The sequence below is a fragment of the Sporosarcina highlanderae genome, assembly GCF_030433715.1.
In the GTDB taxonomy this organism is placed as follows: domain Bacteria; phylum Bacillota; class Bacilli; order Bacillales_A; family Planococcaceae; genus Sporosarcina; species Sporosarcina highlanderae.
Genome location: NZ_JAROCC010000014.1, coordinates 1 through 57,671 on the forward strand (window position 1 = coordinate 1; position 57,671 = coordinate 57,671).

The window sequence follows — 57,671 nt, forward strand, 5'->3', positions numbered from 1 at the left end:
TTGGGTAGCTTGATGTAGGTGCCATCTATTATTCGAATAGGGCCTACATTCTCTATCAAACCTTTGGCATTCCTTTGCAAAGACCAATAGTGGCTAGCCAATCTACCCAAAAGGTCCGCTAAATCCGCTGTATTCAATTCAATTAGCCGACGGCTAATTTGCGAATAACTAATGGATTCAACTCCAATTTCCCTTTGGAAATCTTCTTTTGAACGGATACCGATCTCTATATCCCTTAGACTCTCCCATTTGCACAGAAGAGCCATGATAAAAATCTTTACTAAGGAGAAATCTGTGATCTTTTTTGCGTCATAATTCATCAATGGGCAATCTAAAACATTCCTAGGCAAATTCGATAGGAGTTGACGAAAGACTAAATTCTGGTTTACACTTTTCATGGGTTTGCTCCTTTTGTAGTGTAGGGATCTGATTTAGTCGTCGTTCACTATCTACATTAGGAGCTTTTTTGTTTTTATTCAAGCAGTTCATTTGAATAAAATGTATTATTTTCCTATTATTTCTTGTTATGCAACGGTAGTGTTTGGTACCTGTGCAGGACACTATTCTGTTTATTCGGTTCAATTGTATAAAAATTCAACAAGGAGATTGATGTAAAGACGATTCTAAGTTTCTATTGAATATTTATACAAATTAGTTGAATTATCATGAATGTTTGCTGCACAGGTACCTCAAAAATGACAGCTTAATAATGAATAGCGTACAATGGAACAAACGGACAAGAAGAGGAAACAATTCATGAATAAGACACAACAAAAAACAACAATTGTCAGGGTCCTTTTTAGAGGTGCAATGGTTATGCTTGGTGCAATCATTGCCGCTTACGGATTAGAATCTGTGCTGATTCCCAATAAAGTCTCAGACGGGGGCGTAACAGGTCTTAGCATCGTGGGTTCGCAATTATTCGGTTTTCCATTGGGACTACTTATCGCGATTCTGAATATCCCTTTTGTCTTTTTAGGCTATAAACAGATCGGAAAAAGCTTTGCACTCTATTCCGTATTGGGAATTGCTACGCTCGCAGTCAGCACAAGCATGATGCACCATGTGCCTACAATTATTCATGGGGATACACTATTAGTCACAGTTGTCGGTGGGATCATCCTTGGTTTCGGAATGGGGTTAGCGCTGCGTAATGGGGGCGCGCTTGACGGAATCGATATGTTAGCTGTCTTGCTTTCGCGTAGAATGCCATTTGGTACAAGCGACTTAATCCTATTTTTGAATGTTTTTGTCTTTGCCATCGTCTCGACTGTTTTCGGCCTTCAAGGTGCTTTCCTATCCGCAATTGCATACTATATCGCCACTAAGGTAATCAGCATCGTCGAAGAAGGTCTGAGCGGCTCCAAAATGTATAAAATCATAACAAGCGAGCCGGAAGAGATGGTGGAAACAATACGTGACCGCCTTGGTCGCAGTTCGACATTTAGCAACGTTCAAGGTGCATATTCCAATGAACAGTTCAAGGAAATTACGTGTATTATCAACCGCCTCGAAGACAGTAAGATGAAAGAAATCATTCTCGAAATTGATCCGAAAGCGTTCGTAACTGTTTATGAAGTTGCCGAAGTACGAGGAGGAAACTTCAGTAAGCGGAATATCCATTGATAGCTTCCTTTGGGTACCTGTGCAAAAGACTATTCGGTTAATTCACTACAATTGTATAAATACTCAATAAGAAGCTTGTTAGAAAGGCGTTTGTAATTTTTTGTTGTATATTCATACGAATTGCTTGAATAATCATGAATGTTTGCTGCACAGGTACCGACAATTTCAAAGGTGGGTTAGCTTATGGAGACATTTAAATTGGTCTTTTTGGGGATTTTAGTAATAATCATGTATACTTATATATTTTATATGATAAGCAAACTGCCAAAACCGGTAGCGATAACCTTGTATGTGATTCTTGGAGTATTAATTATCACGTTTATTGTTATGGTCATTTGGTTTCCAGACAGCTTAAGACCCATAGTGGACTATCTAAATATTGGGTAGATCTAACAGAATTACCATTAGGATCTTTACTACCCCAAAGAAACTTCACTGACTAAATGATTGTGGTAGAGGGCTTCAAAATAAAAAAATAGGGGTAGGGGTGTTGGGTTCTTAGCGAAGGTTGATTCGCGGAACCTAACACCTCTTTTTTTCGTAAATTCAGCTGATGTATTCTGAAGTTCTCATAGAACCGCGCAGACTTCCCATAGAGTCCTATGTTACTTACGATACATTACATAAAGATGGTTAATACCTCCCGTAACTTATAAAGATTACCATCGTCTAATCTGTGAATCTATGAAATGAACAACAAGGAGGAAACTATTTGGTCAGTAAACATAAAAATTTTAAGCTGTTGACGTCAGCTGCTGTGGTGACAAGTGCGATTGTTGCACCTGCTGTTGCTTCTGCCGCTCCGTCGTATTTCAAGGATGTTTCATCAAGTCATGTCGCTTACGATTCGATTATGTATTTATCGGGCAAAGGCATTATTAACGGTTTTGCAGATGGGACGTTCAAACCTTCAGAAAAGGTGACACGCGGCCAGGCTGCGAAGATTTTGGCCACTTCGTTGAATTTGGATTTGAACAATGTGAAGAATCCGCGTTTCCATGATGTCCCGACAACGCACGGGTTTTACAAATACGTTGCGGCGCTTTACAATGCCGGCATCATTGATGGGTATTCGAACGGTAATTTCGGGGTGAATGATCCACTAAGCCGTGGGCAGATGGCGAAGATTTTAGCGCTTGCTTATGAGCTTGAAAAGCAGCCATTGCGTTCAGTGAAATTCTCTGATGTTCCAACAAATGCATTTTACGCAGTATATTTGCAGTCCTTAATTGACAATAAAATCACTTTTGGAGTAACGCCTACCCGATTTGCACCAAACCAAACTGTAGACCGCGGGCAAATGGCGATGTTTGTACACCGGAGCATGCTGGCAACGAAGCGGACTGACACGGTGAATGCGACGATTTCAACCTTCGATGGATACACGTTGCAAACGGATAAGGGCTTCTATGAGATTCCAACTTCTTTGCGTTATTTCTTTTCATCCCAAAACTTCAATGCATTGAGAAACGCTACCATTTCGTTCGAACACGACAAGGGCGCTATAACGTCCATCACAACACTTGAACTCAAGAACTCTGGAACTTCATCCAACATCATCACATTGTACGGAAACAACACGACCTTGAATGGCAACCTTACCATTAATGCCGATTACCTAAATGTCAGGGATCTTACAGTTAATAAAAATGTAAGCTTCAGTTCAGGAACACAAAATTATTTCACTGGAGATACACTTAACATCAAAGGTTCTACTACACTTAATGATTACACTACTCCTACGAATCGCACGCTAAACTTCACATTCAATAACTCCACTTTAAACACAGTACATCTATCCAAATCCAACACGAATTTCACACTTACGAACAAATCATTCGCACAATCGATCACAATGAAGGCAAATGGTACGTTCAGAACGAATGATACTTCCCGGGTCAATGAGGTTTCAGTAGAGGGCTCGGTATCGGAAGTAGCTATCTACTCAAATAATGTCCCTAAACTTTCAGTTGCAACGAATAGGGATGTTACATTAAATGGATCGGGTGCGTTTATAAACGTCACCATCCTGACAAACCGCCTTGTGACGCTGAATACATCTGGAACAATATCTGTATTAGACATTCCACGAGACGGCTATGTGAATGTAGGAACGCAAACTTGGGTGACAAATGTACTCATTCCTTGGAATACTACCATTAGAAATGTCATCCGGAACTACGATTCTGCAATGTACCGAATCGACCGCATTAACGGGGCCCTAAACCCGGATCGCACGCCTCCTTATGCGCCGCCAGCCGTCTATGACATTACGATTCGAACTGCAAGTATGGACGCAAATGGAGCTATTTCCATGACGTTTGACCAAAATCCTACGAAATACAAGATGACAACGAAAACACCGATGTACTTCGGCGATGTGAAGTCGAACCAAACACTGGAATTGACCAATCTTTCAATTGCCAATGGAACGTACACGAACGGCCAGGCGGGGACGTTCGTTTGGAATGAAGGAAAGAACCAATACTCCACCTCCTACTCGACAGTTGCTACAAGTGGCAACTATAAGACGATTACATTCTACGAGGATATCCGTTTAAGGAATAAAGTGTTTGAAATCACTTATCGGGTCAGCAGTTTGGGATTGGAAATTGCAACTGATTTTACGGACAATACAGTAACGTTCCTGAATAACACAACATTCTCTGTTGTAGGCACAAGCGGTTCATATACATCCATTGCCGGAACAAAAATTTCTGTCCCTACAGGAACTGTTACGAATGAAACCGAATTACAAAGAGCAATCTCATTGAAGGTTCCGGAAATAGTGATTTCGAGAGACATTACAATCACAAAACACGTTACCATCAACTATCCAAATGTAAAGATTCAAGCCATCAATGGGGCTGAAATTAAAGTTTCTGACGGATTTAGGTACAGAGCTGAGGAAGCTGCCATTACATTTGATGAAAATGCAAAGAATGCAAAGCTGCAAAATGTGAAGTTGGTCGGACATTCAAGTACCCGAGGCCATGGGATTCTTGTCAATGCTGACAGTGTTACGTTTGATAATACCGAAGTTGCCAACTTCCAAGGCTTCAATATCGTAACAGACAACACGTCCCTCATTACTATGAATAAAGTAAAGCTCTCCAATTCCAATAAAGGCGGTTTGCAAGTATATACATCTAAAACTTCTACCGCTACAAACGTCACAATGACCAACGTTGAAACAACGAATAATCAACTTGGCGGCATTCATTTAGTCGCTGATCGTGGAAACAGTAAAGTCATCATAAATGGAAAAGACAACAAGCACAATGACCAATATAAAGGCGTACCAGCCCCAGCATTTTGGACGGAGGGGAATGGAGCGTTTGAGTTTAAGTTGGCTGATTTCAATCTCTACACCAAAATTCAAAACGAGTATTACCACATAGATAACGAAGTAGAGCTTTCACATGCCTTTACGGAAGCAATCAAAACGAAAACAGATAAGCAGACTCCTAAGATGAACATAGCCAATAATTTCACATTGAATAAATCATTCAATTTTAATGAGGCAGTTTCCATTAACGGGAATGGAAAAACGATTACGCTTAATTCAAAAGGAGATCCGAAAAAGGGAGCTGAAGGACTTTTGATCAGCTCAACTGTAGTAATTGACAACCTGAACTTCACTTCTGGAAAAGACATGAAAGATCATCTGATTGAGGTAATCGGAAATGGGGCCTCATTGGCACTATCGAACTCAGCGCTTCAAGATTCCACATTAGGCGCAATCTATGTGGGGAATTCCGATAAGAAAGCAACAAAGGAAAAACTGACTCTTAAGGGGAATATCGTATTCACCAACAATGTAGTAGGCGGAGTTGGGGCAACTGACGGCGTAACGATCAATGCAATAGATGCCAAAATCACATACGCCCCTTCCAAACTAACAAACAATGTCGTCTATAAAAGACTAAACCAAAAAGATAGCATTAAAGTAGACCCAATCTTCTGGGCAGACACCCTCGATGTCAAATTTGAACTACCAAAAGGGTTCAATAAGAATGAAGTGTTCAGAGATAAGAACGACAACAAGATTCTATCCAATGAAAGAAACCCTGCCACCGAGGTTATTTATAGTAGATAGTTAAGATACCGCACAGTCAATATTCATTGTGGGATCTCATGCTCTTTTGTAGAATGGGGAATAGAAGGGAGAGATTTGGTATGATGAATGAAGAAGTGAAAAACCTAGCGGATGTACTATTGCAAAGTCTTTATGACTATCACTTTGCCACTAACGGAGGTAGCTATAACTTACCGAAAGCGATGCTGAATGCCGATTTAAATAGCAAATTAGCCATTGACCACCTTATCGAAGCGGGATACGCAACGGATAGCGGGCAAGGGGCGGATCATCTTGTTTTGGCAATCACACCGGAAGGCATGGAGTATCTCAAAAATAAATAATAATGATTTTGTTTTTACAGATCGACCAATGTTTTCCATATTGGTCGGTCTTTTTTATTGTTTCGCGGAGCTTTTAATAAATGAATTAAATTTGTCCTATTAATCTAAATAGTTTAAAATAATGATAGAGTGCATTTTTAAAAAGGGAAAAGGGGTCGAGAAATGATTAGTGTAAAGAAAAAGTATTCTATTGAACAATTTATCAATTGTGAGAGTTTAGGTGGGGTATCGATTTCTCCGGACGATGAAAAGATATTAGTTGGTAGCGATCGCTCGGGTGTCTATAATACGTATTCGTTTTCCCGTACAGGAGACGAAGTAGAGCAATTGACGCACTCCGAGGACAATTTTATGGTACCCGTTGGCTACTTCCCGGATGGTCGCAAATTTTTGTATAGAAGCGATCAGGGCGGGAATGAGATTACACATCTTTATTTGCAGACTGAAGATGGGAAGAGTGTCGATCTGACGCCAGGGAAAGAAGAAAAAGCAGAGTTCCATCGTTGGAGCCGGGATGAAAAGAGTTTTTTCTATGAATCCAATAATCGGGATCCGCGTTTCATGGATTTGTATGAAATGAATGTTGATACATTGGAGCCAACTATTTTATTTAAAAATGAAGACGGCTATTTTGTCTCAGCAATTTCACATGATAAAAAATACATTGCCCTTCACAAGCCACGGACTTCTAATGATTCTGATATGTATATTTACACGTCAGAAGATGGCGTAAAACATATGTCCCAGCATGAAGGCGATGTACAATTTCAACCAGTCGCATTTGATAAGGATTCTACACATCTGTATTATTTAACAGATGAAGATAATGAGTTCATGTACGTTAAGCGACTTTGTTTAACGACAGGGGACAGTGAAGTAGTAGTAAAAGAAGACTGGAATATTTTGACCGCTCGCTTTTCTCCTAATCATAAATACCTTTACTATTATGTTAATAATGATGGGAAAATTGAAGTGAAAGTAGTGGAGTCGGAAACAGGAAAGAATGTTGAGATAGCTAATTTTCCTGAAGGGCAGATTAGTGGGTTGGCGATCTCTAATAGTGAGCGGTATATGGCGTTTTTAGTAAACCGTTCAACAGCGCCTGCGAATTTGTATGTATATGACTTTGAAGCGAAGGAATTAAGTTGCTTAACAAACACACTTAACCCAGAGATTGATGAGAGAGACTTGGTGGATGCGCAGGTTGTTCGTTATCCTTCATTTGATGGGCTTGAAATTCCGGCAATTTATTATGAGCCTCACTTAGAGGAAGGCGAGAAAGCACCTGCACTCATTTGGGTTCACGGTGGTCCGGGAGGCCAATCAACTGTCGATTTCAATCCGCTATTCCAGTATTTAGTGAATCACGGGTATGCTGTCCTTGCTGTAAATAACCGGGGGAGTTCAGGATACGGGAAAACATTTTTCAAGGCAGCTGATTTGAAGCATGGTGATGTTGACCTGGCCGATTGCATCGAAGGGAAGAAGTTTTTAATTGGGACAGGCCGGATTGATGAAAATCGTATCGGTATTATCGGTGGAAGTTACGGCGGTTTTATGACGCTTGCTGCTCTCGCATTCCAACCTGAATCATTCAAAGTCGGAGTCAATATATTCGGAGTGTCCAACTGGGAGCGGACGCTAAAAAGCATTCCGGCATGGTGGGAGGCTATGCGCGAACTGTTGTACAAGAAAATTGGTGACCCGTATACACAGACCGATTATATCCGTAGCATTTCACCTCTTTTCCATGCGGAAAAAATCAACAAGCCGCTCATGGTTTTACAAGGTGCCAATGATCCTCGTGTTTTACAAGTGGAGTCCGATGACATTGTTGAAAAAGTGAGAGAGAATGGTGTTCCAGTCGAGTACATCATATTTGAAGACGAAGGGCACGGCTTCACGAAACGTGAAAACCAAATAAAAGGCTACCAAGCTATCCGAGAATTTTTGGATACTTATTTATAATTGTAGAATGCTCCAGTGCGATGATGCACTGGAGTTTTTGTGTTTCTTGCAAGGACTTTACAAAATTTAACAGCCCATTAGCGTAGGGGTTTCTATTATAATAGGTATTCCGGAAATGATAGATAGATATTATATTTACTTTCCGAGAATAATAGTAAGGGAGTAGAATCGTGGTATTAATAAAAAGAATTGCAATAGTTCTCGTTGGCATTCTCTTAGTATTATCACTAAACGCGGCGATGGTAAGCGCGAGTTCGCAAAATCTCTTACCATTTGAAAATTCCGAAGCTGGTAGAAACAGCAATGCTTATATGCCGACATACAACCCTTCGATGAATGACAGACGGAATTTTATCGATGAAATTTCGAATTATGCAACAGAGGCAAGTACAAAATGGGGCATTCCTGCGAGTGCAATCATCGGAATGGCAGTCATTGAAAGCGGATACGGAACAACAAGAATTGCTGTCAATGCCAATAATATTTTTGGTATAAAGGTATGGACAACAAGTCCGAGCCAAGGATGGCAACTGAAAGGGCAACCTGATGAAAACAATGGGACAGTTCCTGTATTATCGGACTTTGGTGTAGATAGGCTGATTTTTGACGAATCCAAAAGAGTAGATAATTGGTATCGCATGTTCAAAAGCCGTAAGGAAGCGGTTGAATACTTAGCGGGGACATTACTTCAAAATCAAAGATATGGGTTCGCGAAAACAAACTACGCAAACAATCTGAGTAACGGTTGGAGCTACGAACGCGCGTCAAAACAATACATATATGAAATTGCGAATGCCGGCTACAACCACTTAGGTGGGGACTATTATCGAAACGTAGTTGGTAAATTGATGGCAGAATGGAATTTGTACGAGTATGATGAGAAGGCTAACAATGGAGTATTCAAGGATATTCATGGACATTGGGCTAAAGAAGAAATCGAGTTTTTAGCGGAAAAAGGTTGGATTGACGGATACAATGATGGAACTTTCAAACCGGACGTTAGTCTGACCAGGGCACAAGCAGCTAAAATTATAAGCAGTTTCTTGATTCTGACGAATACAACTGAACCAATCCATTTTAAAGATGTACAAAGTGGTTTTTGGGGACACGATTATATAGTCTTGGTTGCACAGCACAATCTAATGAATGGTACAGGGGCCAATCAATTCTCGCCCAATATGATTTTAACAAGAGCACAGATGGCACAAGTATTTTACAATGCCGGTTTTTATACGCAGTCGGCGGGAAGTGATATGAATTCATTCACAGATGTCCGCAATGACTACTGGGCTCATATAGCCATTGAAACAATGAGGCAAGAAGGTATAATGGCGGGATATGGGAATGGAAGATTTGGAATCAATGATTCAATTACAAGAGCGCAATTGGCGGCGATTATCTACCGGTTGGATCAAAAAGGTTGGAACAAAAAATAGTATCAAGTAGCAGTTATGAGCCCACAAGGAAATCGTCCTTCGTGGGCTTTTTTGTTAAGGTACCTACGCCTTTCTCTTAGAGTACACGAATAAACCAAGTAATATCACGGTTTGTCCAAGAAAAGCAATGGCGTCCCAAAAAGCGGCTGGTGTCGAAGACCAGAGTAGATTTGAAAAAACTTTTGAATACGCATAATAAGCCTGTGGCAGAAAGTAAAATAGTATAAGACTAAGGGTTAACAATATCCCGACGATATAAAATACGCTGTACAGTCGAACAATTTTTTGCTCACCGTCGAACGACTCTGCATCACCGGCATCGCTTTTTAAAAACGGCAGCCATCTGCTTAAAAACTGCTTCCCATTTTCCATCAAATTGTAGCATCCTGTACTATTTTCAATGAAATAATAAATATCTGTTTTCATATAGAAACAGCATTGGTATATGGTTTTTATGAAAATATCAAACACGACTATGCCTAAAATCCCAAGTAAAATGGCATTCGCTTCCGGAAAAAGAAGTTGTACCGCAAGTGCAAGTAACACACATAGTTGTTCAAAAGACATTCCGGCAAAATAGAGGATATTTCTTTGCCTTGGCTCTAACTTCCATGCTGCAGTTAAATCTGTTTCAAAAACGACAAATATCAGCCTGTTCCCAATACCTAACGTAGCCGGTAAATCGTAGGATCGAATTGCCAAAATATGTCCGAACTCATGAATGATGATAAGTACAAGTGAAATCAGCATGTAGGTGATGATATTCAGCATCATTGAATCGAATATAAATATATCTTGATAATGAGGGAATAATCCCGGGTTCCACACGATAAGCGAAATATTGACCAGCAATAAAATCAGATAAACCTTATTTGCTATCCCATTAAAAAAGAACCGCCCGACAGAAGGGGGGAGCCATGTAAATCCACTAACACTCCGGATTTCTTTTTTCGTGGTCATTTTTTTTCCATCTATTTCTTGAACAAGGCCCAATTCTAACAGTTGCTCGCCGAATTCAATCATATCCACGTCTTCATGCGGATATTTTTCCCGAAGCTCATGTTCAATTTCACCTAATGGTTGGCCTTTTTTTATCCTTTCAATCGCATCGATACAAATCTCCGGCATTTCAAAGAAATCACCAGAGACGGGTTCTTCCACGATATAATTCTTCTTATCTTTTCGAATGGATAAAGGATAAAGAGTGAATTGTGATTGTAACGTTATCTTCAAACCAAACACCACCGCCCATTAAAATGAAAATAGGATGCTATTCACGATAGCATCCCATTTGTAGGAGTCCTTAATATTTTGGAAATAGGAAACACCACCAGCATGTTACTTTAACTTGTTTAAGTTTACGGATTTTCATGTTTGTGTCCCTCCTTTGGTGCATGATTTTTTAAATATTGTTTAGAGATTGTTATCCAATCTGGAAACACTTGTTTAAAAACTTCCACCAATTCAGGATCGAACTGGGATCCTTTTCCATCCAAAATTCGCTTATAAGCTTCTTCGTATGGAAGCGCTGGTCGATAGGACCTTGTTGAAGTCATGGCATCGAAGGCATCAGCAACAGCAGTAATCCTGGCAACGAAAGGTGTTTCTTCTCCTACGAGCCCTGCTGGATAGCCCTTGCCATCCCATCTCTCATGGTGGTGATAAACGACGGCGATATGATCAGCAATTCCTTCGACATCTTCAATAGCTTTAGCCCCCACAACCGGATGGGTTTTAATAACTTCATATTCTTCATCTGTAAGTTTACCATGTTTCGCCAAAATAGTATCGGGAATATTTACTTTTCCTATATCATGCAATAAACATGCATAATAAAATGAATTTAATTCGGATTCATTTACTTTTCCCGTTGCTTTTGCAAGACTCATTGCATACTCCGCCACACGCTCACTATGACCGCGCGTGTAGGGGTCCTTCAGCTCTAACGTGGCAATGACTCCTTTTACCATTCCAGCCAGTTGCTCGTCATAGGTATTCTTTAAAGCTTTCACGTAATTTAAGATTCGAGAAAGGAGAATGTAAGAAATACTCGCCAATATCATGACAATGGTAGCTGGAAATAAAATGATAGGATCTTGTATGAATACACCTACCAAAATATATTTTAGGATTAATCCCCATGTAACAAGATGAAAAAAACGTTTACTAATAAAAACCGGCGAAAACAATATAATAACCAATTCTACAAGGTTGCCACTGGAATAAGAAATTTCTTTGCCAAAGTAGTAATAAATATCAGTTACTAAATTAGTAACTAAATACGTAATGACAACAATATATTTTACCTTCCCGGGATTTCCTTTTTTGAAGAGATAGATCGAAATAGGGATGAGACAGATGATGATTAAATGTTTAGAAAAACTTAGAAAATACCATATTGTATCTGGTACGGCATCCGCCATCCAAGGTAATAACGGGAATAGATTATAATAAAAAATATCATATAAAAAGAACACAATATAAAATAGCGACATAAATAAAACAGTAGATCTTTTTTCTTCATGTAATAAAGAAGTATTCTTCATCTTGCTACCCCATTAAAATGTCCGACTAATTGAATCTTTGTTCTTAGATGTTTCATAATGGCTAGCTTCCTTCATAATAGATTTTATTTATACATTCTATATCGGCTATTTCTAATAAATTTGAACTGTTTATATGAAATTGCCGACAATTACTATTATATCCCGTTTCACAGACACTCCGCAATGTTAAGGTGCCTGTGCAACAAACAATTCTATTAATTCACTACAATTGTATAAATATAAAATCGAAAGATTGTTAGCCTGCAATCGAAAATTATCGGTGTATATTCATGCGAATTGTTTGAATAAACATGAATGTTTCGTGCACAGGTACCTAATAAACCACACCTTCTCTTTCATGACTCCTGAATAACTCATCGGTAGGGTCGAAATAATCTTCCGTATACTCAGGCTCGAAGCGGCCGTAGTCGATGTAACCCGAACCCCATGTTGGGTCCATTGTTAACCATTGACCATCCACTTTTACTTCCACCCACGCGTGTCCTGCGCGATCCTCTCCGAACCCCGCAGTTCCGCCGACATACCTTGCTTCCATGTCGGCTGCACGAAGTAGGGCAATAGCAAGATAAGCATAGTCCACGCAAATCCCGGTTTTGAATTGTAACGTCTTCAAGGCACTGTCATCCCATTGATTGCCGATAAAGTAGAGTTTTCCAGTATTATAAGAAACTGTTTTTGCTACATATTCATAAACCACTTTTGCTTTTTCACGATCTGACATTGTATCTTCTATTAATTGATTTGTTAGGGTAATGATCTCAGGTGCATCGGATTGGACCCCTCTTGATGGCAATAAATCACGTTGATCTTCTGCAGCAACATTATCCACTAAAAACTGTGCAACTTGAGAATAAACGGGTATTCTACGATTCGTTTCCTCGGTGACAGGGACGCTAACAGTCACAAAGTATTTTCCAGGTCCGAAACGTAAATAGAATTCTTCATCGAATTTATTGTCATCAACCGTAGTTATATATTCAGCATAATCGTCATTTTTACTAGTCGTCACTAATAGATGAGTTGTCTCTTTTGCTAATGACGCATCCTGATTTATCGACCCTGCAATGCGATAGGTTAAGTTGGTTTCATCGCCACCATTCGCAGGATATTCAAGATGGATACCACGCGAATCATAAGCCGGGCTATAATGGATGTCACTCCAGTAATCGGAGTCAGTGTCGATTTGAAGGGAAGTTCCGACTTGAAAATAATCGTCATACTCCTTATCCGGAACATAGACAACCAATTCATGGATTCCTTTCCCGAAAAATAAAGGGATGTCATACCTAAATTCGCCGTTTACAACAGGAAGAACATCCTTCCAAACGTATCCGTCCTTTTTAAGCTCTATCAAAATCTTGTTATGCTTAATTTTAGAAGGATCGACTTTTCCGTTAAGTGTGACCGATTGATTCCCGTTTATCAAACTACTTGTCGGTGAAAGGATTGTCAACTTAGCTTCCTGACCTTCGTGAGTATATGTAAAGATGTTCCTTTTTTCGGTTTCCTCGTAAGAGCTTTGGTGATTGTTCTCTTCCGTCTCTTGCCCTGCGTTGGTTGGTGGATCATTAGAGCAGGCGACCAACATTAACAATCCTAAGAGTGGATACATTTTCTTTATTGACATGACTTTCCTCCTCTTAGACATTGTTTTTTTGTATAGTTCAATTATATATGTTGCAAGGTGGGAAAGTAAGAATAATGGTAGAATAAAGAAATTATTGTTAAAATGGGTGAAAAATGATGTGCGGAAGGAGAGTGCTGCAATGACTAAAATTGGTGTGATTTTCGCTTTTATAATTATTATCTCTATCTATGGAAGTGCGAATTATTATATCGCAAGAAGGATATTTAAATGGCTTAAACTGATTTTCCCGTATATGAACCCTAAACTGTATGTTGGTATATACATATTCATTGCTTTTTCAATGATACTTGGTTTCTTACCACTTCCTTCCGTCATCGAAAATGTAATAAGTTGGATAGCCGCATACTGGATGGGGGTTTTTGCCTATCTGTTACTCTTTATTTTCATGGCTAACTTGATTTTATTAATCGGCAGACTGATGAAAATAATTCCACATCCCATGCCAAGAAGTATCCATTTTTATGCGGGCCTCGGAGTACTTTTGCTAAGTACAAGCTTCGTTGGCTATGGTATTTACAATGCAAACCAGATTAAACATGTTTCCTACGATGTTCAAATGAAAGGAAATCATTTATCAGAGGACATTAAGATGATCCTTATAAGTGATTTGCATTTAGGCGCTGTTAATTCCGAAAAGCGCATTGAAAGCATTGTGGAAGAAATAAATAATCTTGAACCCGATATCGTAACTATAGCTGGAGATCTATTTAACGACGATTATAAAGCAATTCGAAATCCCGAAAAAGCAATTGATTTACTGAAAAATATTAAGACGAAATATGGCGTCTATGCCAGTTTAGGAAATCATGATGGGGGAGGCACCTTCGATGAGATGGTTCGCTTTCTTGAGAAAAGCAATATAACACTTCTTAATGATGAACATGTGATCATTGATGACAAGTTTATATTGATAGGGCGGTTGGATCCATCGCCAATAGGAGGTTTCGGAGGATTACAACGAAAAGATATAACGGATATTTTAACTTCGATAGATGATATAAATCTGCCGATTATCGTTATGGATCATACTCCTTCCAAACTTGAGCTATATGACGAAAATATTGATCTCATACTTTCTGGACATACACACAGGGGGCAAATCTTTCCGGGCAACCTAATAACAAATGCAATTTTTGAAGTGGACTATGGACATTACCAAAAAGACGCAAACAGTCCCCAAGTCATCGTAACATCGGGTGTGGGGACCTGGGGCATGCCAATGCGAGTCGGAAGTAATAATGAAATTGTAAGTATTCATATACACAACTAACTTATCTTAATAGAACAAACCCCAAATGTTAGACATATTTAACAATTGGGGTTTGTTTTTCTTATATAAAAGTTAATTTGATTTCAAGCTAATTAAAATCAGCGTGATTCCAGCAAAGAGACAAATCATTCGCGTGAGAGAAACCTTTTCAGCTAGACCGAATAATGCAATCCCTGTAGTGATTATCAATACACAAGGTCCGACAAGAGCCAAAAGCGTGTTGATGTAAAAAGCTTTTTCCAGATCGTTGAACTTGTACATCAACATGGCGGCGGTAATGTCCACACTACCAGAAAAAATCCGCAATACGATAATCATTAACAATGCTCTTTCAATCAATCACGTGCCCCTTTTCCACAAGACTTTTTCTACTATATGTAAGTCGGCCCGGATTCATTATTAAGGTACCTGTGCAACGAACTATTCAATTAATTCACTACAATTGCATAAATATTAAACTGAAAGATTGTTAAATTGCGATTTTCAAGTATCTATTGTATGTTCATGCAAATTGGTTGAATAAACATGAATGTTTCCTGCACAGGTACCTTTACAATTCTTCCACTTTGATGATCGTTTTTGTTTTATCCAAGTAAGTAAAACGGTAATGCTGTCCCCTGTAGATCTTAAGTTTTTCCCGGTGTAGGATCATTTCGCCTTCGGTTGTGTCAATCAGAACAAGCCTTGACGGCCGCCTTCCCCTATATACATCAGTGACTAATAGATCTTTGACTTGCCATTCTTGATTGGAATAACTCTTCATATCATCTATCGATTTATTAGCTTCATTGACACTGAAACTCAGGATAAGTACAGTGATTATTAAGGTGAATATCCCGCCGAATGCAAATTTGATGACCGATGATCGTTTGATATCCATAGGGTTTAGAACGACGACCACAAAGATGGCATACAGGAAAAAAGAGCATAGCGTCAAAGCTGCGGCATATAAAAGGGTTGTGCCGATAAAGTCGAGAACAAAAGATTTGTAGAGATCACTTACACTCCGTTTCGAAATAATTAGAGTAGATCCCAATAACGCCATAATAGCGCCGACAATCACAAAGAAATAGATTAATTTTAGCCGTTTTTCCTTCTTGTCATTATTTATTTGTAATGATTTTCTTCCCAATAACCTCAACCTCCCATTCGCATAAGTTCATAGGGAATACGAATGAACTGGTATAAGGTTTCAAAAGAGTGTTAAGGTACCCTCACTTTTCATACCCAAGGATGATGCCCTCGATTTTCTCAATCGGTAATGGACCGAAATCCCGGCTGTCCGTGCCGCGCCACCAATGATCGACTAAGAGGTATACCGTATTTTCCTTCACGATGACAGGTGCCACATCCATATTGAAATAATCCCTCCAGGCCTGTGAAATGTTTCTTTTAGGAGCTGTCTTAAAATATTCTTCTTCACCCATGCCCCGCACTGTTGCTTTTCCGTAAAACGTATCGAGCTTTTTCCCGTCAATATACACTTGACCGCCTTTTATTTCTACAGTTTCACCTGGTAACCCGACAACTCTTCCGATATACATTTCAGGGATAGCCGGATTTTTTGTGATTTCGAAAGGTGGCATATGATAGTAAACAGGCTGGCCGCGCTGGAGCTTATTGAAATCGGTTGAAACGACAAGCTTTCCATGTTCGTGGGTTTCGAAATCATGTTTTCCTCTATCCATTGCATCAGAACCCCACTCAATCAAAAATGTGTGTTCAGTCTGTGGTGCGATATCTAATCGTTCAGGCGTTACATCATCAGTAATTACATCCAGTGAGTCGAGATAGGTCGTCCTTGTCGAAAACTCTACTCCGTCTTCACCTACAAGGATTCTTGGTCCAATTTTCTCGAAATTATAAGTGAACCCCGTCTCACCATCGACCTTAAGTGTATACGTATCTCCATTCTGTGTAATTGAGTAATTTTCGTACATCCCAGGGGTTAAAAAAGGTTCCTTAATATTGTATCCTCGTAATACTTTTTCCTTTGTTATTTCTGGATCAGGGCCGAACCCAGTAAATATATCTTTTATAGTCAAAGTAGTCCCGCTAAACGTTAGGAGGTAGTGTGTGGGACTCGTTAGACTAATTTGTTCCACTACCATGCCATCCCAAGAAGCAGTTACATTGTTCGTACCGGTTTCACTAAGGTTACTATACAAACCAAATCCGACCGAAAATAAAACGATTACTGAAAGGAAAGTCGGAAGCAATTTACGAATGCGAAACGATTTATTGGGACGTGTCTGCATGGAAATTTGCCGGCGCATTTTTTCTTTTTGCATGGAAGAAGGTCGAAACACTTCGCCAAGCTGTTCCAATTCACTTACGATTTTCTCATCTGATAAATGTTTCAATCGAAAAACCACCTTTCTCCAATTCGTTTTTGAATGCTTGTAACGCCCTGGATAGACACATCTTCACTTTTCCTTCCGACCAATTAAGGATGGATGCCGTTTCTTTTGTGGAGAAACCTTGGATATTCCGCAAAATGATCACTTGCTGGTAGCTTTTTTTCAGCTGGCTGAGTGCCTCGTAAACTTGCTTTTGCTGTGAATTAAGAAGTGCAACTTCCTCTGCGGAGGCATTATGCTCTTGTGATCTGAGTGCATTTAGATCGAAATAATGAATCAGAGGATGCTTCTTTCTAAAGTGGTTCATCGTCGTTGTGTACGCAATCCGAAAAATCCATGTTTTTACGGAGGAGTTCCCCTTGAACTGGTGCTCATTCGCAATCACTTTCACAAATGTTTCCTGTGTCAGGTCTTCAGCGGTATGAGAATCCTTCACAAGCATCAGGATATAGCTGTAGACGGCGTCGACATATTCATTAAACCAAGTTTCACCGGACAAATTGCTCACCTCTCTTTATCTACTACTACTTAGACACAATGTATTGGAATCGGTAACGTTTTTTTTTTCTCAATCAATCAAAAGGTTATTTTAGGTAGCGAAACCCTTCTATGTATAAAACACGAAAACAGCCATTGGATAGAATTCTTCCAAATGGCTGTTTATCACTATTAAGTGGTCTTTTTTAATTTAATCCGATAAGAAAGGCAAGTGGACAACGTCGCAGTTTCCATGTACGCCCAAGTGACGAAATCCATTGCTCCGCCCGGAAAGATACCGGTGATTGTTAATCCAGCATTCTTGCACATAGTGCTTATTTCATCGACTGTATAACAACGCAGCGATTGCGTAACAATTTCGTCGGGGTTCTCGCTGTGCCACCAGCTGTCCACCATTCGGCAGCCCGCTTCGTCGAATGAATAGATTCTTTCCGCATCATCGATTTTCATTTCTTTACCGGCTGCAATGTTGCGCCAGTAATTCGGGTTGTAAATATCAATGAGTAGTGAACCATCATCATTCACCCAATTTTTCATACGTTCAAGAAGTTTGAGTTGGTCGTCGTCGGTTCCAACTCCGAAGCCATCAAAATAGCTCACCACGTCGAATTGCTTCGAAAACTCGTATGTGTAGAAGTCGCCTAAATGTATGTCGATTGTTTTCGAAGAACGAAGTCTTGCCGCTTCGACCAATTCAGGAACTAATTCCAGCGTCGTCATGGAAATGCCACGGGCGTCTAAAGTCCGCGCGATACTGCCGACACCTGCTCCGATATCAAGCATCGTTTCGAATTTGACACCGATTTGCTCTTCAATCGTGTCAGCATCTTTTTGCAAATAGACTGCCATTTCATCTTCTATATCTCGTAACCATTCAAATTGTTTTTTGTAAAAGGGAATAACCCATTGGTTTGTCGTCATGTAAATTCCTCCTGTAATTTTTATTTCATTACAGGTGGTGCTTTAAATTCCTTGTGCCCATGTACGATCGCTCCTCTCGCCACAATTGTACACAGGGGGGGAGGGGATTGCAACTGACTATTTAGAATTTTTTCGTCTATCCGTTTGCAAGAAGCCATTCCTCAAGCAGCTCTTTTTCCCGTTCCCGTGAGATTCCCGCTTTCCAATCCGCAGCTTCTCTTGCTTGCACGTCTTGATAAATATCCGATAATGTATCTTCAAGTGGTCGGAAGGACAGTCCATCTGTGACGGCTTTCTCTATACTGATGAATGAACTGCCTTTCCACGGCTCCGATGCTCCCCCTAACGCGAATTGCTCGGGAATCCATAACGGCATTTCCGTCCATGGCTGCACCTTTTGCTCTAACATGAATTGTTCATCCGCCCAAACAAATTCAGCATCACTTCCTGTGACAGCTTTGCACGTATTCAAAAACTCTTCCATCGTTAATTCATAATCAGGGCCGGTTACATTGAAAGTCCCCGCTTTCCTGTCTTCAGCCATATTGAACACCCATGCCGTTAGGTCTTTTACGTCGATGAATTGCACAGGCCGATCCGGACGGCCAGGGACTAACACAGTTCCTCCTTGTGCCACACGCTGAACCCAGTAGGGAAGACGGTCCGTATAATCAAACGACCCGACAAGTAACCCGGCCCGTACATTCAAAACCCGCTTAGGCCAATGACTCTCGGCTTCCACTTCACAAGCTACTTTCATTCCACCGTAATATTCATAAGGGGATATGGTCCCCTCCCCAATGTTATTCAGAACTTCTGCAGGCGGGATGGAATGTACATGATAATCCTCTGCAATATTGAGCGGAATCCAATCTGGATAAACCGAGATGCTTGAAATATAAGTCAGATGCTCGACGTTATCCCCAAGTACATCTGCAATTTTCTTGATTTGACGCGGAGTCATCCCGCATGTATCCATAACCACATCCCATTTACGGTTTTCAAGTTGCGACACATCGCCATTCCGGTCACCGATCAGCTGCTCCACATCAGGGAACACCTCAGTATTGGTCCCACGATTAAACATTGTGACCTCATGCCCTCTTTTCAACGCCTCATCCACCAACGCTCTACCCAAAAAACGAGTACCTCCTAAAATAAGCACCTTCATACGAATCCCCCTTGATTATCATAACTGCCTATTATAATTTCGCGTCCCTATGGATAAAACCCTTCCAACGTATATTCCAAGGTAAATCTTAAAATACGTAGACTATTGATAAAACGATCGGGGAACTATAGAGGTAATGACATTGAAAAGTGGTGGTTTATTAAAATGGATATGAACGAGTATATCGACTTCTGTAAAAGTGGCAAGTCGACGATATTTCGAGGTGTTCATCAGATGAGAAGAATTGTTGGTGTCTATTTCATGGTTGTACTCTTCTTAGCTGGATGTTCTTCAGATAACAAGCAGGAAGTAGTTTATATTAATCAACAAGAAAACCATAAAATAGAAGTGGTTGCGGAATACCTTGCCATTCCTTGGTCGATTGAAAAAAACAAGGAAACATTCTATCTAACGGAAAGAACTGGTTCCATCGTGAAAATTGAAAATGGGGTGGAGAGGCAAAAGGTGGAACTGCAGAAAAATCTTGCAACGGCTGCAGAAGCCGGACTATTAGGATTTGTGCTTGCTCCCGACTTCCAGGAATCCAACATTGCTTATGCTTATTATACGTATGTAGACGGTTCCGGACAGTTTAATCGAATTATTACACTCTCTTTAGCTGGTGATGTTTGGAGGGAAGAAAGTGTACTTATTGATAAAATCCCAAGTGGTTCCTACCACCACGGAGGCAGGCTTAAAATTGGGCCTGATGGGAAACTTTACGCAACAACAGGTGATGCGTCTGAAGCGTCTATCGCGCAAGACTTGAATTCATTGGGCGGTAAGATTTTGAGAATGAATCTTGACGGGTCGATTCCTGATGATAACCCGTTTCCGAATTCATACGTCTATAGCTATGGCCACCGCAATCCCCAAGGAATTACTTGGTCGCCTGATGGAACACTATACGCCAGTGAACATGGAAGCAGTGCAAACGATGAAATAAACAAAATAGAGGCCGGGGAAAATTACGGATGGCCGATCATCCAAGGTACTGAGAAAAAAGAAGGTATGGTCACACCTCTATTTACTTCTGGAAAAGACTTAACTTGGGCCCCATCCGGAATGGATAACTATAATGGGAAATTGTACGTTGCCGCATTGAGAGGAACTGCTGTTTTAGAATTCAACCTTGAAACAGGAGAATACGATAAAGTTATAACCGGTTTTGGAAGAATTCGAGATGTATTGGTCGTAGAAAACTATCTCTATTTTATTAGTAATAATTCAGACGGACGAGGAAACCCACAAAACAATGACGATAAATTATACCGCATCCCGCTATTGTAAAGGTACCTGTGCATGGAACAATTCAGTTAATACAATACAATTGCATAAATATTAAAGTGAAATATTCATTTTAAAACTCTTTTGTTAACAGAAATGTATATTCATGCAAATTGGTTGAATTATCATGAATGTTTCATGCACAGGTACCGACAAAAATCTCCTTGTATATGTTCAAAGTTAATGTATAATTGGTTTTATTATTCGTGAATGAATGCAAATAAGCATAAAAGTCATGCTTGAAAACACGAATAGACAATCCAAAGACGAACTATATTTATTTATCACTAATAAATGTTCGTTGCTAAAATCTTTGACGGAAAGGGAAGTGGAGATTTAAGTATGGAAAAGTTTAATAATAAGTGGATGCGTGCTGTATTTCCTGCATTATTAATTCACTGTAGTATTGGAACGGTTTACTGTTGGTCATTGTTCAAGGGAGATATCGCGGCTTACATCGGGAGTAGCGTTGGAGAAGTGGAATGGGCGTTTAGTATCGCTATTTTTGTTCTTGGAATGTCAGCAGCTTTTGGTGGGAAGTTTGTTGAAAAAGACATACATAAGTCGTCTCTGCTTGCGGCACTATTTTTTGTTGCCGGGATGGCAGGAACAGGGTTCTTTATTTACCAAAAATCGTTGATCGGCATTTATATTTCGTATGGGGTTGTTATGGGAATTGGGCTTGGAATTGGTTATTTAACACCGGTTAAGACATTGATGCTTTGGTTTGACAAGCAAAAAGGGTTAGCGACAGGCCTTGCTGTGGCAGGTTTTGGCTTAGCGAAAGTAATTGCGAGTCCATTGATGGAAAAGCTCTTAGGTGAAAGAAACAATGATGGGCACTTGATAAATGCTTCAAACGTTTATACAATGTTTTATATTTTGGCTGGGATCTATATCGTGATGATGGTTATAGGACACATCCTTCTTAAGAAACCCGCAGGACATGAGGAAGAAAGTGTCCAGACACAAAACTTTAGTTATCTAACAGTCTTAAAGAATAAAACATTTATCGGTATATGGCTAATGTTTTATATTAATATTACATGCGGATTAGCATTGATTTCACAGGAAAAAAGTATTTTGGCATTCATCGGATTTGGAGCGATTGGTTTGGTCAGTTCCTTAACAGCTGTCTTCAATGCTGGTGGGCGAATTTTTTTCTCTTCATTAGGTGACCGGTTAAAGGATCGAAACTCCGTCTACAAGGTTATTTTCATTTCAACTATTTCGGCGTTTTTATTAACAATTGTGTTTGACGGTCTTAATAATTCCATCGCAATCCTTGTTATTGCAATGCTTTGTATCATAAATGCCGGTTACGGTGGAGGCTTTTCATCTTTACCGCCGCTGTTATCCGACCGTTTTGGTATCAACACTATCTCCACTGTACATGGTTTGACATTATCAGCCTGGGCGGTTGCAGGTCTGACAGGCAATCAGTTAAGTGCATTTATTCTTGATAAAACTCAATCCTTCGACATGTTGTTATATGTCATTATGGGGCTCTTCGCGATTGCAACGTTAATTAGTATATTCGTAGTTAAACCAGGAATAGTTGTCTTGGAAAGCGAGGCACTAAATCGAAAAGAAGAAATGGCCGCCATAAAATAAACATTAAAAAATGGGATACCCCCTAAAGGGTTCGATAGGTGGGGAGAAAACAATAAAAAACGGGGACACAATTCGCAAATGAATTGGTGTCCCTGTTTTTGTTGCTGTATCAACATGAAGGTGCTTTTTATAGATGAGAAATCTATGTTAAAATAAATAAAAGATTGTGAAATATGTTAAATAATTAACTTGGCAGTTTAGTTGAAAAAAAGGAGGGAGCAATATGAATAAAATATTAAAGGAATTTGAAGAAACAATTGATGCCATTAAGAAATTAAAAGATGTACATGAATCTAAGTTAAATGACCCAATTAGTAAAGGTAAGTGGTCAATTCGGGAGATTGTAGGGCATTTATATTATTGGGATAAGTATAACCTTGAAAAAATGGTTCCGATTATGGCTAATGGAGTAAACTTGCCACAGTTTCCAAACCATGATCAACATAATCAGGAAGCTTTATCATATCTAAGAGATCGCACAGTAGAATCTATTGTAGATGCTTTCATAGAAACACGAAAGGAACTTATCGATAGTATTTCAAAAATAGAAGAAGATGTTAGATTTACAATTGGAAAAGGCAAACGACAGTTCTCAGGTAAAAGTTTTATAAAAATCTTTTTAGACCATGATAAACACCATTTGCAACAAATAAATGGGAAGTTAAATACGTAGATTGCTATTTGTTTTAATTCTTATTGTATAATCGGGTGCTTTAGTTGAGGAACATGAGTTGTTTAGGCAACTCTTTTTTCTTTTTGAACTAACGAGGCAGGTTAGTTGAAGAAGTGTAAGCTGTTGTAAAAATGAAGTAAATAATTCTACGTCTGTCATAGAAATAATTTGAATTTTAATTTAAAATAATGTAGAATCTACAGAAATATATATATAAGGCTATGAAAAGAAGAGTAAACACACATACTATCTACAGAGACCTCTGGTAGCTGAAAAGGGTTACTATCCAAGAAGTAAGAACAAACTTGACAGTACCAAACAAAGGCAAGGAGTGAAGTTATGAAATTTCTGCTTACTTCTGGAGGCATCAAAAACAAAAGCATACACGACGAGCTAATTGACATGCTGGGCAAGCCGATTGCTGACTCAAACGCCCTGTGCATCCCTACTGCGATGTATGGACACCCATGGGTTGGCCCTGGCGTCAAAGCCTGGCAGTTCATCAGTGGTAAAGAAGAAAGTCCCATGGTCGACCTCGGTTGGAAATCCGTCGGCGTGTTGGAGCTCACAGCGCTTCCAAGCATCGACGAAAACCGCTGGATACCACTGGTTCAGGAGATAGATGTACTGTTAGTGTCAGGCGGCGACGCCCTTTACCTGTGTCACTGGATGCGTCAATCCGGGCTGGCAGACCTTTTACCGTCACTGAACTCAGTCTATGTGGGAATGAGTGCTGGGAGCATGGTGATGACACCTAACATAGGGGAGTACTTCGTTGGCTGGACTCCATTAGGCGGTGGTGATGAAACACTAGGGCTGGTTGATTTTTCAATCTTTCCGCACCTAAATCACGAGATGCTGCCGGGAAACACTATGGCTGCCGCAGAGAGATGGGCATCCAAGATGCAGGGACCAGCGTATGCGATTGACGATCAAACCGCAATCAAAGTAATCGAAGGAGAGGTAGAAGTTGTATCCGAAGGGCATTGGAAACTGTTTACACCTTAATCATACTATACGCCGGTTTATTGGTATAACCTCATGGAAAGTAGTTTGAAATAAATAGAAACTTAATGGCGCGATTCTTCAATATAGAAGAATCGTTTTTTTTCATACTCCAGTAATATTGCCAACTTAATAGAAGTATAGTCATTTGGACTATTTTTATTAACACAGTAGGATAGTTCAATAAAGAGGAGAAGTGGTTCTTCTTGTTGAATTAAACAGGTGTGTTGTTAGAAAGGGGTTTTTATATTGACAGAAGTTTTTCATATACCATATGGTGATCACCCGTCCCAATTTGGTGTATTGCGAATGCCAAATCTCACTGGACTCAGTCCGGTAGTTGTTACAATTCATGGTGGTTTTTGGCAATCAAAATACGATCTTGAGGAAAATACACCACTTGATGAAGATTTGACTCGTCGTGGTTATGCTACTTGGAATATTGAATACCGTCGAGTCGGAGAAGATGGTGGAGGTTGGTCAGGAACATTTAGTGATGTTATTGATGCTGTAAATCACCTCACTCAACTTGAGGAACGCTTTCAGCTCGACCTCTCCCGGGTGGTTATCCTTGGGCATTCAGCAGGGTGACACTTGGCTCTTTGGTTGGCATCTCGGTATAACAAAGTTCAAACGGACGGGATCGGTAATACTCTTCTTATACCTATATGGAGTGTAATAAGTTTGGCAGGGGTTTTGGATTTGAGGAAGATGTGGGAAATCCATGATGAAAAAGGGATGAGTAGTCCAGTAGCTTCATTTATTGGTGGAACACCTCAAGAAGTTTCTGAACGATATAGTTTAGCTTCACCGATAGAATTGTTACCTTTGAATGTCGAACAAATAGTAATTCATGGTGAATTAGATCGTCATGTTCCAGTTCATTTGAGTATTGAGTATCATCGTAGGGCTATTGAACAGGGCGATAAAGTTCGTTTGGTGGTACTGTTAGACGTAGAACATTTTATGGTTATTGATCCGTCATCATCGGCATGGAAATCAGTGACCGATTCACTAGAAACTTTAAAAGTAAGTTCTTGTTCTTAAACTGTGCTTTACTAAGACGGCTCAATGTTGTTATTGAACTAACTCTGCAGTTAAGTTGAAGAATGATTTAAAGACTTCAGGGGAGAATACTCATTAATTAAATCTATATTAAAGGAGTATTCGATGAAGAAAATCCTGACAATATTATCTTTTGTCCTTCTTAGTATCCATATTAATAACCATCAAGTGGTTGCGGAAAAAATTTCAGGAAATCTTGATGCCCAAAGTGAGCAACCTAATTATAAACTTATATATGATACGTTGATTACAACCCTTGACCCATCCATACAAAAGGAAATAATTAATTACTATGGATATCCCAAACAATATGGTTTATATGATGCTAAGATCTTGAGTATTACAAGAGAGCATGAGGGAAGTTTTGATTTTAACACAGAAGTCCAAGTCACAACATTTGAACATGCACATGACCCTCCTTATGGGAAGGAAACAATGACTTTTAATATAAGTCCATTTGGGATTAAAACCATTAGCTTTAAACATGAGGGAGATAAATTAGAAAAGGATATAAATGAATTTTATAAAGCAACACTTTCAGATATAAAACAGTCTTTTAATTTGAATTTAGAGTCTTACTCTTCTTACACATACAATCAATTGCAATACCAACCAGAAATAAATAATGAATTTAAATCTCTTTTTAATATTGCAGAAGAAATAGTAACCAACATTTTGCTTCCTGAGAGAAAAGTACCCTACAAAAATGTTATCGACCCTGTAACCTTTATAAAAGGCAATACAGGTTATATGCTCTTTAAAAAGTCTGATGGTACAAATGTAAATTATCAAGTACAAAAGAAAGACGGTAAATGGATAGTAACAGATGAAAATAGTAAACAAGGTAAGAAAATGGATTATAAATTACCATGGTATGTATGGGAAAAAAATTAAGCCAACTGATTAATTCAGTTAGGCTTTTTTAATAATATAATAGGGAACTTGGAGTTGTTGTTTAAAATGGCTCAAGTTAAAAAAATGTGAGAGTAATTTTCTGTAGGTGCTTTACTTGAAGATCGTTCAGTGGGGATAGGATAAGGGGGAAAATATGATTTTCGTTATTGTAGCGTTATATGGAATTATAGCGGGGGTTTTCATTTCAAAGAAAAAGATGAAAATGTCGCAAGCTGTATTACCAATGATAGCTTTAGCAATTCTTTCAAGTGTTGCTTTGGGTCAAAACTATACAGTTAGTTTAATTCCTGAAGCTAACGATGGGATAGGCATTTCCAATTTTTTAGCTGCATTTTTATTACCGAAAGTCGGTTGGACAAATGAAATGTTTTTATCGAAATTCGAATTGTATCTTGGCATTTCTATCGCGTTAATTCTCTTATATTTTATCTTTGTAGTTGTTGAGAAAGAATGAATGTTAACTCATAAGGCTTATTCAACTAACGCGGCAGTTTACTTGGAAAAGGAATCTCGTTAGAATGGGTAACACGCTATTCGAAATCTTAAATGGAGTTTTTGAATCAGTTGATTGTTATTGGCACGAATGCCTTCCTGGACAAGAAACTGCCTTTGAAATTTCCGAACAACAACCAAGAAAAGAAGTAAGTGATCAATGGTTAAATTAAATAGATTATTGAAATTCCCTTATGTAGTTTGTGGTACTATAAATAGGTGAAAAGAAATTGACTCCATTTCCTATACGTTAATGAGAAAACATGAAGGCGGGTACGCACTTGATATTAATACAGACTATTATTGATTTCATCCTTCATATTGATGAACATCTCGTTGAAATCATTAAAAACTTTGGCGGATGGTCATATGGCATCCTATTTTTAATCGTATTTGTGGAAACGGGAATTGTGATTTTCCCTTTCTTACCAGGCGATTCTCTATTGTTTGCAAGTGGTGCACTTGCAGCGTATGGGGCGTTTGACCTTGTTTTCCTATTCATTATCTTTTTTACAGCAGCGGTACTTGGTGATACTGTGAATTACCATATTGGTAGTAAATTTGGGACAGTCATCTCTTCCAATAGTTTTTTGGGGAAATTGATTAATAAAGATAAAATGGCGAAAGCTGAGGCATTCTTTAATAAGCATGGCGGAAAAACAATCGTGATCGCTCGTTTTATGCCGTTCATTCGAACTTTCATTCCTTTTGTTGCAGGGGCAAGCCGGATGAACTACCGTTATTTTTTAATCTATAATGTTGTAGGTGCATTATTATGGGTAGGTATTTGTACGGTTTTAGGCTATTATTTTGGTAATATCCCAATTGTAAAAGACAACTTTTCAACCGTCCTCTTAGGAATTATCTTCCTATCTGTGCTTCCGGCAATTATAGGGTTATTGCGAGGAAGAACCAAGAAAAGATGACAGCTTTGCCGATATTTTAAAATAAAAGGGAGTCAAACATGATCGTTCATGATTGGCTCCTTTTTATTTATTCGTATAAGGTGTAAAACGGCCCGTTCTATTAGGAAAGATTGTTCAACCCCATTGTTTGTCCATTCCATAAATTTATTCATCCATATATTAAAGTAAGAGCTGGCCAGCTTATTATGCGAAGAGTGGGGTGAAAACATATGTGTTTTAATTGTAATAGAAGACGACGTCAAGAAGATTTGATTTGTAGGTGCCGTGAGGTAAGGTCTGATCGGGACAATAGACGAGATAATGTCTTTGGTATTAATGATGACTTCAGACGAAATAATAATGTCTTTGGCATTAACGATGACTTCGGACGAAATAATAATGTCTTTGGCATTAATGATAACTTCAGACGTGACGATGACTTCAGGCGCAACGATAACTTCAGACGCGACAATGAATTTAGATGTAGATGCAGAAGAGAAAATAACCGCTGTCATGGTTTTAGATGGTAAAAATAATAGACAATCACTTTGAATGTCTACTGAAATAAAAAATCCGGCTCCGCCCATCAAAAAAAGATGAGCGGGCCGTTTTTTGTAGCCCGAAGATGCAGGACTAACTTTATGAAAACACCATCTTATCCTTGAAAACCGGTTTATTATTTCCGGATTCATCTAAAATCATCGGTTGGAGTTCATAGGCAATTCCTTTCCAGTGCAGATCGCCTTTTTCAAAACGTAAACGATTATCACGTGCTGTTTCCCTGAATAGTTGTAGTGCCGCGAGATGATCTAAATCGGATATATCATGATCAATATGCTCGCGGAACAGTTCAGATAGAAATGTCCGTGCGGTCCCCTTATCCCAAAAGGCAGCATTCATTTCGCAGTTACCGAAAAGGGAATAACGATGGAGGTTGCAAGACCCGACCGTACCCCATTCGCCATCGACAATCATTAGTTTGGAATGAATCCACACGGGGTTTCTCTTGCCATCATCACTCATTCCAGCAATTCCGGCCAATGTGAAATTGTTGAAAGCAGTTAGGTCGGCAAATTCTGTAGTCATTGCTCCCTCGGCTGGAACTACCGCAACGACTTCGACACCACGCAGCAAAGCATCGCGCAAGTTAGAGACAATTTCAGGGACGTCAATATGCTGATGCTCTAAATAGATGGAGTGACGTGCAGCTTTAATCGCCCCACAATATTGATCGAAATTCGACTGTTCGCCGGATTGAATATCAAATGGATTAGCCTGTGGAGCTGCTTGGCCATTTATGTACCTGCCGCTATGGACAGTCCTTTGAATTTGTACGAAAGCGTCGCCTGCAATCTCGGGTATAGCAGTCGGGAAGGGAAGATCGTATTTGCTGCCTTGGCCCCACAATCCATCGGACAGGTATCGCTCGCTTGCCTCATTCCAACGCTGGACGAAATTATGGTGGACATCGACGGCAGAAGGGCCTTTAAGTTCTATGTATACATCATGGTTTTGACCTTTGCCCCGATGGCCGGGTTGGACAACTGAATGGGGATTGAGATTGATGCCGCCTAAAAAAGCTGTCTCTGTCGGTTTTCCAGCATCGATCAACCAACTTTTCTGATGTTGGCAATATCCCGGCTGTGCACGGTCCCAACGAATACTGACAGTTGAATTGCTTTCTATTAACTTTGTAAAATGTTCAGGCGCACCCCAGAATGCATTTGTTTTCAGCGACTCCGTTTCCGTGTCGGGCCGCCAAAAAATAATTTTGACATCCAATCCTCTTGCTGCTGCGCGATTGAGGACATCAAGTGGGGTGCCCCTTCCGTCTGGCATTTGGCAGGATGCCCACATAAAAGTAATCGTTACCCAAACGCTGTGCTCAGCTTGTTCGATAGCTTCACAAATACGGCGAAATGCGGGTTCCCCATCAACAAGCGGCAGAAGGGCATTGCCCGAGCGGACAGGGTATGATGCTCTTTTAGGTGATGGCACATTCGGAAAACTGCTATTTAAATTGTTTGGCATTTTATTCATTCCTCCTGATAGTATTAGTTTATCAGAATTATGTAAATAAAAAGGCGGAAAAATGAAATCATTTTTCCACCTCTTTTACGTATTTTATTGACCTAAGTCTAATTCGTTCTCCATAACTTCCTTCACCATGCGCCGAACCTCATCGGTCGTCTTCGTATTCATCAAATCGTTTCTCAATTCAGCGGCACCTCTAAACCCGCGGATATAGATCTTGAAAAAGCGAAGTAGTGGTTTGAATGGACGCGGTTCTTCTTCTGTCGAATATTTATCGTGCAGATCCAATTGCAATAGTAGTAATTCAAGATACTCTTTCACACTATGTTCTCTCGGCTCTTTCTCGAAAGCAAATGGATTTGTGAAAACTCCTCGTCCGATCATTACGCCATCGACACCGTATTGTTCGACTAACTTCAGTCCTGTTGCGCGGTCAGGGATATCGCCGTTAATTGTTAACAATGTGTTAGGAGCAACTTCATCTCTTAACTTTTTAATTTCAGGAATCAGTTCCCAGTGTGCATCCACTTTGCTCATTTCTTTTCTTGTGCGAAGGTGAATGGACAGGTTTGCAATATCTTGTTCCAAAACATGTCGTAACCAATCGCGCCACTCGTCGATTTCAATATAGCCTAATCTTGTTTTTACACTGACTGGCAATCCGCCGGTTTTTGCGGCTTGAATGATTTCAGCTGCAACTTCAGGGCGCCGTATCAATCCCGCACCTTTTCCGTTCGCTGCCACGTTTTGCACCGGGCATCCCATATTGAGATCGATGCCACGGAAACCTAATTTTTTCATGTCAATGCTCATCTCTTTAAAATACTCAGGTTTATCGCCCCAGATATGCGCGACAATCGGCTGTTCATCCTCAGTGAACATCAAGCGGCCACGGACACTTTCTCTTCCATTAGGATGGCAATAGCTTTCCGTATTCGTAAATTCCGTGAAAAAAACATCCGGTCGTCCTGCTTCACTTATGACGTGACGGAAAACTACGTCTGTGACATCTTCCATTGGTGCTAATATGAAAAACGGCTTCGGTAATTCAAGCCAGAAATTATCTTCATTACTCATTTTGTATCCTCCTGTTGCAACTTATAAAAAGTAGTTAATTGCACTCATCAAATAGTATCATTTTTTTTGGTTACATGCACAAATACATTTTTCGGATTTCCGATAGTATGTAAAAACTCTAAAAAACCGTACATTCACTTTATCTTAAAAGTGAATGTACGGTCCTCTTGAAACTCTCCATCCCGATAAATCCGTTCCACGAAAGTGACGTTATTCTCCATGTCGATGAGAAGCACTGTCGATGAGCGTGTTCCATAGCCCTCCGATTTGATGAAAAGTGAAGAAAGCGCGCGTTCCAATTGAGCACCGACTCCGGTATCGGGAAGTTGCTCGTCCGGGAACGGTTCGGCATCCTGCAGCACATCGAACAGTTCGTCTGTCTGGATAACACGGTTTTGTTCGACGATTTCTTGGACACCCATTTTCCCCTTGACGACTTTTGGCCACGGCGTATTAAGAAAATGATTGCATAGACCATGTGTCCCTGGGGAAATCTTTTTCACTTCATTTTCAATATTCGAGTAGTAGAACAGCTCATCTGCTGTGCCGACAATCACATTGAAACCGGCATATTCAAGGCGTTTCTGTTGCAGGTATTTCAGGAATTCATCAGGTGAAGCAGTCGAATCAAGATAGCCTGTCACGATTTCGCCGCGCGAACGAAAGTCTTTTTTTTGTTCAGAATGGTCCCGGAAATTGGTCAATGCAGCAAATCGCCCGTTTTTAGTAATGCCAAGCCATGTACCATGTTGAGAAAGATCCCTTCCCGCCAACAAATGAGGCTTATCCTCCCAAAAATGCGCAGGGGCAGTCGGGCGCTGATAAAATTCATCCCGGTTCGCTGCTACGATTAATTTATAGATAGGATGTTCCTGATAATGAAAATTAATCAAACACATGACAACATCACATCTCCTTACCGAAAGTATACAATTTCCAAGTCGACATGAAAAGAAGTCGCTATGTAGACGATCAGTATTTATTCTAAAACATTTCATAAAATCACTTGCAAAACCTCCGAAAAACGAATAATATATGAAATGGATTAAATAATGTTCGTCTTTGGAGGCGTTTCTCTTTGTTTAAGTTACAAGAAAACAGTACAACAGTAAAAACAGAAGTCCTTGCAGGCTTTACGACCTTTTTTACGATGGTCTATATAGTGATTGTCAATCCAATCATCTTAAAAGACGCGGGAGTGCCTTTCGATCAGGTGTTTACCGCGACGATTATTGCGACGGTCATCGGGACATTGTGGATGGCACTCGCAGCAAACTATCCGATAGCGATTGCACCGGGAATGGGCATGAATGCATATTTCGCCTATTCAGTTGTCGGAACAAATGGCATAACGTATGAAACAGCTTTCGCGGCTGTATTTGTTGCAGGTCTTATTTTTGTTATTTTGTCTTTGACCTCTTTCCGAAAGGTATTAATTGAAGCAATTCCTGATAACTTGAAGCACGGGATTACGGCGGGCATTGGTTTGTTTATCGCCTTTATCGGGATGAGACAGGCTGGCATGATCGTTTCCCATCCATCGAATCTTGTAGCCCTTGGGGATCTTCACTCACCAACTGTGCTTTTTGCCTTATTAGGACTTACAGTTACGCTTATTTTGATGGCGATGAGAGTGCACGGGGCATTGTTCCTTGGCATGATTGTTACGGCTATCGTCGCTTTCTTCACTGGACATTTATCATTTGACCAAGGTTTCGTCCAAATGCCATCGCTACCGGAAGGACTCATCATTTCCAATCCGTTCACAGCCTTCGCGGATGTCTGGCAGCACATGCTGTTCCCGGTCGTCTTTTCATTCCTGATGGTGACGATCTTTGATACGACAGGTACAATGATCGGCGTTGCGCAGCAAGCTGGGTTAATGAAGGGCAATAAAATGCCCCGTGCACGCCAAGCACTACTTGCAGACTCTGTGGCAGCAACGGCCGGCTCGATGTTCGGAACTACTCCGACAAGTGCATATATCGAATCATCGGCAGGTGTAGCAGCAGGGGGAAGAACAGGACTCACTACGGTGACCGTCGCCATTCTATTTATCATTGCTGCTTTTTTCGGACCGCTTGTTAGTGCGGTTTCAGGTTTATCCTCAATTACAGCACCCGCATTGATAATCGTCGGAAGTTTAATGATGGGAGCTATTGCGAAGATCAAATGGGATGAAATTGACGAAGCGTTTCCTGCTTTTCTCATTATCTTAAGCATGCCGCTCACGTCAAGCATCGCAACAGGGATTGCATTAGGGTTCATTTCGTATCCGATCTTGAAAGTCGTTACAGGGAAATGGCGTGTCGTCCATCCTCTTGTCTATGTGTTTGCGGTATTATTCTTTTATCAATTGGCATTCCTACCTCACTAATCTTACCAAAGAGAGCAACTCCCAAATCAATGGGGTGTTGCTCTTTTTTAGTAGGGATCTTTGTGTAGGTGCCTGTGCAGCACACAATCGAGAAAATTCACAGGATATGAATAAAAAATAAATGGAAAGGTTAATGCGAAGGGGTTTCAATGTTTATCTTGTGTATATTCATACGCCATGTTGAATTGTCATAAGTGTGTCGTGCACAGGCACCTTTACAATTGCTGGTTTACTCCCATAATTCTAAGATTTATAATTTTGGTAGGGGGGATGTATATGATTCGTTTAGTAACGAAAAGTGATTTGGAACAAGCGGCTTCTTTGATAGCGATGGCTTATCCGGGTATGCAAATATCGGATGAGGAAGATAAGAAAGGGTTTATTGAGAGACTGACTCTTGAAATTGAATCTGAAAATAACTTGAAGTACTACGGGTTATTTAAAGAACAAAATGAGTTGGTAGGTGTGTATAAACTTCATGATTTAAAAGGGAATGTAAATGGAAAGATTGTTCGTATTTGGGGAATTGGCACGGTAGCGGTTCACTTTTTCCATAAAAAAGAAGGAGTAGCGAAACAGTTGCTGCAGCATTTTCATGAGCTTGCTAGACAAGAAGGTGTCGGGATTGTATCGCTATACCCTTTTAATACTTCTTTTTATCAAAAGATGGGATACGGTTATGGACCGACACGCTACCAATATAAGTTGAAGCCTGCAAGTTTTCCAAACAGTGGTGATCGAAAAAAAGTAGTCATGTTGTCCCCGGCAAATGAGGAAGAGATTGTTGCCGTTTACAATAATTTTGTATCGATGCATCATGGCATGATTGAGCGGACTTGGCATGAACGAACGTTAATTAAGAAAAAGCATTCGTATTATGCCGGAGTTTATGAGGGAAATGAGTTAATTGGTGCACTTGCTTATGCTTTGCAACCTTTACAAGATAGTCATTTTCTTCATCATCATATGAATATTCTTGAATGGGTATGGACGAAGCCGAGTGCTTTCATTGATTTGTGTACGTGGATCCACTCACAACAGGATCAAGTAGATCGTGTATACGTTCGGATGCATGATGAATCACTTATCTATCAATTTGATGATCCTCGAAACGATAGCATTAGGTTGATCCCGAGTGTGTATCATGAAATCGGAACGGTTGGCACGGGGATCATGTACAGAATTAGCTCAATCGAATCATTTGTACAACAAACTAATTTTAATTCATTGGATCGACCTGAAACCCCTGTCACGATTTCTTTGTTTGTTCGCGATTCTTTTATCCCGGAGCAAAACGGTAGTTACAAGTTAACATTCGGCGAAAATTGTTGGAGTATAGAAAAATCATTCAATCCCGCGGAGGAAGTTGACTTGAGCATTACGATTTCAGACCTGAGTTCTTGGTGGATGGGCTGTGTCAGCATGGAGAAGCTAGTCCAATATGGAAAAGTGGAAGTGAATAATTGGCCGGCAAAACAGTTGGATCGGTGGTTTATGCCTCCCACAAAGCCGGTATGTTTAACTTCGTTTTGAAAATGAAAAAATGTGGGGGAAGCCATGAACATCTCGTATTCCGGGTTTTCGCTACGACTATCGCCATAACAAATTTATGAAACGCTCGATTAAATTAGTTGTTTCTCAAAGTAATGAATTTAACGATGAAAAAGTTACACCTATCGAAAAAGGGATGAAGTATCCACCACTTGAGTGAATGCTTCATCCCGAATTTTTACGTCAATAAATCCCTCAAAGCTGAATCCAACTTTGGGAATTCAAAGTCAAATCCATTTTCCAGTAACACCTTGGGCAATACTTTTTGACCTTCAAGGACCAGTTTGCTCTTTTGTCCCAAGGCCAATTTCATAGCGATTGATGGTGCGGGAATCCAATGTGGACGGCCTAATACGCTGCCAATCGTCTTGCCGAAATCTTTCATTCTTAAAGGCGAGGGGGCTGTGGCGTTAACGGGGCCATGCAAACGCTCATTTTCTACAGCGAACAAAATCGCGCGAATCACATCAACGACATGAATCCATGAGACCCACTGTTTACCCGATCCAACCGTCCCACCAGCAAATAGTTTATATGGCAATACCATAAGAGGCAGTGCACCGCCGTCATTTCCTAACACGACCCCGAATCTCATGAAGACCGTGCGTGTCCCGAACTCCTCTACACGTTTCGCCTTTTTCTCCCAGTCATGAACCGTCCTGCCTAAAAAGTCATCCGTCATGTTAGTCGAATCTTCCGTATACACATCATTGAGAGATACAGGATAAATGCCAATTGCACTGGCATTAATAAATACGGAAGGTTTCTTAGGCATTTCGGAAATGATCCTAAGCAGTTCATCCGTTGCTACCATTCTGCTGTCATAGATTTGCTTTTGGTGTTTCTCCGTCCATCTTCCGTCATTTATCGAAACACCAGCCAAGTTAATGACGACATCGGCATTCCCGATTTCCTTTTCGGGACTCGCGTTTTCTTCGAGCCAAACTACATATGACAAATTGTTTGAGGAGGGCCTAACTTTCCTCGTTAGAACAACCACTTCATTACCTTTCTGCAGGAATAGGTCTATTAATTTATTTCCAATAAAACCAGTGCCACCCGCAATAACGATTTTCAACGTTTCACCTCCCATATAGCAAACTCACTTTTATTTTGTATATTCAGTCTACCATGAATGCATGCCGGACCCCCTATAAATATAGAGATTTCCCTCATATTCCACGGAAAATATACATGTTAGGATAGATGCCTAAAGTAATAATAAACATAAAAAGGAGGCAATCATGTCAGTCATGATTGCCTCTTTTGTAAAGGTACCTACACAGGGGCGTACGTCCATTTCTACACCTCTTGCCACGCTTTGATTCATCAAGAATCATCTCCTACAATGTAGGAAAAGTGATCATCATTTCTCCATCACTGTTGATGACTTCAATAATTTGGTCATCGAATAGATATGGTGTGTCTTTCTCATCTTGCGGTTTGACTTTCTCGTAAATGTTTTTCACCGACAAAACAGGAAACGTCACTGGTATGAAACGTCCTTTATGCAATACTTTCATATTGCCCATTAAAAACAATTCCTTGCTGGATGCCGCAAAACTTAAGTGGCCTACTTCTTTCTGTAAGTTTCCAGATACCAATTTAACGTTTTGCAACAATGAAATAATGCATAAAATGAAGTCATTAATGACATCGTGGGATAGCTTTTCCAAACCTTGTTCGATGAATAAATTATTGAAACCGTTTCGAATCTCTTTAAAGGAGAACATCGTTTCAATTTTTTTAGGTTTCCCTTTGCCTAAATTGTTAATGACTTCTTTGCAATCCACGAAAAATTCTTTCACATAACCTGAATTATTTTCCCTATGTACAATAAAATCCCCGAGTTCTTTGATCACTTTATTATCTTGTAGATCATTTTTTACAAATAATAAAAAGCTCAAGACGTCCTTTTCGTCAAAGCGTCTTTCTGCAAATTTATTGTAATAGTAATCAAAGAGTTGTCTCTCTTTTTTATCCAAAATGCTTCACTCCTTAAAGATCATTCTCTATGAAACGTTCATTACTTAATCATACCATGGAACGTTTTGGAGAAATAATATTTAACGCGGTAATAATTTTCTAAAACGGGTCGCGAAGCGTAGTGAGTTCTCGTTTCCGCCAAAAAACTTCCCATTCATACCAAAACAACATTCTATTTTTTGATTTAAAATATTGCACAAGGGAAACATCGCACATATAATAGCAATAATATATAGAACCTTGTAGAAATAAGGAGAATCATGATGATAGATTATTTTATAGGGCTTAGCCCAATCCAACAGGCATTAATTGCCACCTTATTCACCTGGGGGATGACAGCTATCGGAGCAGCCCTGGTGTTTACAACGAAAAAAGTCAATCAAAAGTTGATGGACGGGATGTTAGGCTTTGCGGGTGGCGTCATGATTGCCGCAAGTTTTTGGTCATTGCTTTCGCCTGCGATTGATATGGCAGAAGATGGACCATTTCCGTCTTGGTTTCCAGCAGCCATAGGTTTTTTATTGGGCGGCCTTTTTCTATGGCTCGCGGATAAAGTCATTCCTCACTTGCACCCAGGCTCTTCCATGAAAGATGCGGAAGGGATAAATCCCGCTAGCAAGCGACGCAGTACACTACTTGTCTTTGCGATAACTCTTCACAATATACCAGAAGGGCTTGCAATCGGAGTTGCCTTCGGGGCAGTTGCGGCCGGAATGCCAACCGCAACAATTGCTGCGGCAATCGCATTGGCTGTCGGAATTGGAATTCAAAACTTACCAGAAGGAACAGCAGTTTCGATGCCGCTGCGCAGAGATGGGATGTCCCGCAGAAAAAGCTTTTTCTATGGACAGTTGTCAGGTGCGGTTGAGCCTTTTTCGGCTGTAATAGGTGTTCTTGCAGTTACAACGATGCAACCGCTACTTCCATTTGCACTAAGTTTTGCGGCAGGGGCGATGATTTTTGTTGTTGTGGAAGAGGTTATTCCAGGCTCTCAGGAAAACGGGAACAAAGACCTTGCTTCACTTTGCTTAATGATTGGTTTCGCAGTAATGATGATTTTAGATGTAGCTTTTGGGTGAAAAATAAAGGCATAAAAAAGGAATCCCTCATAAAGAAGAAGGATTCCTTTTTTCATTTCTTAAAAACAAGTAAATTGATCGATTCGGTTTAAGTCAATTCCAAAATACTGCCATCTTCTTCGATTCGGATTCCAACGGTAACCCGCCACAGAAGTACGGCCTACGAATGTTGGGAAATACCAGAAACCGTTTCTTCTGGAAGTCCATATAAACGTATACCTGAATAGGCAACCTCTAATTGCGCCCGGGTCAACCCTTAATAGTGATGCGCTCGGGTAGGCCGGTGTGTAACTCGGCGGTGGTGCTGTTGGTGCTTGATGACCTCCCCCTTGGCCTGGGAATCCTCCCCCAGGAAATGAAGGTCCACCTTGGCCAGGGAAACCTCCTCCTGGGAAACCTCCTCCTGGGAATCCTGGTCCACCTTGACCCGGAAACCCGCCTCCTGGAAATCCACCTTGCCCAGGTGGAAAACCTGGTGGTCCGAAGCGTTGCGCTGTGTAATCCATGTTGCCTCCACCATATCCCCAGTCTTGACCGTAATTCGGCATTCCCATCCAAGGCATGCCGTCCATACCATAATTGGACATTCCTGCTCCAGGCATGCCGCCCATACCATAATTGGACATTCCTGCTCCAGGCATCCAACCGTCCATTCCATTTCCATTCATATTATTTGCCCCCCCTGTATATCCTTCAGGTAATTTTGGATACCATAATTCATTTTCGCGACTATTCGACATTAGTTCTCTCCCTTCAAGCAGTTCCTCCTATCTTATGTAACAATGAAAGAAATGGGTTGGACTCTTGGGTACGAAAACTTTTTTGGTGTTTTAGGGTCTAATGTATAGAGGGCAATTGGGGGTGGGGAATTGACAGGGCAGGAAAATGAGCAAGAAGTTGCTAAAAGGGCTATTCGTGGAGATGAAGAGGCATTTTTACAGTTAATCTCTATGAATAAAGAAGCGCTTTACAGAACAGCATTTGCCTATTTAAAAAACGAAGAAGATGCAGTGGACGCTGTACAGGAAGTGACAATGCGTGCCTTTGAGAAAATAAAAACGTTGCGGATGCCAGAATATGCAAAAACATGGCTGATCCGGATAATGATGAATCATTGTCATGATGTACTTCAAAAAAAGAAGCGTTATGTGTTCGATGAAAGTATCGGCGAATTAAAAGGGGTCAGTGATGATTTCACTTATATGGAAGTAGAAGAGGCACTTAGTCAATTATCAGAAAAAGATCGCCAATTAGTGCATCTCAAATATCTGCATGATATCAAAATTAAAGACATTGCCGATATGACATCTACGCCAGAAGGAACCGTGAAAACAAGGCTATACAAAGCAGTCAAATCATTACGGACGTTTTTGGAGGGAAAGGAGGAGGGTCAACTTGACGGAAGAGGAAAGAAAACTGAAGAAGTGGAAAGATGAAATTGAGAAGAGGGAAGTCCCTGTTGATCGGTTGGACCAAGCTATACAAATCGGGTTCGAAACGGCGAAAAGAAATCGTGGAAATAAAAAACGCGGCTATTTAAAACGCGGCCTATGGTCTACGGCCATCGCTGCCATTCTTATGTTCACTTTTATCACATCTATCCGTGTGTCTCCTGCATTTGCAAATGCCGTGTCGTCAATCCCCGGATTCTCAGGAATCGTCGAGATGATCCAAGATAATAAAGGGATTCAATTGGCAATTGAAAATGAACATTATCAAATTATCGGGACAACAGGGGAAACCGAGCGCGTAAAAGTCACGCTCGAAGGCATCATTACAGATGAAACGAGTTTAATCGTCTTTTCCAAAATCGAAAATAATAAAAAGCACCCTAATAGTTATCTAAATGGCTATCGAATACTCGATACCAATGGGAAAGAAATTCCAAATGATCAATCCTTTGGTACATCGTGGAATCAAATAAATGATTTGATAGCGACCAATACGACAGAGATTAAATTTAAGGGTCCTGTACCGACAGAAGAAATGATTTTGGAGTATCGATTTGCTGATGACATTGGAGATGATCAAGTTATTGAGACAATTCAAATCCCTTTTAAAGTGGAATTGAAGCCCGTGAAAAGAGAACAATATGCAGTTAACAAAACGGTTGTCGTCGAAGGACAGAAAATCCACATCCACTCAATCACAATCGGACCAATAAAGACAGCAGTCGAAGTAGAATATGATGCCGGAAATACGAAGAAAATCTTCGGATTCGAAGACTTGCGTATTGTGGATGAAAAAGGGGAAATATGGAGCGCCATCAAAAACGGGTCGACAGCAAGCTGGAGTGAGGATTCGCCTGTCATTAGTTACTTTTTGCAAAGTAATTATTTCAGAGAGACGGAACATCTTTATCTTCAGTTCAACAAGCTGATGGCTATGGATAAAGACGAAGCTGAATTGATCATCGATACAGAAAAGCAAGTAATCGTTAAGCAGCCAAAGGATAATCGATTTGGCAACCTAATGATTTATGGTCCATATATGGAAATCGAACTAAGAGGCGGAAAAGACTACCATCATGACCCGTTTTCAACAATTTATGACGCCGATGGCAAAGAGCTTCATAAAAAATCGAGTTCATTTTCAAAAAAAGACGAAGAAATTGTTAAGTTAGGCATTGATTTGCCAAATGAAAACTATAAAAATCCGATAAGATTCCCGCTATACGGTTATCCTTCTTATATAAAAGGCAATGTAAAAATCAAAATCAAGTAGCAGCAACCCACGGATGACTATTATCCGTGGGTTTTTCAATACATCATCACGCTAAAACAACATCACATTACCGTAGAACAAACTTTCGCAAAAATCACCAAAGTCCTTTCGATTTCGTGTACGATGAAAGTAGAAAGCGATTTCAAACAGGCGAAAGGGTGGTTGAAATGATCGAATTGACAGGAGCCTCACTCACACTTAAACAAATGGAAGAAATATTATATAAGAAGGAAAAAGTGGTATTGAATGCGGATGCATTGGAACGGGTGAAGAAAAGTAGGAAAGCGGTCGATAGAATCGTTGAAAACGATAAAACCGTCTATGGTATCAACACCGGTTTCGGCAAATTCAGCGATGTGAAAATTGACGAAAAGGATACGAAAGCATTACAGCTTCACCTCATTCGCTCACATGCATGCGGTGTAGGGGAGCCATTTTCCGAAATTGTTTCCCGGGCAATGGTCGTATTACGTCTAAATGCGCTGATGAAAGGATTTTCAGGAATCCGTGTCGAAGTGCTTGAGCGTTTTGCATTCATGGTGAATAACGGAATCCATCCAGTCATCCCGCAACAAGGATCATTAGGGGCTTCCGGGGATCTTGCACCGCTTTCCCATTTGGCCCTTGTTCTATTAGGGGAAGGGTTCGTGTGGCGAGATGGCGAACAAATCCCGGCAGAAGTTATTTGGAAAGATTTGGGAATAAGGCCGATTGTCCTTGAAGCAAAGGAAGGTCTTGCATTGATAAACGGTACACAAGCGATGACTGCTCAAGGCGTAGTGAATTACCTCGAAGCGGAAAAACTTGCATATGACAGCGAATGGATTGCCGCCATGACAATGGAAGCTTTGCACGGAATTACGGATGCCTTCCATCCTGCTATCCACGAAGCTCGCGGTTATAAGGAACAAGTCGATGTGGCTGCCCGGATATTAAATTGGTTAGACGGAAGCCAACTAACGACCACTCAAGGTGAAAAACGTGTCCAGGACGCCTACTCCATCCGCTGCATTCCGCAGGTACACGGCGCAAGTTGGCAAGTGTTGTCCTATGTAAAAGAGAAATTGGAAATTGAAATGAACGCCGCAACAGACAATCCTCTTATTTTTGAAGATGGGGAAGTCGTTGTATCCGGAGGAAACTTCCATGGACAGCCGATTGCATTTGCGATGGATTTCTTGAAAATCGGGATGGCGGAGCTCGCGAATATCTCTGAACGCCGGATCGAACGTCTCGTAAACCCGCAATTAAATGAAGGGTTGCCGCCGTTCCTAAGCCCACAGCCTGGCTTGCAGTCAGGTGCCATGATACTACAATATTCGGCAGCAAGCCTTGTATCGGAAAATAAAACGTTGGCACATCCGGCTTCTGTTGATTCGATCCCATCGTCCGGAAACCAAGAAGACCACGTATCGATGGGAACAATCGGCTCAAGGCACGCAGGACAGATCATTAAGAATGCAAGAAATGTCCTCGCGATCGAAGCATTATGCGCCATGACGGGATGCGCATTCCGAGGTGTCGATAAAATGGCGCCAAAAACACGCAAAGAATTTGAAGGTCTTTTGGAAATCGTAGATCCGATTAACGAAGACCGGATTTTCGGACCTGATATTGAAAGAATTGCAGATTACTTAAAAGCGTAAATTAAAGGTATCATGTCATCCTTTTAAGGGCGGACATGATGCCTTTATTAATTTTTGCCTAACTTCTCATTTATGCCCACAGAGTTCTCATTAAAATAGAAAGACTTCTCGTTTACCAGTTCAATGAACCCAAAAAATTTGATATGATGGGAGTATTGGATTGCACGTAGAAATAAAGAAAGGGAGGTCAAACTAATGGAAAATAAACCACATATCCTTTTGATCGACGGGATGGCCGTTTTATTCAGATCGTTTTTCGCGACTTCTGCAATGGGACATTTCTTCCCGAACGCGGACGGTGTTCCGACAAATGGTGTGCAAGGATTTGGGCGACACGCGTTGACGGCCGCTTCAATTTTCAACCCAACGCATCTAGCAGTTTGTTGGGATATGAGCGCACATACATTCAGGAACGACTTATTTGACGGATATAAGGCGAACCGCCCTGCGCCGGCGCCGGAACTTTTACCTCAGTTCGACATGACGCGTGATTTATCCGAATTGATTGGTTGGAAGAATTATGGGATTCAAGGGATGGAAGCGGATGATCTCATCGGCTCGCTTGTCTGCGAGTGGGAAGGGAAGGCGGACATCACAATCGTAACTGGTGATAAGGATCTTCTACAATTGCTAAGGCCGGGCGTGAAAATTGCGTTCATGAAAAAGGGCTATAACATCTATGATATTTACGATGAACAACGTTTTATCGAAGAATATGAAATCCCGCCCCATCGCTTCGTTGAGATAAAGGCATTCACGGGAGATGCAAGTGACGGATATCCAGGCGTGAAAGGCATCGGTCCGAAAACTGCTTTAAAACTGATCAAAGAATACGAAACGGTCGAAAAGGTCGTCGAATCCTTACATGAACTTGCTCCAGGGATGAGAAAAAAGATTGAGGCGGATATGGAAATGCTGCACCTTTCTAAACAGTTAGCCCAAATCCATTGTGAGATAGATTTCGAAGATCCGATTGAAGAATTGATTTTACCGGAATTCTCTTCCAGTGAATTAAGAGACCAATTAGAACAACATGGCTATTCAATGATCTTGAGACAGCTGAATTCTCTATTCCCGGAACAAACAAAAACCACCGTCTAAGCGACAGTGGTTTTTGCTATTTTTACAAATGAAAGAATGGGTTTATTCGGTTCATAGGCAATTTCACGCACTTGGCTATTCCGATTCCTTCCGCCATTGTCGTGGACGATCAGTACAACACCCGCAGAAGTTTCCTTGTAACCGACTACAGGTACCCAGTGATAATCGTAAACATACTTGCCGAACCAATGGAACGTAAACCATTTATCGAATTTCGCCGCAACCGGGCGGCCCTCATCAATTTCTTTCCTTAACCCCGATAGGTTGCAATCTTCAACAATCCAATCAGGACCTAACACTTTACGCATCCGTCGAACGAAACGCCACTTGAACAAACCGATCTTTGTCCCGCCAAGCATGTGATAGAGATTATCGATACCAGACTTCGACGATTCGTGCATATGGTGGCAAAGGATGGTGTATGCTGTCACAGGACCACAGGCGGAAGGGCGGAAACGCTCATCGATGTCATTGTCGTATTGAGACTTTCCAATGAAACCATCAATTAATTTCATCTCCGACCCTCCCTCCATCGAAATCAGCCGTTTACTTTTTCAACATTTTCAAGGAAATCGGTAACTTGATCTGGAGTTTTTGCGTTTGCGCTATGCAAATGTGCTTTCTTCTCACCGTTTTCGAAAATCAATAGGCTTGGAATGCCCATTACTTCATATTTTTCCGCGATTTCAGGCAATACATCGCGATCTACGTCATACCATGTATACATATCGTATTCTTCAACAATCGGGTCAATGAACATGTCCATACGCGTGCAATCAGGGCACCAGCCTGCTTGGAACTTGATTAACGCTTTGCCTTCACCGTTGATGACTTGATTGAATTGCTCAGCTGTTGTAATTGATTTCATATTAATTCCGCTCCTTTTCTTGCTTGCTTATTCTCATCTTTAGTTTACATTCATATAATGATTTTAGGTAATAAAATGCCTAACCACAGCAGTAGTCTATGAAAAATTTATTTTCGCAACATTTTAATATTGCGAAAACTGCTTGAATGTTTTAGACTAATAGATAGAGAGTTTCTATTTTTTTTACCTGTAAAATGAATGAGTGTTCATTCAAGACGAAAAGGGAGGCTTCGCTAACGTGGCATATCAAATTAAGAAAGCAGCAGTATTAGGTTCAGGCGTAATGGGATCCAGTATTGCAGCCCATCTCGCGAATATCGGGATTCCTGTCCTTCTGTTGGATATCGTTCCAAACAAGCTGACAGAGCAGGAAGAAGCAAAAGGTCTAACATTGAATGACAAATCGGTGCGTAATAAATTCGCAACGACTGCTTTGGAGAAGCTGTTAAAACAAAAGCCGGCTCCGCTTTCAACAAAGAAGAACCTTTCGCTAATTGAAGCAGGCAACTTTGAAGATGACTTGGAAAAATTAAAAGAAGTTGACTGGATTATCGAAGTGGTTGTCGAAAATCTTGAAATCAAAAAAAGTTTGTATGAAAAAATAGATGCGGTCCGTAAACAAGGCACGATCATAACGTCGAACACTTCCGGAATCAGCATCGAGGCAATGGCGGAAGGCCGTTCCGAAGATTTCCAAAAGCATTTCCTTGGTACGCACTTCTTCAATCCACCGCGTTACCTGAAATTGCTTGAAGTGATTCCGACGAAAAAGACGGATGCAGATGTGCTGAACTTCATGCTTCAATTCGGTGAGAATCGTTTAGGCAAAGGGGTTGTTGTGGCGAAAGACACACCGAACTTCATCGCCAACCGTATCGGAACTTACGGCTTACTTGTAACCCTTCGTGAAATGGAGAAGCGAGGCTACTCAATCGGCGAAGTCGACTCGGTAACAGGCACTCTGATTGGCCGACCGAAGTCCGCTACATTCCGTACATTGGATGTTGTCGGCCTCGACACGTTCATGCATGTTGCAAAGAATGCATACGACAAGACGGAAGGCGAAGAGCAGAAAGTATTTGAAATTCCGGAATTCATGAAGAAGATGATTGATAACGGCTGGTTGGGAGCCAAAACGAAGCAAGGATTCTACCTGAAGGAAGGCAAGGAAATTCTTGAACTCGACCCGGAGACATTCGAATACAGCCCGGCGAAAAAATTGAAAACGCCTTCAATTGAAATGGCGAAACAGCAAAAGGGACTTGCAAATAAAGTGAAGACGCTTGTCTACGCAAAAGACCGTACAGGAGAAATCCTTTGGAGCATCCTTTCACCGACGCTCCGCTATTCTGCAAATCTGATCGGTGAAATCGCAGATGATATCGTCGCAATCGACAATGCCATGAAATGGGGATTCGGCTGGCAGCAAGGACCGTTTGAGGTTTGGGATGCAATCGGTCTTGTGAAATCGGTTGAAAAGATGAAGGAAGAAGGCGCAACGATTCCGGCATTCATCCAGAACATGTTAGACAACGGTGTTGAGTCCTTCTATAAGGAAGAGGATGGCGATCTTTATTTCTATGATGGCGGAGGCTACAAGTTAGTCCCTGTCAGTGAAAAAGTGATTGACTTGAAACGTTATAAGAAAAAGCATGGCGTTATCAAAAAGAACACGGGTGCCAGCCTGATCGATCTTGGCGATGGGATTGCATTGCTTGAGTTCCATTCACAATCGAATGCAATCGGCCCTGATATCATCCAGATGATCAATTTTGCAATTGACGAAGTGGAAAAGAATTACAAAGGCCTTGTCATCGGGAACCAAGGGAAGAACTTCTGTGTTGGTGCGAACCTTGGCATGATTTTAATGGAAGCCCAAGACGACAACATTTTTGAACTTGACTTCATCATCCGTACATTCCAAGACGCAATGATGAAAATCAAATATAGCCGTAAACCGGTTGTCGCTGCACCGTTCCAAATGACACTTGGCGGTGGTGCGGAAGTATGCTTGCCGGCAGCTCATATTCAAGCATCGATGGAGACATATATCGGATTGGTTGAAGTAGGTGTAGGCTTGATCCCTGGTGGAGCTGGAAACGTCAATCTTTATTCCAAACATTTGAAAGGTCTACCGAACGGTGTACAAATCGACTATCAGTATGTAGCAAACAAAGTGTTTGAAACAATCGCGATGGCAAAAGTAGCGACATCCGCAGAAGAGGCAAGGGAAAACAACTTCCTCGATTTTGCAGATGGCATCAGTGTGAATCCGGATCATCAAATCTATGACGCGAAACAAGCGGCACTTGCATTATATGAGGGCGGATACACACCACCCAAAAAAGAGAAGATCCCGGTCACGGGTGATTCTGGCTATGCAACGATGCTCCTTGGTGCGGATGGCATGTACCTTTCGGGCTACATCAGTGATCATGATTTGAAAATAGCGAAAAAGCTTGCATATGTTTTATCCGGCGGAAAAGTGCCATATGGAACACTTGTCGATGAACAATATATGTTGGATCTCGAACGTGAAGCGTTCCTCAGCCTAATACAGGAACCGAAATCCCAACAACGGATGCAGCATATGCTTCTTAAAGGGAAACCGTTGCGCAACTGATTTGCCGTAGATTTAGGTAGTTAGCAAAAAGGAGGAAGTCGAACATGCGTGAAGCAGTAATTGTAGCAGGTGCAAGAACACCAGTCGGAAAAGCGGGACGCGGCTCACTTGCAACCGTACGCCCGGATGATTTGGGTGCAATCGCGATAAAAGAAACATTGAAACGTGCGAATGGATACGATGGACCGATAGATGATTTGATTATGGGTTGTGCAATGCCTGAAGCTGAGCAGGGCATGAACGTGGCGCGTAATATCGGCGCTCTTGCTGGATTGCCTGACACAACCCCCGCAATAACAGTAAACCGATTCTGCTCATCAGGTCTTCAATCGATCGCCTATGCGGCAGAGCGGATCATGTTGGGGCATTCCGAAGCAATCATTGCAGGTGGAGTCGAGTCCATGAGTATGGTCCCGATGATGGGGAACACGATCAGACCGAACTTCAAATTAGCTGAAACAGCACCTCAATACTATATGGGAATGGGGCACACAGCTGAGCAAGTCGCGACGAAATACGGTGTAAGCCGTGAGGACCAGGACGCATTCGCTGTCCGTTCACATGAAAGAGCGGCGGCAGCAATCGCGGCAGGCAAGTTCGTCGATGAAATCGTACCTGTGGAAGTCGTAAAACGATTTGTAAACGGCAAAGGAAAATACGAAGAAAAAACAGTCATGTTCGAGATGGACGAAGGCGTCCGCCACGGCACATCGATGGAAGTATTGGCGAAATTACGTCCGGCATTCTCGGTCAAAGGTTCAGTAACAGCTGGGAATGCATCCCAAACATCCGACGGTGCAGCCGCAGTCCTTGTAATGGATCGTGAAATCGCTGAAGGGAAAGGCCTAAAGCCAATCGCGAAATTCCGTTCATTCGCGGTAGGCGGCGTACCACCAGAAGTAATGGGAATCGGCCCAATCGAAGCCGTTCCAAAAGCATTAAAGCTTGCCGGACTATCCATCGAAGACATCGACCTTTGGGAGTTAAATGAAGCATTTGCATCCCAATCCCTACAAGTCATCCGCCACTTGGGCTTAGACATGGATAAAGTAAACGTCAACGGCGGAGCCATCGCACTCGGCCACCCATTAGGCGCAACAGGCTCTGTATTGACACTTCGTCTAATGAACGAACTAAAACGCCAAGGCAAACAATTCGGCGTCGTCACAATGTGCATCGGCGGCGGAATGGGCGCAGCCGGCGTATTTGAAATTCTATAAGAAATCAAGGAGGAAAATAAAATGACTGAAACAAAAACAAAGGATTTAATCCGCGGAGGAGCCTTCCTCATCGAAGACATTGACACATCACGCGTCTTCACACCCGAAGACTTCTCCGACGAACAAAAAATGATCGCTAAAACAACTGAGGACTACGTTAAAAACGAAGTACTCCCAGTCGTTGAAAACCTGGAAAACCACGAATTCGAACACTCTGTCAGATTACTAAAATCCGCAGGAGACCTCGGTCTCTTAGGCGCGGACGTACCTGAAGAATACGATGGCTTAGGCCTCGACAAAATCTCTTCGGCTCTCATTTCTGAAAAAATGTCCGTAGCTGGCGGTTTCTCCATCACTCACGGTGCACACGTTGGAATCGGTACATTGCCGATCGTCCTATTCGGTAACGAAGAACAAAAGAAAAAATACTTACCGAACTCCGTTACTGGCGACAAAATCTCAGCTTACGCACTAACAGAGCCAGGTTCCGGTTCAGACGCACTTGGTGCAAAAACAACAGCGAAGTTGAACGAAGCAGGAACTCACTACGTATTGAACGGAGAAAAACAATGGATCACAAACGCTGGATTCGCGGATGTATTCGTTGTTTACGCAAAAGTCGATGGCGATAAATTCTCAGCATTCATCGTCGAAAGAGAATTCCCTGGCGTTTCCGTAGGAGCAGAAGAGAAGAAGATGGGTATCAAATCATCATCCACTCGTACATTGATCCTTGAAGATGCGCAAGTTCCTGTTGAGAACCTGTTAGGTGAGATAGGCAGAGGACATATTATCGCATTCAACATCTTGAATATCGGCCGGTACAAATTAGGAGTAGGTACAGTGGGAGGCGCAAAGAGAGTTTTCGAATTGGCGGCTACGTATACGAACCAACGTCAACAGTTCAAAACACCGATTTCTTCATTTAACCTAACAAAAGAAAAGCTTTCGACGATGGCTTCGAAAATCTATGCAGCTGAAAGCTTGATCTACCGTACTGTAGGCTATTTCGAGGAGCGCAACAGCCAAATGACGCCGGAAGAGCAAAAAGACGGTAAAGCAGTTGCAGCTTCAATTGCTGAATACGCAATCGAATGCTCCATCAACAAAGTTGTCGGTTCTGAAGTACTTGACTACGTCGTTGACGAAGCTGTCCAATTGCACGGTGGATATGGCTTCATGGCAGAATACGAAGTAGAGCGCGCCTACCGCGACTCCCGTATTAACCGTATCTTCGAAGGAACGAATGAGATTAACCGCATGCTCGTTCCGGGAACTTTCTTGAAAAAAGCACTGAAAGGCGAATTGCCATTGCTTGAAAAAGCACAAGGCCTCCAAGAAGAGCTATTAATGATGATGCCTGAAGAAATTGGCGATGAAGCGCTTGCGCAAGAAAAAGTTCTTGTGAAAAACGCGAAGAAGATCGGCTTGCTTGTAGCTGGATTGGCAGCACAACGTTTCGGCACAAGTCTTGATAAAGAGCAGGAAGTTCTTGTGAATATCGCTGACATCGCAAACAATGTATTTGCAATGGAATCCGCTCTATTACGTACGGAAAAAGCGATTGCGAAAAATGGCGAAGAGAAGGAACAACAAAAGATCCTTTATACTGAAATCTTCTGCCAAGAGGCATTCGAAGCAATCGAAAAGGATGCGAAGGAAACACTGTTAGCTTCTGTCGATGGAGACAACCAACGTATGATGCTTTCCGCGCTTCGTAAATTGACTCGTTCGAATCCATATAACATCATCGCGAAAAAACGCGAAGCATCTGTCAAATTAATCGAGGCTGAAAAATATATTGTATGATTTCCGCCACCTAAGAGAATTTAATCTTAGGTGGTTTCTCTGTTATACTGGAGTAAATGGAGGTGTTGCGATATGACTTTAACCTATTACGGTTATCCGAAATGCGGGACTTGCAGAAAAGCGAAAAAATGGTTGGAAAACAATGGATTGGAATTCAAGGATATCGATATTGTAGAGGCTCCCCCTACGAAAGATGAGCTTCGAAGCATGATTGGAAATTCCGACCTTGACATTAAGAAGTTTTTTAACGTCAGTGGGATGAAATACAGAGAGTTGAATTTGAAGGACAAACTTCCTGACATGACAGAAGAGGAAAAGATCGAGCTACTTTCTACAGACGGAATGCTCATTAAAAGACCAATTGTAACGGACGGTTCCATAGTGACTGTCGGCTTTAAAGAAGACCAGTTTGAAGACGTATGGAATGTTAAATAACTTTCTTGTTTTTATCATAGAAATATGTGAGAATTGAATAGAAATTAATAATTGTATACTTATGGAGGGGTACGGGATGAGCACACCTAAAGATTTGCGTTATTCTAAGGAACATGAATGGGTAAAAGATGAAAGCGGTAATTATCGTATCGGTATTACACATTTTGCACAAGCTGAGCTTGGCGACATCGTTTTTGTTGAACTGCCACAAGTTGGCGATGAAGTGAAAGCGGACGAGCCATTCGGCAGCGTTGAATCTGTAAAAACTGTATCTGAGCTATATGCACCAATTAGCGGTAAAGTACTTGAAGTGAACGAAGAATTAGAAGACAGCCCTGAATTGGTGAACGAATCTCCATACGAAGGCGCTTGGATGATCGTAGTAGAAGCTTCTAACGAGTCGGAACTTGACGCACTTATGTCAGCTGAAGACTACGACAAAATGACTACTGGAGAATAAATTCTTTAAAAGCGCTGGCTCACCCAGCGCTTTTTTCAATAAGATAAATAACACGAACGTGGATAAACTACCATTTAAGGTGGTGTAAAGATGGACTTACGAAAAGTTTTAATTGTTGAAGGGGGATCTGATCGCAAAAGGGTTAAAAGGGTTCTCTTGGAACCGGTAGAAATCATTTGTACAAATGGTACAGTCAGCCCTTACCGAATTGAGGAAATGCTCTTGCCTTACGAAGACTGCGATCTTTACGTCTTTTTTGACGCCGATGAATCCGGGGAAAAAATTCGGGCGTTATTCAAAAGAGCGTATCCCGAAGCCATCCATCTTTATACAGAACGTGTATATAGACAAGTCGAAACGACCCCTTATCGCGTGCTTGCATCAATCCTTCTTGCCGAAAACTTTGAAGTTCATCCCGAATTCTTACTCTGAAGGTGAAGAAAATGCCAACAATCGAAAATTGGACACGAGATCAATGGGAAAAAAGTAAAGAAGACTTTCCAAAATCTGTGTTTTATCTATATACGCCGATGTGCGGTACATGTATGGTTGCATCGAAGATGGTTGAGGTCATATCGGCGATGAAGCCGGACTTGCCGATTGGCAAAGGAGACTTGAATTATATTGAGGAACTTGCTGTCGATTACGAAATAGAAAGTGTACCCTGCTTATTAATTCAAGAGAACGGTGAACTGGTTCACAAGATCTATGCATTTCAATCCATCCCCTATCTTCTTGAAAAGATAGGTTGACATCAGTTTATGAGCATGATATAAATGTATTTATTACTTTAATTGAATATCGTCGCTCTTATTAAGAGAGGTGGAGGGAAAGTGCCCTATGAAGCCCGGCAACCGTCACGTAAGTGAAATGGTGCCAAATCACGCAAAGCGTTTGCTTTGAGAGATGAGAGATCGGATAGACGTTTTTTTAATATGACGTTATGCCTTTCTGCTTGTCTGCAGAAAGGCTTTTATTTTTGGCGATGATTATACAGAGGTGAGAAAAAATGATCCAACTGAAAGATGTAAATAAAAAATTCGGAATTGGCCCGAAGACTATAGTCGCTGTCGATAAAGTGAATTTGGAGATTGAGGAAGGTGAAATATTCGGCATCATCGGGTATAGCGGAGCGGGAAAAAGTACGTTAATCAGACTTTTGAACGGTCTCGAAAAGCCTTCCTCAGGAACGGTGAAGATTGCAGGTTATGAGATGTCCTCCGTCAGTGCAAAGGAATTGAGGGAGGCAAGGAAGAAAATTAGCATGATCTTCCAGCACTTCAATTTACTTTGGTCTCGCACTGTCAAGCAGAATATTTCTTTTCCACTCGAAATCGCGGGCATTAAAAAAGCTGAACGTGAAAAAAGAGTGAATGAGTTAATCGAATTGGTCGGTTTAAAGGGGAGAGAGGATGCTTATCCTTCGGAATTATCCGGTGGGCAGAAGCAACGAGTCGGTATTGCCCGCGCTTTGGCAAATGATCCTGAAGTACTTCTATGTGACGAAGCGACTTCTGCACTTGACCCAGAAACGACTGATTCCATCCTTGATTTATTGACAAGTATTAATGAACGGCTTGGATTGACAATTGTATTGATCACTCACGAAATGCATGTCATCCGGAAAATCTGCCATCGTGTCGCTGTCATGGAGGCTGGGAATGTCGTTGAAACCGGATCAGTCCTTGAAGTCTTCCAATCACCAAAAGAGGCAATAACAAAACGGTTTGTTTCACAAGTAACCGAACCTGCCGGAACCGAACAGGTCCTTGCGCATATACCGGGAGGCACGCTCATCAAACTTGCATTTGTCGGAGAGAAGACAGAGCATCCTGTGTTGGCAAGCTTGATTCGAAAATTCGACATTGACGTGAATATCGTCCAAGGGAATATATCCCATACAAAAGCCGGCGCCTATGGCACGCTTATTTTACAGCTATTAGGTAATGAAAAGGATGTTGATATGGCGATTGCCTATCTCCACGAATTAGGTGTTCAGACAGAGGTGATCGACAATGAATGAAAAATTATTTCAACATGTTAACTGGGATAAAATGTGGGAGGCAACCGTTGAAACATTATATATGACAGGAATCTCCACTTTTTATACTTTCATATTCGGGCTCTTACTTGGTGTACTTCTTTTCTTATCCAGCCCCGGACAACTTTGGAAAAATAAATTGGTGTATGGCGTCACGGGAGCGTTCGTCAATATTTTCCGATCGATTCCTTTCATTATTTTAATCATACTAATTATCCCATTCACAACATTGCTCGTTGGTTCTATGCGCGGTCCGGAAGCGGCCATCCCGGCACTTGTCATTGGGGCTGCCCCGTTTTATGCGCGGATGGTTATGATTGGCTTACGTGAAATTGATAGGGGCGTTATCGAAGCCGCAAAATCGATGGGTGCAAAAACAAGCACGATCATCTTCAAAGTATTACTGCCAGAATCGATGCCTGCCCTCCTATCCGGAATTACGGTAACTGCGATTGCGCTTGTCGGATATACGGCGATGGCTGGAGTGATCGGCGCAGGTGGGCTCGGAAACTTAGCGTATTATGAAGGGTTCCAGCGAAGCCGCACTGATGTGATGATTGTTGCAACGGTTATTATCCTGATTATTGTATTTATCATCCAATTTATCGGCGACGTAGCCGTGAAGAAAATGGATAAACGTTAATTTGCAGGACCTCCTGTTAATTATAAAAACATCTAAGAATGGAGAGAAGAGAAATGAAAAAGGTTTTATCTGCAATCCTATTGACTGTTCTCGTGCTTGCTTTGGCAGCTTGCGGAACGAAAGATAAAGAAAATGGTGCGAGCGGAAACAAGAAAGAGGAGCAGACGAAAATCGTCGTTGGCGCTTCCAATACACCACATGCAGTTATTTTGGAAAAAGTGAAGCCATTGTTAAAAGAGAAGGGCTTTGACTTGGAAATCGAAACATACCAGGACTATATTTTGCCGAACAAGGACTTGAAATCAGGTCTATTGGACGCAAACTATTTCCAGACCATCCCTTACTTGGAAAGTCAAATTGCTGATTTCGGCTACGACTTTGTCAACGCGGGAGAAATCCATATCGAACCGATGGGTGTCTATTCGAAGAAATATAAATCATTGAGTGAATTGCCGGACGGCGCGACTGTCCTAATGAGCAACTCGGTTTCGGATCACGGTCGTGTGCTTGAAATGCTTGAAAAAGAAGGATTGATCACACTTGCAAAGGGTGTTGAAAAAGTTGATGCTGAACTTGAGGACATCGTGGACAACCCTAAGAATCTAAAGTTTGAACCGAATTATGAAGCGGCTCTAATGCCGACACTTTATAAAAATGACGAAGGCGATATTCTTCTCATCAATTCCAACTATGCAATCGATGCTGGAATAAATCCATTGGAAGATTCAATTGCTCTTGAAAAGACTGATTCACCATATGTTAACGTCATCGCAGTCCGTTCAGGTGATGAAAACAATGCTGCAATCAAAGCATTAGTAGAAGTATTGAAGTCAAAAGAAATCCAAGAGTTCATGTTGAAAGAATGGGGTGGCTCTGTCGTACCTGTAAAATAAATGACAAAGACTGGCAAATCCATTGGTTTCAGAAAGGATTGATGCCAGTCTTTTTTTATTTTTTTAAATAAAAAGCATTCCTATTCCTTCACAATTATGTTAGAGTAGTTCTATTAATTTAGAACACAATTGTATTTTTGGGGAGGACATTGTATGAAGAAAAAGATAGGACTCATATGGCGAATCTTAATAGCCATAGGGCTTGCAATCGGTTTGGGTCTGTTGCTTCCAGCAGTACACGAAGGATTTGCTCATTGGTTTGTCCAATTAGGATCGACGTTTAACATGATTTTTGGAGGATTTCTTAACTTTGTTGTTCCGTTGATTATTATTGCATTTATTGCACCAGGTATCGCGAAACTTGGCAGTGGTTCAGGAAAGTTATTAGGATTAGCGACAGTGTTCGCATATGCTTCCACAATCTTTGCAGGTATCTTAGCGTTTTTTACTGCCACTACACTTCTGCCGAATTTCATTGGCGGGATTGGGGCGAAATCTGTAGATAATGTTGGAAAAGTGGCAGAATCGTTTTTTGAACTTGAAATGACTCCGATTATGGGTGTCATGTCTGCGCTATTGCTTGCATTCGTGCTTGGAATTGGAATGGCTTCCATCAACAGCAAATCAATGCTCTCATTCTTCGATGAGCTAAATGTATTAATAGAAAAAGTAATTTCTTTCGTTATCATTCCTTTATTGCCGATTCATATTTTCGGTATTTTCCTGAATATGACATACAGTGGAGAAGTCGCAAGGGTTCTTTCCGTATTCTCAGTTGTCTTCATTATGATCATCATCTTGCACTTGCTCATGCTCTCCATTCAATATACAGTGGCGGGGACACTTTCAAAGCGTAATCCCTTTATGTTGATGAAAACAATGGCCCCGGCATATATGACGGCTATCGGAACACAATCTTCCGCAGCTACAATTCCGGTTACGTTGAGGCAGGCGAAGAAGACAGGTGCATCTGAGCGTGTAACGGATTTCACGATTCCCTTATTCGCAACAATCCATTTGTCGGGAAGTACGATCACATTAGTATCTTGTTCGATTGGTGTCATGCTCATGAATGGGATGGACATCAGCTTCTCTAACTATTTACCATTCATTCTGATGCTTGGAGTCACGATGATTGCAGCACCTGGAGTTCCAGGAGGGGCCGTCATGGCAGCGGTTGGACTTCTTGGCACGATGCTTGGGTTCAATGAGTCGATGGTAGCTTTAATGATTGCGTTATATATGGCGCAAGATAGTTTCGGAACAGCTGCAAACGTCACTGGTGACGGGGCATTGGCAATGATCGTTGATCGATTCACTCCGAAAAAGGATAAATGACAAATGAAATGCCGTCACCTGATGTGGCGGCATTTTAATATTAAACAAATGGGTTGTATTCGATTCTCAATAAGTTGGATATAATTGAAAATAGAAGATTCATTTTCTATTTGAAGTAAGTGTGGAGATGGTAGTATAAACCCTTATTTAAATGATAATCGTTCTTAATGATTTGCAAGGTAGTCCCGAATGAGCTAAGATTAGAATGATACTAATTAGAGAATGGAATAACCGTTCATCTTGATCATATTGGAGGTATTGGAATGGCAACTTTGGAAATCAAAGACCTTCACGTAGAAATTGAAGGTAAGGAAATATTGAAAGGCGTCAATTTAACTATCAATACAGGTGAAATTCACGCAATTATGGGACCTAACGGAACAGGTAAATCAACTCTGGCATCCGCAATCATGGGTCACCCTAAATACGAAGTCACTTCCGGAACTGTTTTACTTGATGGTGAAGATGTTCTTGAAATGGAAGTTGATGAGCGTGCGAAGGCGGGCCTTTTCCTTGCGATGCAATACCCAAGTGAAATCACAGGTGTAACAAATGCCGACTTCATGCGTTCAGCAATCAATGCACGCCGTGAAGAGGGCGACGAAATCTCATTAATGAAATTCATCCGTGAATTGGACAGCAAAATGGATGTCCTTGAAATGGATCAAGATATGGCAACACGTTATTTGAACGAAGGTTTCTCAGGCGGAGAGAAGAAGCGTAATGAGATCCTTCAATTGATGATGTTGAAACCGAAATTTGCAGTTCTTGATGAAATCGACTCCGGTCTTGATATCGATGCATTGAAAGTCGTTTCAAAAGGTATCAATGAAATGCGCGGCGAAGGCTTCGGTTGCCTGATCATCACTCACTACCAACGTCTTCTTGACTACATTACACCTGACTTCGTACACGTAATGATGCAAGGTCGAGTTGTTAAGTCAGGCGGAGCAGAGCTTGCTAAGCAACTTGAAGAAAGCGGTTATGACTGGATCAAAGAAGAGCTTGGAATCGAAGACGAAACAGTTGGACAAGAAGTTTAAGAAAGGGGACGATTCAAAATGACGGTTGAAACAAAAATGGCATTGACCGAACAGGACGTCCGCTCTTTTTCCGCAAACATGAATGAAGCCGATTGGATGGCAGAATTCCGCACTGATGCGTTAGCGAAAGTGGAACAGCTTCCTATGCCAACACCAGATAAAACGAAAATTGACAAGTGGAACTTCACCGAGTTTCCTGCACATGCTGTGGAAAGCTCAACTTTCTCTTCACTCGCAGACCTGCCTGCTGAAGCGAAGGAGATTGTCGGTGATGACCAAGAGAATATTTACGTACAACATAATAATACGCCTGCATTCCTTTCTCTATCCGATGATTTGAAAGCGAAGGGTGTTATCCTTACAGACATTTTCACAGCAACTCGCGACCATGCTGATCTTATGAAGAAATACTTCATGCAAGATGGCGTTAAGGTTGATGAACATAAACTTACTGCCCTTCATGCGGCATTGATAAACGGCGGTGTATTCGTATACGTACCGAAAAATGTAGTTGTCGAAGAGCCACTGCAAGTTCTCTTCTTGCATGATGATGCTCAGGCATCACTTTTCAACCACGTCATTGTCGTTGCAGAATCAAACAGTTCTGTAACATATGTGGAAAACTACCTGTCTACAGTTGACGAAGCTGCTGGACAAGCTAATATTATCGCAGAAGTGTTTGCAGAAGATAATGCAAAAGTCATCTATGGTGCAGTGGATGTCCTTGCGAAAGGCTTTACAACTTACGTAAACCGCCGAGGCGTCACAGGAGCTAACAGCCGCATCGAATGGGCATTGGGTTTGATGAATGATGGTGATACAATTTCAGAAAACATCACTCATCTTGTCGGAAACGGTTCCTCAAGCGACTTGAAGACGG

General features: G+C 41.2%; 53 protein-coding genes, 1 pseudogene and 1 riboswitch (1 of these 55 running past the window's edge). Of the genes and pseudogenes, 36 read left to right on the top strand and 18 right to left on the bottom strand.

The features are described from left to right. Positions 1 to 398, bottom strand: a 398-nt coding sequence (locus P5G49_RS15020) for a DUF4372 domain-containing protein (protein WP_301245078.1), incomplete at its 3' end; no start/stop codon positions are given. A 358-nt stretch (positions 399 to 756) separates the two neighbouring features. On the opposite strand from P5G49_RS15020, the gene P5G49_RS15025 reads away from it, so the two are divergent. The 5 genes from P5G49_RS15025 to P5G49_RS15045 all read left to right on the top strand — a co-directional run bounded on the left by P5G49_RS15025 (position 757) and on the right by P5G49_RS15045 (position 9,452). Continuing rightward, entirely contained in the window at positions 757 to 1,626 is an 870-nt protein-coding gene (locus tag P5G49_RS15025; RefSeq protein WP_301245080.1) for a YitT family protein, read from the top strand. A 712-nt stretch (positions 1,627 to 2,338) separates the two neighbouring features. Continuing rightward, complete coding sequence (locus P5G49_RS15030; protein ID WP_301245093.1) at positions 2,339 to 5,725, top strand: S-layer homology domain-containing protein; 3,387 nt, start codon at positions 2,339 to 2,341, stop codon at positions 5,723 to 5,725. An 80-nt stretch (positions 5,726 to 5,805) separates the two neighbouring features. Further along, positions 5,806 to 6,048: a hypothetical protein gene (locus tag P5G49_RS15035; RefSeq protein WP_301245095.1), complete on the top strand. Its 243-nt coding sequence runs from the start codon at positions 5,806 to 5,808 to the stop codon at positions 6,046 to 6,048. A gap of 162 nt (positions 6,049 to 6,210) precedes the next feature. Further along, positions 6,211 to 8,016 (top strand): S9 family peptidase, encoded by a 1,806-nt coding sequence (locus P5G49_RS15040; protein WP_301245096.1) that lies wholly within the window; start codon positions 6,211 to 6,213, stop codon positions 8,014 to 8,016. Between the two features lie 170 nt (positions 8,017 to 8,186). Continuing rightward, positions 8,187 to 9,452 (top strand): S-layer homology domain-containing protein, encoded by a 1,266-nt coding sequence (locus tag P5G49_RS15045; protein ID WP_301245098.1) that lies wholly within the window; start codon positions 8,187 to 8,189, stop codon positions 9,450 to 9,452. Between the two features lie 63 nt (positions 9,453 to 9,515). Here the strand turns inward: P5G49_RS15045 and P5G49_RS15050 are convergent, their stop codons facing one another. The 3 genes from P5G49_RS15050 to P5G49_RS15060 form a co-directional block, all read right to left on the bottom strand. Then, positions 9,516 to 10,685, bottom strand: coding sequence for a peptidase (locus tag P5G49_RS15050; protein ID WP_301245100.1), 1,170 nt, complete (start codon positions 10,683 to 10,685; stop codon positions 9,516 to 9,518). A gap of 125 nt (positions 10,686 to 10,810) precedes the next feature. After that, positions 10,811 to 11,998, bottom strand: coding sequence for an HD-GYP domain-containing protein (locus P5G49_RS15055; protein WP_301245102.1), 1,188 nt, complete (start codon positions 11,996 to 11,998; stop codon positions 10,811 to 10,813). Positions 11,999 to 12,332: 334 nt separating this feature from the next. After that, the gene (locus P5G49_RS15060) at positions 12,333 to 13,646 is read right to left on the bottom strand and encodes a transglutaminase domain-containing protein (RefSeq protein WP_301245103.1); all 1,314 of its coding nucleotides are present in this window, start codon (positions 13,644 to 13,646) and stop codon (positions 12,333 to 12,335) included. A gap of 139 nt (positions 13,647 to 13,785) precedes the next feature. Between P5G49_RS15060 and P5G49_RS15065 the strand changes: the two genes are divergently transcribed. Next, positions 13,786 to 14,937, top strand: coding sequence for a metallophosphoesterase (locus tag P5G49_RS15065; protein ID WP_301245104.1), 1,152 nt, complete (start codon positions 13,786 to 13,788; stop codon positions 14,935 to 14,937). A gap of 72 nt (positions 14,938 to 15,009) precedes the next feature. Here P5G49_RS15065 and P5G49_RS15070 read toward each other — a convergent pair whose 3' ends face one another. From P5G49_RS15070 to P5G49_RS15095, 6 genes are all read right to left on the bottom strand, one after another. After that, positions 15,010 to 15,276 (bottom strand): YqhV family protein, encoded by a 267-nt coding sequence (locus P5G49_RS15070; RefSeq protein WP_435877226.1) that lies wholly within the window; start codon positions 15,274 to 15,276, stop codon positions 15,010 to 15,012. A 211-nt stretch (positions 15,277 to 15,487) separates the two neighbouring features. Beyond that, positions 15,488 to 16,069: a hypothetical protein gene (locus P5G49_RS15075; protein ID WP_301245105.1), complete on the bottom strand. Its 582-nt coding sequence runs from the start codon at positions 16,067 to 16,069 to the stop codon at positions 15,488 to 15,490. A gap of 82 nt (positions 16,070 to 16,151) precedes the next feature. Next, positions 16,152 to 17,300, bottom strand: coding sequence for a signal peptidase I (gene lepB / locus P5G49_RS15080; protein WP_301245107.1), 1,149 nt, complete (start codon positions 17,298 to 17,300; stop codon positions 16,152 to 16,154). Further along, positions 17,281 to 17,796: an RNA polymerase sigma factor gene (locus tag P5G49_RS15085; RefSeq protein WP_301245109.1), complete on the bottom strand. Its 516-nt coding sequence runs from the start codon at positions 17,794 to 17,796 to the stop codon at positions 17,281 to 17,283. Before P5G49_RS15085 ends, lepB begins: the two co-directional genes overlap by 20 nt. Before the next feature lie 170 nt (positions 17,797 to 17,966). After that, positions 17,967 to 18,716 (bottom strand): class I SAM-dependent methyltransferase, encoded by a 750-nt coding sequence (locus tag P5G49_RS15090; protein ID WP_301245111.1) that lies wholly within the window; start codon positions 18,714 to 18,716, stop codon positions 17,967 to 17,969. A gap of 136 nt (positions 18,717 to 18,852) precedes the next feature. Beyond that, a complete protein-coding gene (locus P5G49_RS15095; RefSeq protein WP_301245112.1) occupies positions 18,853 to 19,887 on the bottom strand; it encodes an NAD-dependent epimerase/dehydratase family protein in 1,035 nt (344 codons plus the stop codon). 234 nt (positions 19,888 to 20,121) lie between these two features. On the opposite strand from P5G49_RS15095, the gene P5G49_RS15100 reads away from it, so the two are divergent. The 10 genes and pseudogenes from P5G49_RS15100 (at position 20,122) to P5G49_RS15150 (ending at position 28,395) form a co-directional block, all read left to right on the top strand. Then, positions 20,122 to 21,177, top strand: a complete 1,056-nt coding sequence (locus tag P5G49_RS15100) for a PQQ-dependent sugar dehydrogenase (protein ID WP_301245187.1) — start codon at positions 20,122 to 20,124, stop codon at positions 21,175 to 21,177. Between the two features lie 339 nt (positions 21,178 to 21,516). Continuing rightward, positions 21,517 to 22,788, top strand: a complete 1,272-nt coding sequence (locus P5G49_RS15105) for an OFA family MFS transporter (protein ID WP_301245114.1) — start codon at positions 21,517 to 21,519, stop codon at positions 22,786 to 22,788. A 223-nt stretch (positions 22,789 to 23,011) separates the two neighbouring features. Next, the gene (locus P5G49_RS15110; RefSeq protein WP_301245116.1) at positions 23,012 to 23,461 is read left to right on the top strand and encodes a DinB family protein; all 450 of its coding nucleotides are present in this window, start codon (positions 23,012 to 23,014) and stop codon (positions 23,459 to 23,461) included. Positions 23,462 to 23,800: 339 nt separating this feature from the next. Further along, positions 23,801 to 24,469, top strand: a complete 669-nt coding sequence (locus tag P5G49_RS15115) for a Type 1 glutamine amidotransferase-like domain-containing protein (protein WP_301245117.1) — start codon at positions 23,801 to 23,803, stop codon at positions 24,467 to 24,469. Between the two features lie 306 nt (positions 24,470 to 24,775). Further along, positions 24,776 to 25,513, top strand: a pseudogene (locus P5G49_RS17525) (alpha/beta hydrolase family protein). Positions 25,514 to 25,636: 123 nt separating this feature from the next. Further along, the gene (locus P5G49_RS15130; RefSeq protein WP_301245121.1) at positions 25,637 to 26,425 is read left to right on the top strand and encodes a DUF3888 domain-containing protein; all 789 of its coding nucleotides are present in this window, start codon (positions 25,637 to 25,639) and stop codon (positions 26,423 to 26,425) included. Between the two features lie 154 nt (positions 26,426 to 26,579). Next, a complete protein-coding gene (locus tag P5G49_RS15135) occupies positions 26,580 to 26,900 on the top strand; it encodes a hypothetical protein (RefSeq protein ID WP_301245123.1) in 321 nt (106 codons plus the stop codon). A gap of 64 nt (positions 26,901 to 26,964) precedes the next feature. Continuing rightward, positions 26,965 to 27,111 carry a colicin immunity domain-containing protein gene (locus P5G49_RS15140; RefSeq protein ID WP_301245125.1) on the top strand — a complete coding sequence of 49 codons (147 nt, stop codon included), beginning with the start codon at positions 26,965 to 26,967 and terminating at the stop codon, positions 27,109 to 27,111. A gap of 108 nt (positions 27,112 to 27,219) precedes the next feature. Further along, complete coding sequence (locus P5G49_RS15145; RefSeq protein WP_301245127.1) at positions 27,220 to 27,864, top strand: DedA family protein; 645 nt, start codon at positions 27,220 to 27,222, stop codon at positions 27,862 to 27,864. Between the two features lie 378 nt (positions 27,865 to 28,242). Next, positions 28,243 to 28,395, top strand: a complete 153-nt coding sequence (locus P5G49_RS15150; protein ID WP_301245129.1) for a hypothetical protein — start codon at positions 28,243 to 28,245, stop codon at positions 28,393 to 28,395. Positions 28,396 to 28,482: 87 nt separating this feature from the next. On the opposite strand, the gene P5G49_RS15155 is transcribed toward P5G49_RS15150, so the two are convergent. The 3 genes from P5G49_RS15155 to P5G49_RS15165 all read right to left on the bottom strand — a co-directional run bounded on the left by P5G49_RS15155 (position 28,483) and on the right by P5G49_RS15165 (position 31,853). Further along, complete coding sequence (locus P5G49_RS15155) at positions 28,483 to 29,874, bottom strand: phospholipase D-like domain-containing protein (RefSeq protein ID WP_301245132.1); 1,392 nt, start codon at positions 29,872 to 29,874, stop codon at positions 28,483 to 28,485. Positions 29,875 to 29,967: 93 nt separating this feature from the next. Next, positions 29,968 to 30,954, bottom strand: a complete 987-nt coding sequence (locus tag P5G49_RS15160) for a tRNA dihydrouridine synthase (RefSeq protein WP_301245134.1) — start codon at positions 30,952 to 30,954, stop codon at positions 29,968 to 29,970. A gap of 134 nt (positions 30,955 to 31,088) precedes the next feature. Then, positions 31,089 to 31,853, bottom strand: coding sequence for an NRDE family protein (locus P5G49_RS15165; RefSeq protein WP_301245136.1), 765 nt, complete (start codon positions 31,851 to 31,853; stop codon positions 31,089 to 31,091). A gap of 179 nt (positions 31,854 to 32,032) precedes the next feature. Here P5G49_RS15165 and P5G49_RS15170 point away from each other — a divergent pair, with 179 nt between their 5' ends. Further along, on the top strand, positions 32,033 to 33,331 hold the full coding sequence (locus P5G49_RS15170) for an NCS2 family permease (protein ID WP_301245138.1): 1,299 nt from the start codon (positions 32,033 to 32,035) through the stop codon (positions 33,329 to 33,331). A 276-nt stretch (positions 33,332 to 33,607) separates the two neighbouring features. Next, positions 33,608 to 34,864, top strand: coding sequence for a GNAT family N-acetyltransferase (locus P5G49_RS15175; protein ID WP_301245140.1), 1,257 nt, complete (start codon positions 33,608 to 33,610; stop codon positions 34,862 to 34,864). 196 nt (positions 34,865 to 35,060) lie between these two features. Here P5G49_RS15175 and P5G49_RS15180 read toward each other — a convergent pair whose 3' ends face one another. Beyond that, positions 35,061 to 35,960: a TIGR01777 family oxidoreductase gene (locus P5G49_RS15180; protein WP_301245141.1), complete on the bottom strand. Its 900-nt coding sequence runs from the start codon at positions 35,958 to 35,960 to the stop codon at positions 35,061 to 35,063. Between the two features lie 265 nt (positions 35,961 to 36,225). After that, on the bottom strand, positions 36,226 to 36,867 hold the full coding sequence (locus P5G49_RS15185; RefSeq protein ID WP_301245142.1) for a hypothetical protein: 642 nt from the start codon (positions 36,865 to 36,867) through the stop codon (positions 36,226 to 36,228). Between the two features lie 264 nt (positions 36,868 to 37,131). Between P5G49_RS15185 and P5G49_RS15190 the strand changes: the two genes are divergently transcribed. Further along, positions 37,132 to 37,947, top strand: coding sequence for a ZIP family metal transporter (locus tag P5G49_RS15190; RefSeq protein WP_301245144.1), 816 nt, complete (start codon positions 37,132 to 37,134; stop codon positions 37,945 to 37,947). A gap of 59 nt (positions 37,948 to 38,006) precedes the next feature. Here the strand turns inward: P5G49_RS15190 and P5G49_RS15195 are convergent, their stop codons facing one another. Beyond that, on the bottom strand, positions 38,007 to 38,687 hold the full coding sequence (locus P5G49_RS15195) for a hypothetical protein (protein WP_301245146.1): 681 nt from the start codon (positions 38,685 to 38,687) through the stop codon (positions 38,007 to 38,009). Between the two features lie 129 nt (positions 38,688 to 38,816). On the opposite strand from P5G49_RS15195, the gene P5G49_RS15200 reads away from it, so the two are divergent. The 4 genes from P5G49_RS15200 (at position 38,817) to P5G49_RS15215 (ending at position 43,418) form a co-directional block, all read left to right on the top strand. Further along, a complete protein-coding gene (locus P5G49_RS15200; protein WP_301245148.1) occupies positions 38,817 to 39,383 on the top strand; it encodes a sigma-70 family RNA polymerase sigma factor in 567 nt (188 codons plus the stop codon). Continuing rightward, positions 39,343 to 40,671: a DUF4179 domain-containing protein gene (locus P5G49_RS15205; protein WP_301245150.1), complete on the top strand. Its 1,329-nt coding sequence runs from the start codon at positions 39,343 to 39,345 to the stop codon at positions 40,669 to 40,671. Before P5G49_RS15200 ends, P5G49_RS15205 begins: the two co-directional genes overlap by 41 nt. A gap of 167 nt (positions 40,672 to 40,838) precedes the next feature. Further along, positions 40,839 to 42,317, top strand: coding sequence for a histidine ammonia-lyase (gene hutH, locus P5G49_RS15210; RefSeq protein ID WP_301245152.1), 1,479 nt, complete (start codon positions 40,839 to 40,841; stop codon positions 42,315 to 42,317). Positions 42,318 to 42,512: 195 nt separating this feature from the next. Further along, positions 42,513 to 43,418, top strand: coding sequence for a 5'-3' exonuclease (locus tag P5G49_RS15215; protein ID WP_301245154.1), 906 nt, complete (start codon positions 42,513 to 42,515; stop codon positions 43,416 to 43,418). Here the strand turns inward: P5G49_RS15215 and P5G49_RS15220 are convergent. Together P5G49_RS15220 and P5G49_RS15225 are read right to left on the bottom strand one after the other, a co-directional pair. Next, the gene (locus tag P5G49_RS15220) at positions 43,415 to 43,933 is read right to left on the bottom strand and encodes a cysteine peptidase family C39 domain-containing protein (RefSeq protein ID WP_301245156.1); all 519 of its coding nucleotides are present in this window, start codon (positions 43,931 to 43,933) and stop codon (positions 43,415 to 43,417) included. The two genes, P5G49_RS15215 and P5G49_RS15220, sit on opposite strands and share 4 nt — an antisense overlap. Positions 43,934 to 43,956: 23 nt before the next feature. Next, positions 43,957 to 44,286, bottom strand: a complete 330-nt coding sequence (locus tag P5G49_RS15225) for a thioredoxin family protein (protein WP_301245158.1) — start codon at positions 44,284 to 44,286, stop codon at positions 43,957 to 43,959. A gap of 238 nt (positions 44,287 to 44,524) precedes the next feature. On the opposite strand from P5G49_RS15225, the gene P5G49_RS15230 reads away from it, so the two are divergent. The 13 genes from P5G49_RS15230 to sufD all read left to right on the top strand — a co-directional run. Beyond that, positions 44,525 to 46,909 (top strand): 3-hydroxyacyl-CoA dehydrogenase/enoyl-CoA hydratase family protein, encoded by a 2,385-nt coding sequence (locus P5G49_RS15230; protein ID WP_301245160.1) that lies wholly within the window; start codon positions 44,525 to 44,527, stop codon positions 46,907 to 46,909. A 44-nt stretch (positions 46,910 to 46,953) separates the two neighbouring features. Next, positions 46,954 to 48,129 (top strand): acetyl-CoA C-acetyltransferase, encoded by a 1,176-nt coding sequence (locus P5G49_RS15235; RefSeq protein ID WP_301245162.1) that lies wholly within the window; start codon positions 46,954 to 46,956, stop codon positions 48,127 to 48,129. Positions 48,130 to 48,150: 21 nt separating this feature from the next. Then, positions 48,151 to 49,938 (top strand): acyl-CoA dehydrogenase family protein, encoded by a 1,788-nt coding sequence (locus P5G49_RS15240; protein ID WP_301245164.1) that lies wholly within the window; start codon positions 48,151 to 48,153, stop codon positions 49,936 to 49,938. Positions 49,939 to 50,010: 72 nt separating this feature from the next. Continuing rightward, on the top strand, positions 50,011 to 50,373 hold the full coding sequence (locus P5G49_RS15245) for an arsenate reductase family protein (RefSeq protein WP_301245166.1): 363 nt from the start codon (positions 50,011 to 50,013) through the stop codon (positions 50,371 to 50,373). Between the two features lie 76 nt (positions 50,374 to 50,449). Continuing rightward, positions 50,450 to 50,833, top strand: a complete 384-nt coding sequence (gcvH, locus tag P5G49_RS15250) for a glycine cleavage system protein GcvH (protein ID WP_301245168.1) — start codon at positions 50,450 to 50,452, stop codon at positions 50,831 to 50,833. 90 nt (positions 50,834 to 50,923) lie between these two features. After that, entirely contained in the window at positions 50,924 to 51,265 is a 342-nt protein-coding gene (locus P5G49_RS15255) for a toprim domain-containing protein (RefSeq protein WP_301245170.1), read from the top strand. Positions 51,266 to 51,285: 20 nt separating this feature from the next. Then, a complete protein-coding gene (locus P5G49_RS15260) occupies positions 51,286 to 51,585 on the top strand; it encodes a thioredoxin family protein (RefSeq protein ID WP_301245190.1) in 300 nt (99 codons plus the stop codon). Positions 51,586 to 51,640: 55 nt separating this feature from the next. Further along, positions 51,641 to 51,746: riboswitch (SAM riboswitch) on the top strand. A gap of 96 nt (positions 51,747 to 51,842) precedes the next feature. Continuing rightward, positions 51,843 to 52,856 carry a methionine ABC transporter ATP-binding protein gene (locus P5G49_RS15265; RefSeq protein ID WP_301245172.1) on the top strand — a complete coding sequence of 338 codons (1,014 nt, stop codon included), beginning with the start codon at positions 51,843 to 51,845 and terminating at the stop codon, positions 52,854 to 52,856. Then, positions 52,849 to 53,517 (top strand): methionine ABC transporter permease, encoded by a 669-nt coding sequence (locus P5G49_RS15270; RefSeq protein ID WP_301245174.1) that lies wholly within the window; start codon positions 52,849 to 52,851, stop codon positions 53,515 to 53,517. Before P5G49_RS15265 ends, P5G49_RS15270 begins: the two co-directional genes overlap by 8 nt. Before the next feature lie 53 nt (positions 53,518 to 53,570). Further along, positions 53,571 to 54,410: a MetQ/NlpA family ABC transporter substrate-binding protein gene (locus tag P5G49_RS15275; RefSeq protein WP_301245176.1), complete on the top strand. Its 840-nt coding sequence runs from the start codon at positions 53,571 to 53,573 to the stop codon at positions 54,408 to 54,410. A gap of 153 nt (positions 54,411 to 54,563) precedes the next feature. Further along, the gene (locus P5G49_RS15280) at positions 54,564 to 55,748 is read left to right on the top strand and encodes a dicarboxylate/amino acid:cation symporter (protein ID WP_301245177.1); all 1,185 of its coding nucleotides are present in this window, start codon (positions 54,564 to 54,566) and stop codon (positions 55,746 to 55,748) included. Between the two features lie 263 nt (positions 55,749 to 56,011). Beyond that, a complete protein-coding gene (sufC, locus tag P5G49_RS15285) occupies positions 56,012 to 56,791 on the top strand; it encodes a Fe-S cluster assembly ATPase SufC (protein WP_301245178.1) in 780 nt (259 codons plus the stop codon). Positions 56,792 to 56,809: 18 nt separating this feature from the next. After that, a protein-coding gene (gene sufD / locus P5G49_RS15290) for a Fe-S cluster assembly protein SufD (protein ID WP_301245180.1) crosses the window boundary here: on the top strand, positions 56,810 to 57,671 show its 5' portion. Its footprint extends 443 nt past the window's final position; only the first 862 of its 1,305 coding nucleotides appear in the window; its start codon is at positions 56,810 to 56,812; its stop codon lies beyond the right edge, outside the window.

Excerpts from the sequence above, each read along its gene's own strand:
- P5G49_RS15155 (WP_301245132.1), bottom strand. The coding sequence starts at position 29,874 with ATGCCAAACAATTTAAATAGCAGTTTTCCGAATGTGCCATCACCTAAA.
- P5G49_RS15255 (WP_301245170.1), top strand. The coding sequence starts at position 50,924 with ATGGACTTACGAAAAGTTTTAATTGTTGAAGGGGGATCTGATCGCAAA.
- P5G49_RS15115 (WP_301245117.1), top strand. The coding sequence starts at position 23,801 with ATGAAATTTCTGCTTACTTCTGGAGGCATCAAAAACAAAAGCATACAC.
- P5G49_RS15060 (WP_301245103.1), bottom strand. The coding sequence starts at position 13,646 with ATGTCAATAAAGAAAATGTATCCACTCTTAGGATTGTTAATGTTGGTC.
- P5G49_RS15130 (WP_301245121.1), top strand. The coding sequence starts at position 25,637 with ATGAAGAAAATCCTGACAATATTATCTTTTGTCCTTCTTAGTATCCAT.
- P5G49_RS15165 (WP_301245136.1), bottom strand. The coding sequence starts at position 31,853 with ATGTGTTTGATTAATTTTCATTATCAGGAACATCCTATCTATAAATTA.
- P5G49_RS15280 (WP_301245177.1), top strand. The coding sequence starts at position 54,564 with ATGAAGAAAAAGATAGGACTCATATGGCGAATCTTAATAGCCATAGGG.
- P5G49_RS15105 (WP_301245114.1), top strand. The coding sequence starts at position 21,517 with ATGGAAAAGTTTAATAATAAGTGGATGCGTGCTGTATTTCCTGCATTA.
- hutH (WP_301245152.1), top strand. The coding sequence starts at position 40,839 with ATGATCGAATTGACAGGAGCCTCACTCACACTTAAACAAATGGAAGAA.
- P5G49_RS15035 (WP_301245095.1), top strand. The coding sequence starts at position 5,806 with ATGATGAATGAAGAAGTGAAAAACCTAGCGGATGTACTATTGCAAAGT.
- P5G49_RS15175 (WP_301245140.1), top strand. The coding sequence starts at position 33,608 with ATGATTCGTTTAGTAACGAAAAGTGATTTGGAACAAGCGGCTTCTTTG.
- P5G49_RS15025 (WP_301245080.1), top strand. The coding sequence starts at position 757 with ATGAATAAGACACAACAAAAAACAACAATTGTCAGGGTCCTTTTTAGA.
- P5G49_RS15095 (WP_301245112.1), bottom strand. The coding sequence starts at position 19,887 with ATGAAGGTGCTTATTTTAGGAGGTACTCGTTTTTTGGGTAGAGCGTTG.
- P5G49_RS15055 (WP_301245102.1), bottom strand. The coding sequence starts at position 11,998 with ATGAAGAATACTTCTTTATTACATGAAGAAAAAAGATCTACTGTTTTA.
- P5G49_RS15160 (WP_301245134.1), bottom strand. The coding sequence starts at position 30,954 with ATGAGTAATGAAGATAATTTCTGGCTTGAATTACCGAAGCCGTTTTTC.
- P5G49_RS15040 (WP_301245096.1), top strand. The coding sequence starts at position 6,211 with ATGATTAGTGTAAAGAAAAAGTATTCTATTGAACAATTTATCAATTGT.
- P5G49_RS15090 (WP_301245111.1), bottom strand. The coding sequence starts at position 18,716 with ATGACGACAAACCAATGGGTTATTCCCTTTTACAAAAAACAATTTGAA.
- P5G49_RS15150 (WP_301245129.1), top strand. The coding sequence starts at position 28,243 with ATGTCTTTGGCATTAATGATAACTTCAGACGTGACGATGACTTCAGGC.
- P5G49_RS15225 (WP_301245158.1), bottom strand. The coding sequence starts at position 44,286 with ATGAAATCAATTACAACAGCTGAGCAATTCAATCAAGTCATCAACGGT.
- P5G49_RS15215 (WP_301245154.1), top strand. The coding sequence starts at position 42,513 with ATGGAAAATAAACCACATATCCTTTTGATCGACGGGATGGCCGTTTTA.
- sufC (WP_301245178.1), top strand. The coding sequence starts at position 56,012 with ATGGCAACTTTGGAAATCAAAGACCTTCACGTAGAAATTGAAGGTAAG.
- P5G49_RS15275 (WP_301245176.1), top strand. The coding sequence starts at position 53,571 with ATGAAAAAGGTTTTATCTGCAATCCTATTGACTGTTCTCGTGCTTGCT.
- P5G49_RS15245 (WP_301245166.1), top strand. The coding sequence starts at position 50,011 with ATGACTTTAACCTATTACGGTTATCCGAAATGCGGGACTTGCAGAAAA.
- P5G49_RS15195 (WP_301245146.1), bottom strand. The coding sequence starts at position 38,687 with ATGTCGAATAGTCGCGAAAATGAATTATGGTATCCAAAATTACCTGAA.
- P5G49_RS15100 (WP_301245187.1), top strand. The coding sequence starts at position 20,122 with ATGAGAAGAATTGTTGGTGTCTATTTCATGGTTGTACTCTTCTTAGCT.
- P5G49_RS15190 (WP_301245144.1), top strand. The coding sequence starts at position 37,132 with ATGATAGATTATTTTATAGGGCTTAGCCCAATCCAACAGGCATTAATT.
- P5G49_RS15065 (WP_301245104.1), top strand. The coding sequence starts at position 13,786 with ATGACTAAAATTGGTGTGATTTTCGCTTTTATAATTATTATCTCTATC.
- gcvH (WP_301245168.1), top strand. The coding sequence starts at position 50,450 with ATGAGCACACCTAAAGATTTGCGTTATTCTAAGGAACATGAATGGGTA.
- P5G49_RS15235 (WP_301245162.1), top strand. The coding sequence starts at position 46,954 with ATGCGTGAAGCAGTAATTGTAGCAGGTGCAAGAACACCAGTCGGAAAA.
- P5G49_RS15135 (WP_301245123.1), top strand. The coding sequence starts at position 26,580 with ATGATTTTCGTTATTGTAGCGTTATATGGAATTATAGCGGGGGTTTTC.
- P5G49_RS15110 (WP_301245116.1), top strand. The coding sequence starts at position 23,012 with ATGAATAAAATATTAAAGGAATTTGAAGAAACAATTGATGCCATTAAG.
- P5G49_RS15140 (WP_301245125.1), top strand. The coding sequence starts at position 26,965 with ATGGGTAACACGCTATTCGAAATCTTAAATGGAGTTTTTGAATCAGTT.
- P5G49_RS15265 (WP_301245172.1), top strand. The coding sequence starts at position 51,843 with ATGATCCAACTGAAAGATGTAAATAAAAAATTCGGAATTGGCCCGAAG.
- P5G49_RS15270 (WP_301245174.1), top strand. The coding sequence starts at position 52,849 with ATGAATGAAAAATTATTTCAACATGTTAACTGGGATAAAATGTGGGAG.
- P5G49_RS15240 (WP_301245164.1), top strand. The coding sequence starts at position 48,151 with ATGACTGAAACAAAAACAAAGGATTTAATCCGCGGAGGAGCCTTCCTC.
- P5G49_RS15220 (WP_301245156.1), bottom strand. The coding sequence starts at position 43,933 with ATGAAATTAATTGATGGTTTCATTGGAAAGTCTCAATACGACAATGAC.